This is a genomic window from Pseudorhodobacter sp. W20_MBD10_FR17 (genome assembly GCF_052119765.1).
In the GTDB taxonomy this organism is placed as follows: domain Bacteria; phylum Pseudomonadota; class Alphaproteobacteria; order Rhodobacterales; family Rhodobacteraceae; genus Pseudorhodobacter.
In genome coordinates, this window is sequence record NZ_JBGQOQ010000023.1 from 1 (window position 1) to 54,903 (window position 54,903).

Genomic DNA, 54,903 nt, shown 5'->3' on the forward strand with positions numbered 1-54,903 from the left:
CTTTCCAGTTCCTCGCCGTCACGCTTCAGATCGTTTCCAACCGTCTTCGTTCCGGTAAGGCAGCTTTTAGGTAAACAGCTCGGAACCCGCAAGTGGAAAAAGACAGAAAGATGACATTTTCTTTAGCCTTACTAAATGTTGCCTGAAATTCGGTCGCTTGCGCAATTTGTGGTATGATCCAAAACCAAATCTTGCCGGAAATGACGCCCGCCCATTGCTCGAACTGCAAATCCTACAGGAATCACCGGCCCAAGCGGGAAATCATTCGAATCGTGAGCAGGAAAATCATCAGAATCAGGTAGATAATCGGCTCGGGCGGCCAGGCTTTGACCAACCAAAGGTAGTGAACCGCCCCTGCAAGCCCTGCGAAATAGGTCAAACGGTGCAGATTCTGCCATGTTTTCGGGCCCAAACGGCGGATTGAAAAGGTGTTCGAGGTGATCGCCAGAGGAATCATCGCAACAAACCCCGCCATGCCCGCCGTTATATAGGGGCGCTTTACGATATCGGCCCAAATCTCGGCCCAGCGGAACTGAAGGTCGAGGCTGACCCACACCGTCAAATGCAGCGCTATATAGAAGAAGGCTAAAAGCCCCAATGCGCGGCGATAGCGGATCAAGTTAAGCCCCGTAAACCGCCGCAACGGCGTTACCAGCAAAACGGCAATCATAAGCTGCAGGCCCCATTTGCCCAGCTGATGCTCTAGCGCCTTGACCGGATCGGCCCCAAGCCCGCCATTCACCGCCAGCCAAACCAACCATAAAAATGGCAACGCCCCCGCTATATATATAGCAAGGGGCGGCACACGACGCAGAGCAGTGTTCAGGGCTTGCACCACGGCTTAAAAATCCTTGGTCAAATCTTGCCCGGCATAAAGCTGGGCCACCTGATCGCCGTAGCCGTTGAACATCTGCGTATCGACGCGGCTGTCGAACAAGCCGCCCCCAATCCGCCGTTCAGACGCCTGTGACCAGCGCGGGTGATCGACCGTCGGGTTTACGTTGCTGTAAAAGCCGTATTCGCGTGGGTTGATCGCGTTCCAGCTGGCATAGGGCATCGTATCGGTCAGCGTGATACGCACAATCGACTTGATCGACTTGAACCCATACTTCCACGGCACCACCAACCGGATCGGCGCGCCGCTTTGGTTTGGCAGCGCTTCACCATATATCCCCGTCGCCAAAATAGTCAGCGGGTTCATTGCCTCATCCAAACGCAAGCCTTCGCGGTAAGGCCAGTCAATAATCCGGCTTTGCTGGCCAGGCATCTCTTCGGGGCGCACTATGGTTTCAAAGGCCACGAATTTAGCACCCGATTGCACGCCGACCCTGTTCAGCAGGGTCGCCAGCTCAAACCCGTTCCACGGAATAACCATCGACCAAGCCTCGACACAGCGGAACCGATAAATCCGTTCTTCCAGCGTCACACCGGCCAAAATATCGCCAAGGTCATAATCGCCCGGCTTATCCACCATCCCGTCAATCTTGATCGACCAAGGGTTCGGCTTAAACGCGGCCGAATTGTTCAGGGGGTCTTCCTTACCTGTGCCGAACTCGTAAAAGTTATTGTAGCTGGTGATCTCTTTCAGAGTATTCGGTGTGGCATCTGTTGAAAACGCACTTGGCACGGTTTCAATTGACGCCTGCGCCGCACCCGCCACCATCATCGCACCCGCACCTGCCAGCAAACTGCGCCGGCTCATCCATTGCGCCTTGGGCGTCACGTCCGACCATTTCAGATTTCCGTCAAAACTCTTCTTCATATTCCGCACCCTCGCTACCTGCTTTGTGATCAAGATAGCCTAACTTTTGAAAAACGCACCTAAACTTGTCTCACATTCCCGACACAGCGCTGAAACATGACACCGCACAGCGAACCCACATTCAGCAAACCATTGCAAAATACATATTCAATCGGCAGAATGCGAAACAACGCCAATCCAAGAGGAGGAAAAATGATGTTTAAATATATGACCCTCGCCGCTGCCTTTGTTGCCACCAGCGCCATGGCGCAAGAATTTACGGCCCACACGACGGACGAGCCGTTTGAGGATGTGACCTTTGCCATTGAAAGCGCGATTGTCGGCAAAGGGCTGGTGATTGACCATGTTGCCCATACCGGCGAAATGCTGGAACGGACCCGCGCCGATGTTGGCAGTGACAAGGTGCTGTTCCTTGGTGCCGATGTGTATGAGTTTTGCTCGGCCACCGTCAGCCGGCAGGTGATGGAAGCAGACCCGACAAACTTTAACTACTGCCCCTATGCCATCCGCGTTTACGAACAACCCGAAACCGCAGGCACCGTCACCGTCAGCCATCAGACCTATTCCGGCACGATGGAACCCGTGAACGAATTGCTGGAAAGCATCGTCGCCGATGCTTTGGGCCTATAATAACGCACTTTTGGATAACATTGAGTTTACTTGAAATCCAAAGCCGCCCTTGCTTAGCGCGGGCGGCTTTATCGTCAACCCTACCCCACGTGATTTTGACCCTGATCCAATCTGCCCGCCCAGCCGTTTCCCCTATGCCAAGCCAATTTGGCATTGAACCAAATCTTAGGGAGACGACCAATGATCCGCAGAACCTTTATCGCCCTCACCGCTGCTGCCTCGCTGATGTCTACCGCGGCCTTTGCCGCCGATAAGGACATCGTTGATACCGCCGTGGACGCGGGCAGCTTTACCACCCTCGTCGCCGCCGTACAGGCCGCCGGTCTGGTTGATACATTGAAAGGCGAAGGCCCGTTCACCGTATTCGCCCCAACAGATGAGGCCTTCGCCGCATTGCCAGCAGGCACAGTCGAAGAACTGCTGAAGCCCGAGAATAAAGACAAGTTGATCTCGATCCTCACCTATCACGTTGTGGCGGGTAAAGTGATGTCGACAGACCTGACCGAAGGCATGATGGCCCCCACAGTCCAAGGCAGTGATGTCACCATCACCTTGGACGGCGGCGCAAAGGTAAACGGTGCCAACGTCACCACCGCCGATATTGAAGCGTCGAATGGCGTGATTCATGTGATCGACGCGGTTATTCTGCCGTCAATGTAATCGCGCGCGGTTAGCACGCTCGGCCCGCCATTGGTTTGGCGGGCCGTTTCGCATTTGGTTGACAGCCAGCCTTGCCACCCGCAAAATATGCGCAACACGCAAAGGGTAGCCCATGAAAATCGCCGTACTTGATGACTATACCAATGATGCGCTGGCTTTGGCTGATTGGTCGGGGCTTGGCGATGTTACTATATATAACGACACGCTAACCGACCCCGCCGCGCTGCAAGCGCGCCTGCTACCATATGAGGCGATTTGCGTGATGCGCGAACGCACTCCCCTACCCGCAGCGCTGTTGCAGGCCTTGCCAAATTTGCGGCTGGTCGTAACCACCGGCCCACGCAATGCCAGCATTGATCTTGCCGCGGCCAAGGCCTGCGGGATTACCCTTTGTGGCACCGAGTCGCGTAAAACCACCACATCCGAACTGGCCGTGCTGATGATGCTCGCCCTGAACCGCCGCTTGATGCCCGAGGTCGCAGGCCTGAACGCAGGCGGATGGCAAACCGGCCTTGGCCGTGATCTGGCCGGCCTGCGCTTGGGGCTGGTTGGTCTTGGCAATATCGGCGCGCAAATGGCCGCTTTTGGCCGCGCCTTCGGGATGGAGGTCAGCGCGTGGTCTACCAACCTGACCGCCGCGCATTGTGATGATTTCGGCGTCACCCGCGCCGACAGCCTGCAGGATTTGATGGCCACCTCCGATGTGGTTTCCGTCCACCTCGTACTGTCAGATCGAAGCCGTGGCCTTATCAACGCAGCCGCCTTTGCCGCGATGAAGCCGGGTGCGGTTTTCCTAAACACCTCGCGCGCGGCCATACATGACACTGCGGCCTTGCTTGCGGGGCTGCACCGCGGCCAACCCGCAATGGCAGGTATAGATGTGTTTGATGCCGAACCCCTACCCGCCGATGACCAAATACGCGACAAAGGCTTAATCGCTTCGGGTCGCCTGCTGCTTACCCCGCATCTTGGCTATACAACCGAGGCCACCTTTCGGCTGTTTTACGAGCAAACGGTTGAGGCCCTGCACGCGTTTAAATCCGGCATCCCGATCCGTGTATTGGCCTAGCATAACCAAGCGCATGCAAACCGCCTCAACGTAAAGCCCGCCCCTTAATAATCGCATCATGGCCAAACTTGGCGCGGATCTTATCGGTCGCCGCCTCGGCTGCCGCGCGCTTGCCTGCATCGGGGTCTAGCAAGTCACCGGTGGTATCAGCCTGTTCTGCGGGGCACAGATCGGAAATGCCCACCCCGATCAGGCGAAACGGCCCCACCTCTTTATACGCCGCCAGCAAAGCCTCGGCCTCACGGTAAATCCGGTCGCAGGTTTGCGTGGGCGACGGCAGGCTGTGACGGCGGGTGATCGAGGCAAAACTGGCCGATTTCAGTTTCAGCGTCACCGTCCGCCCTGCCAAATCCCGCGCCTTGGCCCTGTCAGAAACCTGCTCGGCCAGCCGCCATAAATGGCCCTTTAACAACTCACGATCAGCAATATCCGTATCAAAGGTGGTCTCTTTGGAAATGGATTTCACCGGTTCATCCCGACTAACCCGCCGCGTATCAAGCCCGCGCGACAGATGCCACAAACGGTCGCCCATGCTGCCAAAACGGACGGAAAGATCGCCGCGCTCCCAGCGCTTCAAATCGGCAATCGTCCGTATTCCTGCCTTTTCCAGCGCGGCCCGAGTGGCCGCCCCAACCCCCCAAATAACCGACACTGACTTCGGCTCTAAAAACGCCTCGGTCTCTTCGCATCCAATCACCGAAAAGCCGCGCGGTTTATCAAGGTCAGATGCGATCTTGGCAAGGAACTTGTTGTGCGACAGGCCAACCGAACCGGTGATGCCCAGCCTTTCCTCCATATCCTTGACCAGTTTTGCCAGCAAAACGGCGGGCGGCGCGCCATGTAGGCGGGCGGTGCCAGTCAGGTCTAAAAAGGCCTCATCCAGCGAGAGGGGTTCGATCGCGGGGGTCAGCGCTTCCATCATCGCACGGATTTCACGTGAAACCGCCACATACACCGACATTCTGGGTTTGACGACCGTGGCCTCGGGGCACAGCTTCAGGGCCTGAAACATCGGCATGGCCGAACGCACACCCTTGATACGGGCAATATAGCAGCAGGTGGAAACAACCCCCCGCGTGCCGCCACCAACGATAAGCGGCACGTCGCGGTATTCAGGATGGTCACGTTTTTCAACCGATGCATAAAAGGCGTCACAATCCATATGGGCAATGGAAAGGCTGTTCAGCTCGGGGTGCGAAATGATGCGCGGCGAGCGACAAGCCGGACAGCGTTTTGGCGCCGGGGCCGTGCCGGGCGAAAACTGGGTAAGACAGGCGCGGCAAAGGGCGGGCATGGGCGCAGTATAGCATCGCGATTTCAGGTGCGAAATGGGGGTGTGAATTGTGCCCGGATGATTTTGCAAGCGGTTGTTAAGGTTTCGCTGGGTGCAAACATGGGCAGGGTTTGGGGGATGTCGGGCCTCTTGCGTGAAGGGCCGATAGCGGCCATGTATGTATAAGGTGTTTTTCAAAGGGTTTTAACGATGGATATTGAGCAGTTGATTGGTGGCAATGCGGTGTACCTTGCGGTCGCTGTATTCATCATTATTTGCATTTTTTTGGGCGTGCGGATTGTGCCGCAATCTGAAAAGCACGTGGTTGAACGGTTCGGCCGCTTGCGGGCGGTGCTGGGGCCAGGCATCAACTTTGTCGTGCCGTTTTTGGATAAGGTCGCGCATAAGATTTCAATCCTCGAACGGCAGTTGCCGACAGCATTGCAAGATGCGATTACCACCGACAACGTATTGGTAAAGGTCGAAACCTCTGTGTTTTACCGGATAATCGAACCGGAAAAGACGGTCTACCGGATCCGCGATGTCGATGCCGCGATTGCAACAACAGTTGCAGGGATTGTGCGGTCTGAAATAGGCAAAATGGAGCTGGACCAAGTGCAAAGCAACCGCACCGGCCTGACCGCGCAAATCCGCGAACAGGTACGTGCGATGGTCGATGATTGGGGGATTGAGGTAACGCGGGCCGAGCTGCTGGATGTAAACCTTGATGAGGCGACACGCGCCGCGATGTTGCAACAGTTGAACGCCGAACGGGCGCGGCGGGCGCAGGTGACCGAGGCCGAAGGCAAAAAGCGCGCGGTCGAGCTGAACGCCGATGCAGAGCTATATGCCGCCCAGCGTGAGGCCGAGCAGCGCCGCGTTTTGGCGGATGCCGAGGCCTATGCGACAGGCGTGATTGCCGAGGCGATCAAGTTAAACGGGATTGAGGCCGCGCAATATCAGGTGGCGTTGAAGCAGGTCGAGGCCTTGACCGCCGTAGGCCAAGGCGCGGGCAAGCAGACGATCATTGTGCCAGCGCAGGCGCTTGAGGCCTTTGGCGATGCGTTCAAAATGTTGCAGGGCCGAAAATGAGCTGGTTTGGTCTCTGGTGGGTTTGGATCGTTTTGGGGTTTGCGCTGGGGGTGCTAGAGGTGCTTGCCCCCGGCTACATCTTCCTTGGCTTTGCCATGGGCGCGGTCGTGACAGGCGTTTTGGTCGGCGTTGGCCTGCTGGGCCAAGGGCTGCCGGTGACATTGCTGGTGTTTGCACTGGCATCGCTCGGCGCTTGGTTCGCTACGCGCAAGCTGTTGGGCGCGCAGGCCAGCAAAGCCAAAATCTGGGACCGCGATATCAACGATAATTAGGGCAGATGCCCTAATTCAACACAACGATTGCAGCGTTTAGCGCGGTGGCAAGACTGACCCACGCCACATAAGGCAGGAACAGCAAGGCCGACAGCCGGTCACCGCGCCATTCGCGCAAGATAAACACCACGATCAGCGCCCAAATCGCTACGATCACCAGCAGCCCCGCCAAAGGCAGTTGCAGCCCGAAAAACACCGGCGACCAGATGAAATTTAATCCCATTTGCGCCCACCACAACTTTACTGCGCCGCCATGTAGCCATTTGCGCGCGCCAACCCAGCCGATCAGCACATACAGCGTGGTCCACATCGGGCCAAACACCCAATTCGGCGGGGTAAACCAAGGCTTTGCCAACCCAGCGTACCATTCGCCCGGCACGTTCAGAAACCCGATGCCGCCGCCGATGACCACAACCCCGATGATAAACGCCGCATAGACCAAACCGTTACGCATGAAAGCCCCTTTTCAAGACAGCGCCGTGGCGCCACACCTTACAACGCGCCATATCCGGCCTGCGTTCAATCTGCTTTAGCGAATGCGCCAACGCCTTAATCCAGCGCACGCGCCTCGGACACCAGCAAAATCGGGATGCCATTGCGGATTGGAAAGGCCATTTTCGCGGCCTTGGAAACCAGCTCTTTCGCCGTGGCATCATAGCTTAGCGTGGTCTGGGTCATCGGGCAGACCAAGGCTTCCAGCATCCGGCGATCAATTTCTGGGGTGGCGTCATCGCTCATTGCATCATCTCCTCATCCGAACCGCCACGCAGGGCAAATTCAATCAGTGTTACCATGGTTTCGCGCCGCGTAATCAGGGTTGGGGCCTCCAGCAACGCTTGCCTATCCTCGGGCGAGAACGGGCATAGCATGGACAACGAGTTTATCAGCAACTCTTCATCCGCCTCGGACAGGCTTTCCCAATCGGTTGACAGGTCCAGCGACACGAAAAACCGGTGCAGCAGGTCCATAAACGCGGCGCGGTCAAAGCTGCGATCCTGTTCGACGCCACCTTGATCGCGGTCAAACCCGTGCCAATCGACGCGCGCACAACGATATGGGGTCTTGCCCTCCACCTCGCCGCGCAGACGAAATCGCGACACACCCGCAAGCGTGACCATATAGCGTCCGTCCTCGGTTTCGGAAAAGCCGGTCAGACGACCGGCGCAGCCAATGGCATGCAGCCTAGGCGCGCCGCCCGCATGGTTGGCGGGCAGCTCACGCGGCTGGATCATCCCGATCAGCCGCGCGGGTGTTTTCATGCAATCCTCGACCATCTGCAAATAGCGTGGTTCAAAGATATGCAGGGGTAACCGCGCCCGAGGCAACAGCAGCGCACCGGGCAGCGGAAAGATTGGAATTGTATCTGGCAGGTCTGTGATATGTTTCATAAGCAACAGCTAGGCCGGATTTTCAGTTAGACAAATATCATGCTGGAAAGTTTGCGGCGGCCTTTCAGCACGATCGGATCTTTGGGCGGCAGCGCGTCAAATATAGTGAAAAGCTGCATCTTGGCGGCGGCGTCATTCCACTCACGGTCGCGGCGGAACAGGTCCAGCAACATATCAACCGCCTCTTCGACTTTGCCAGCCGCGTGCAAGGCCTGCGCCAAATCAAACCGCGCCTGCAGGTTCTCGGGGTCTGCCTCAACCGCTGCGCGCAGCTCGGCCTCGGGGCCTGCGTTTTGGGCCTGATGTATCAGGGCGATTTGGGCGCGAACGGCCTCAACCTCTTTGGCGGTGGCGATTTTTGCAGGGCAAGCAGCAAGGGCGGCTTCGGCCTCGGCCACTTGATCCAGCGCCAGATGCGCGCGCAGCAGGCCACCAAAGGCCACAGGGTTTTCCGGCTCTTCCTCATGTATCGCGGCAAAGGTTTCCAGCGCATCAGCAAATTCGCCGTCGGTCAGCATGGTTTCCGCCGCTTCAATCGCCTCTCCCAGCCCGCCATCGCCAGCCAAAGCGGCAACCTTATCAATAAAGGCTTTCAGCTCGGACGCAGGCTTGGCGCCTTGAAAACCGTCCACTGGCTTACCTTGATAAAACGCATAGACCGTCGGGATCGACTGAATGCGCAACTGCTCCGAAAGGGTCGGGCTTTCATCAACGTTGATTTTCACCATGCGTACGCGGCCTTTGGCAGCGGTCACGGCTGCCTCCAGCGCTGGCCCAAGTTGTTTGCACGGGCCACACCAAGGTGCCCAGAAATCAACAATCACCGGCACGTCGTTGCTGGCCTCGATGACATCGGCCATAAACGTGGCCTCTGCCCCGTCTTTGATCAAATCCGCAGCGGCCTCTGGGCCAGCCCCTTGTTCCCCAAACATCAACATTGCATACCTCTTTCGTCAAAACTGTTACCCCTTATATGCGCATTGATAGGCAAAAGGCCAAGGGGCAATGCAGGGACTTGCAAAACAGGGGGCTTTGCAAAGCTATGGCGCCGCAATACCCTGCGCGCCTATGCAACAGGAGCCCGTGATGCCGATTCTGATGACCTTTGGCGACAGCAACACCCATGGAACGCCACCAATTACCGAACGCGGGGTTTACGCGCGCTATGATGCGGCCACGCGCTGGCCCACGCGGGCAGCGGCACAGCTTGGCCCTGAATGGTCGCTGGTTGAAGAGGGGCTTCCCGGCCGCACCACCTGTTTCAACGACCCACAGATGGGCGATCACATGAATGCGGTGATCGGGTTGCGCATCGCGCTAAATTCACACGGCCCGCTGAATTATATGACCCTGATGCTGGGCACCAATGATGTGAAAACCCGCTTTGGCGCATCGCCTACGCAGATCGTGGCGGGTATTGCAGGTTTGGTTGATATGGCGCTGTCGCCCGACATGGCGTTGCGGCATCCGAACTTGAAACTGCTGCTTATCGCGCCGCCACCCGTTCAAGAACTGGGGCCACTGACCGCCGAATTCATAGGTGCCACCGACAAAAGCCGCGCCCTTGCGCCCCTAATGCAAGCCTACGCAACCCAGCGCGGCGTTGGCTTTCTAGATGCCGCGGCAGCCCTACAAACCAGCCCGATTGACGGCATCCACTTCGCCCCCGAGGGCCACGCAGCCCTCGCCAATGCGGTGGCAAACAGCTTGACCGCCCTATAATTTCATCTTGGTCTAAATACCTAAATCCCGCCCTTGCGTCGTGCAATTAATTCGGCATGCAGCGCAGGGGCGGCTACAATCACCCCATCACTGCGCGGATCAGCCACGTTAAACCGCAAACCCGCCCCCGCACCGTCACTCACCGCCGCTCCAGCCCGCGCGGCGATCAAGGCACCTGCTGCGATGTCCCATTCCCATGTCGGGCGAAAGGCCAGCATCGCGTCAAACCGCCCTTCAGCCACAAGGCACAAGCGGTACGCCAGCGAGGGCCGGAAATGGCGCGGCATGTCGGGCACGCCACCCGGCCAATGGTTCGGCTGCATATTGGGTTTTGAGGTCAGAACCGTCGCCCCCGCTACTTGTGCCTGCATACTGGCACGCATAGGCGCGCCGTTTACATGGGCATCCGATGCGGCATGCGCGCAATACATCCGGTTTTTTGCAGGCAAAAACACGGTCGCCGCGATGATCACGCCATCCTCGGCAATCGCCAAGGAATGGGCAAAATTGTCTTGGCCATCAATAAACGCGCGGGTGCCATCAATCGGGTCGATGATAAAACAACGCTTGGTGGCAAGGCGGTCGGTGCTGTCGGGCGTTTCCTCGGACAACCAACCGTAATCGGGGCGCGCTTTACGCAGATGCGCGCCCAGCATGGTGTTTACGGCCAGATCGGCCTCGGTCACCGGGCCTGCGCCATCGCCTTTGTCCCATGTCTGCACGTCGCGCTTGAAATAACGCAGGGCAATCGCCCCCGCCTCACGCGCGGCATCGACCAGCAGGTCCAGATCAGCGTTCAGATCACGCACCGGCAAGCGTTAACCCTTCGACCAGCAAAGACGGCACGCGCGTTGACATATGCATCCGCGCGTCATTGCCCGGCGTCATCCGCATCAACATATCGCGCAGGTTGCCAGCAATCGTGATCTCGTTCACGGCATAGGTGATTTCACCGTTTTCGACCCAAAATCCCGATGCCCCGCGCGAATAATCACCCGTCGTCGGGTTAATCGACGACCCAATCATCGAGGTCACCAACAGGCCTGTACCCATATCGGCGATCAACTCAGCCCGCGATTTAGTGCCTTGCGTCAGATCAATATTCGACGTGCCGGGTGAGGGCGGCGAGGATGTGCCGCGCGCAGCGTTGGCGGTGCTGGCCATTCCCAGCTTGCGGCCTGTGGCAAGGTCCAACACCCAACCCGTCAGCACACCGTCCTGCACAATGGCACGACGCGCGGTGGGCAGGCCTTCGCCATCAAACCAGCGGCTTCCGGCGATGCGCACGCGGTGCGGGTCTTCAATAACCGACAGGCCTGCGGGCAAGATTTGCTGACCTAGCGCATCACGCAACCACCCCGAGCCGCGCGCGATTGTAGACCCGTTGATCGCCCCCAACAAATGCCCGATCAGCCCCGAGGAAATACGCTCATCATACAGCACAGGATATGAGCCGGTTTTGGGTTGCCGCGCGCCGACACGGTCCAACGCGCGGCTGGCGGCAAGCGCACCAATCTCCTCGGGGCTTGGCAAATCAGACGCGTAAATGCGGCCTTCTGCAGACCAATCCCGTTCCATCCCAGTACCAGTGCCGGTAAAGGCCACGGCAGAAATAGATCGTGACGAACGGGCGTACCCTCCTGAAAATCCATTGCTTGCGGCCATATAGATCTGACGCCGCGACTGGCTAGCGCTGGCCTCGACTTGGGTAATGCCAGAAACGCCCATAGCGGCGGCTTCGGCGCGGCGGGCATCGGCTTCCAGCTCGGCGGCGCTGACCTCGGGCGAGGGATCGCACAGATCAAGTGCTGCCATATCCCAGCTTTGCGCCAGTTGCGACGGATCGGCCAACCCTGCGTAAGGGTCGGCAGGGGCCTCGCGTGCCATAGCAACCGCACGTTCGGCAGCGGCGCGGATGGTGGTATCGGCTGTATCAGATACGGAAACACAGGCCTGCCGCTGCCCGATCAGCACCCGCAACCCCAGCTCGACCCCTTCGGACCGTTCGGCCTGTTCCAACTGGCCTGCGCGAATATCAATTCCGGTGGCGATGCCATCAACGGCCAGCGCATCGGCGGCATCGGCGCCAGCTTGTTTGGCGGCGGTCAGCAACGCATTGGTCAGCGCTTCGAGGGAACGGGTCATAAAAGCCTCCGTTTGGGGTTGCATCAGGCAGGTAATCTGCCCCGCCCGCCAAAGCAAGGCATGGCCTGTTTAAACGGCTTTTTTAAACAAAGCCCGAAGTTCGCAAAACCAAAGGGTGGCCCAAGCATCACATCAGCCATGAAACGCTATAGGCCACCCCGTCTTTCGTTTGCCTTAGAATGGCAGCGGGTTGCCGTTGGACAGGATTTTGCCATCCTCTTTGATTTCGACCTCGGCAATAAAGCTGTCAGGCGTTGGACCGGGTTTTGCCAACATACCAGCCATCATGCCAAAGGTCATGGTGACCTGCTGATCAACCAGACCAAGGGCTTGCAGCTTGCCCAAAAGGGTATTGGCCCCTGTCAATGACAGGTTCAGCTTGCCGGTCGGCATCGGGACAACACCGCCCAACATCGGCGGCTTGGAATTGTCAAACGTCAACGCGCCATTGCCTTTGAATTCGGCGCCCGCAACCGTCAACTGCAAGGCGTCAATATCGACGGATGACAGCTCATACGGTGGGGCATCCATGGCGGATTGATCAACAGCAAGCATATCGACTAGCGGCTTTGCCTTACCTTTCAACGATATATCCAGCGTTGCAGGGTCGCGCGGCAGACTAGCGCCCGGGTCGATCATGTTCCACAGCATATCGGAAACCGTCAGCCCTTGCAGCTTGGTTTTCAGCGCGAAATCCTTTGGCTCATCGCTTTTCGCAATCGGGATCAACAAGCTGAATTCAGCCGCGTCATAGGCGGCCGTCACCTCGGGAAAGGGAATAGAGGTGCCGGTCAGTTTCAGCGTCACACCCTTGCCGCCGCCGCCATAAGAAATGCGCTGACTATCAAGTGATACGTTCAAATTGCCGCCGTGCGAGGCGCTATCCACATTGGTTGTGGTCCCTGCTGGGTCGGTCGAACCAAGGTTAAGATTACCACTATCATAGGTAAAAGACGCGTCTGTGCTAAACCCTTGGGCCAGCATTTCGCCCAATTCCCCCGTGGCCATCGCCTTGGGCAACGCCCCCGTAGAGGCACCAGCCACATTGTTCATCTGGCCTTGCACCGCAAACTTACCACCGTTTTCGGGATCATCGCCCGCGGCGTTGAACGCCAGGCTTTGCGCCGAAAAGGTAGAGCTGACCGAGGTCACTTCGGCTGGCGATACAGCATAAGTTGCCGCAAGTTTGGTCAGGTTGACCGCGATATTCAAATTCTCGGGTTTATTATCGACCATAAATTCCGACATTGTCGCCGCAATTGCATCGCCCGCGATGTCATAGTTGATAGCAGCAGGATCACCGCTTGCGGTAATCTTCAGGCCGGTCTGATCAATGGTGATGGTGCTGGACAGGTCTTTCTCAAGGCCATTTTTGCCTTGGGATTTAATGCTATAGCTGTTGGACATGGTCACTTCGACGCGCCCGTCACCGGTTTCGCGCAACGCAATCTGCGGGATGATTGCCGACACTTTGCCATGCTCGTTTGGCATATCGACCGTCACGTTGGTCAAGGTCAGCGTATCGCCCGAGCGGGATTCAGACCCTGTGGAATAGGTTTGGCCGTAGGATGTGCTAAGATCCTTCCAGTTTTGCCAAACGTCATCGGCGGTAACATCGGCAAAAACAGGAGCAGAAAAGGCCGTTAAAGCGGCGAAAGAGGTTGTGATCAAAATGTGCTTGGACATGGCATCGGTTCTCCGAGTGAATTCTTGGCAACAGCATCGGCGCGGGCAAAGGCTGGGTCAAGGGGGGATGCGGCCTGTTTGGTCCACGTTCCCGTGATTTGCGCAAGGCCGCGCAAGAAGGCTGGCATGAGCGCAAGCGCTGCGTTAGCCTTGGTAGAAACAGCTAAAGGGATGCAAAGATGCAGGGCAAAGTTGTGGCGATTACAGGCGCAAGCCGCGGGATTGGGGCCGCAACGGCGCACGTGTTTGCAGATGCAGGCGCACGGGTGGTGTTGCTGGCACGCTCGGCCGATGAAATTTCGGCTTTGGCCGATGAAATCGGGCGCGGCGCAATGGCCATTGCCTGCGATGTTGGCGATGCAGACGCGGTTGCGGGTGCCATGGCGCAGATCGTGGATACGTGCGGCGGGCTGGATGTGCTGATCGGTAATGCGGGTGTTATCGATCCAATAGCCCGGATCACAGATGCCGATGTGAACGATTGGGGCCGTGCGATTGATATCAACCTCAAGGGCGTTTTCTATGGCATGCGGGCTGCAATTCCGCTGATGCGGGCGCGTGGCGGCACAATTATCACTGTGTCCTCGGGTGCGGCGCACAATCCTTTGGAAGGGTGGAGCGCCTATTGCGCTGGCAAGGCGGGGGCCGCCATGTTGACCCGCGCCGCGCATCTTGAGGAATCCGCGAATGGCCTGCGGATCATGGGCATGTCACCCGGCACGGTCGCGACCGAGATGCAGGTAAAGATCAAGGCCAGCGGGATAAACCCTGTCAGCCAGCTTGACCCTGCGGTGCATATCCCCGCCGAATGGCCCGCGCAGGTGATGCTGTGGATGTGCGGCGCGGGTGGTGACGATTGGCTGGGACAAGAGGTTTCAGTGCGCGATGAAGGCATTCGCCGTGCCGCAGGGCTGATCGCATGATTGATCTGGCTATTGACGGCGGCGTATGGGCTGCCACGATCAACCGGCCTGAAAAGGCCAACTCTCTGACCGGCGCAATGCTGGCCGATTTGGCCGATATAGCCGAACGCGCAGGGGCCGAGTGCGCGCGCGCGTTGATTATCACCGGCAAGGGCCGCGTGTTTTCGGCAGGCGCTGATTTGGAAGAGGCGCATGCAGGGCTGGCCACAAGCGCGCTTTGGGAAAGGCTGTCAGGCGCAATTGCCGCACTGCCTTGCCTGACAATTGCCGCATTGAACGGCACATTGGCAGGCGGCGCGATGGGTATGGCGCTGGCCTGTGATGTGCGGATTGCTGTGGCGGGGGCCAAGTTTTTCTATCCGGTGATGAAGCTGGGTTTTTTGCCGCAACCATCTGATGTGCCAAGGCTGGTGCGGCTGGTTGGGCCTGCGCGGGCGTCAATGATCTTGGTCGCTGGGCAAAAGATTGCGGCAGATGAAGCGCTGGCGTGGGGCTTGATTGACCGCATCACAGATGAGGCCGATTTGCTAAGCGCGGCGCAGGGTTTTGCCTTGGATAGCCTCGCTGCAACACCCGCACATGCCACCGCGATAAAACGAATGATTTGGGCGTAACGACGGTTTTTCGCCGAAAAACCTGAATTTTCCACGAAAATTCGGTGGCCCTTTGGTTGCTGGCATTGCGGCGACACGGTCTTTCAGGCAAAAGCACGCAAGTTGCATCAGGAGTCGATCATGGATTACAACGCATCGGGAGCCGTAAAAATGGGCAAAAACACGCCACGCTATTCCGAACATAACGCCAAGGGCAGCGACAAAAACCCTTACGGCGGGGAAAACCAAAAGGCTGAATTGCTGGCACGCATGAAAGCCGCAGCCGAGGCCAAAAAGGCCGCAGCAAAAGACGCTGAATAAACCGCCTAAATCTGCTTGCCCTGCAAAAGGCGCGGCAGGTCGCCCTCTAGCCCTGCCGCCGTTCGAATAAAGCGGCGGCGCAGGCCGGGCAATGCATTCACCGCGCCCATGCCCAGATCACGACCCAAACGCAGCAGCGGGTTATCATTGGAAAACAGCCGGTTAACCCCGTCCATACCCAACGCAAGCGTGGTCGTATCAAACCGCCGCCATTGCTGATACCGCTCCAGCACATCCACAGCGCCGATGTCTTCGCCCCGCCGCGCAGCCTCTATCACCACCTGCGCAAGCGCGCCCACATCCCGCAGCCCAAGGTTCAACCCCTGCCCTGCAATCGGATGCACCCCATGCGCGGCATCCCCCACCAAGGCCAAGCGGGGGGCAACAAAGCTATTGGCCAGCGTCAGATTCAGCGGATAGGTAAAACGGGTGCCTGCAAGTGCAATCTCGCCCAAGAAATCCCCAAAACGCGGGCGCAGGGCATTTAGATAATCCGCATCATTCAACGCCGAGATTTGCGCCGCGCGGGCGTCGGTTTCGCTCCAGACAATCGAACTGCGGTTGCCAGGCAGCGGCAAAATCGCCAGCGGCCCTTGCGGCATGAAAAACTGATGCGCTATGCCGTGGTGGGGCAGCGCATGCGTAACGGCTGTCACCAGCGCCGTTTGGCCATAGCCCCAACCGCTGCGCGAAATACCAGCCCGCTGGGCGGTGCCACTTGCACGACCATCGCAGCCCACAAGCAGACGCGCGGTCAGCACAGGCCCCGAAGCCAGTGTGACAGAGGCACCCGAAGCATCAATACTTTGCGCGGTTACCGTTTCGCCCGACAACAGGGTGATATTCGGCACCGCCTCCATCGCCGCCAGAAACGCTGCATAGAGATGGCGGTCCTCGGCCATAAAGCCCATCGGGCCTTCCTCAATCTCGGCATGGTCAAAATGCAGAAAAAACGGTGCGGCACCTGCACCTGCATGGCCGTCACTGGCCTTAATTTCCAAAATCGGTTGCACCTTATCCGCAATCTGCGGCCAAACGCCGATCACCGAAAGCAACCGTTTTGACGCCAGCGCCAGCGAATAGGCGCGGCCGTCAAACCCCGCCTCTGCCCGCGCGGGTGCAGGGCGGGCATCAACCACCGTGACGCGCAAACCGCCCCCTGCCAAAGCCAGTGCCAAAGCAGGGCCATTCAACCCGCCACCTACGATCAGAATATCAGCATCATGTTTCATGCCGCCAATATGAGGCTTTTGGTCGCTTTGTCCATGCGGCGCGCCGTCATAGTCTATTGTCCGATGCGGGGGTTAACGCTAGCCTTACGCAACAACGGAAAAAGGTGGGTTATGGCAGGCAATTGGCTTTGGATGACGGCAGCAGATTTGGGCCGTGGGATTGAGGCAGGCAAGATCAACGCGGTAGAGTTGACGGAAGCTTTCCTTGACGCGATTGATCGCCACCCCGAGGCCAAACGCATCTATTCCCGCACCACCCCGCGCCGTGCGCGGTCCATGTCTATGGCGGCGGCTGACCGTGCAAAGGCAGGGCAGCGGATTGGCCTGCTCGACGGCGTGCCGATTTCGTGGAAAGACCTGTTCGATGCCTCGGGCGCGCCGTGTGAGGCAGGTTCGGCGTTGCTGGCGGGCCGTGTTCCTGAAACGGATGCCGAAGTGCTAACCACCGCCACCGCGCAAGGGCTGGTCTGCTTGGGCAAAACCCACATGTCCGAGCTGGCGTTTTCGGGGCTGGGGCTGAACCCTGTTACCGCGACACCGCCTTGTGTGAATGATCCAAAGGCCGTGCCTGGGGGGTCTTCATCCGGGGCTGCGGCGTCGATTGCGTTTGGGCTGGCGCCTGCTGGGATCGGGTCGGATACGGGCGGGTCGGTTCGCATTCCGGCGGCTTGGAATGATTTGGTCGGGCTGAAAACCACCTCAGGCAGGCTATCGCTAAAGGGCGTGGTGCCGCTGTGCGAACGGTTTGATACCGTAGGCCCACTGGCCCGCAGCGTTGAAGATTGCGCGTTGTTGCTGGCCGCGATGGAGGGCGGAAAACCGGCCGATCTGGCAGGGGCAAGCCTAAAGGGCACGCGGCTTTTAATGTTAGATACCATGGCGCTGGACGATTTGCGCGCAGAGCCTGCACGCGGGTTTGAAGGCGCGGTTGCGGGGCTGGCCCGTTCTGGCGCGCGGATTGAAACTGCCAAAATCCCCGAGGTAGAAGAGGCGATGGCCCTCTCCGGCATGCTGTTCACCGCCGAGGCTTATGGCACTTGGGGCAAGCTGATTGAACAGGCCCCCGAAAAGATGTTCCCCCGCGTTTTAGAGCGCTTTCGGGCGGGCCTTGCGTTTTCCGGCCCCGATTATGTTGCAGGCTGGCGCAGGCTAGAGGTGCTGCGCGACATCTGGGCGCGCAAAACTGCCGAATATGACGCAGTAATTTTGCCCACCTCGCCGATATTGCCACCCAACGTGCAGCGCCTTTTGGATGACAAGGACTATTTCAACCACGAAAACATGCTGGCGCTGCGCAACACGCGGATCGGCAATATGTTCGGTGTCAGCAGCATGACCCTGCCCACTGGCCAGCCCTCTTGCGGCATCATGTTTTTTGCCGGCCCCATGCAAGAGGAACGGCTGCTGCGGCTGGCTTCGGCAGCGGAACGCGCGTTGGGCTAACACCCGTCTTGCGCTAAATGCTGCCACGTCCCGGCTATGGATTGTGGATAAGGTACGAAAAAGACACAATCCCCACCCCCAAACGCACAAAATCAAAGCGTTTTTCTGGACCGGCGGACAATCCCTCGCTATCATGGGGTCAAACGGGGCGACATGACCCCGACGAGATGAGGCAGCAATGACATTTCCTGAGCGGTTTTCGAACCTGCCAGAATACGCGTTTCCGCGCTTGCGGTCGCTTCTGGATTCACACCCCGCTGGGGGGGAAACAATCGCCATGACGATTGGCGAGCCGCGCCATGCTATGCCCGATTTTGTTGGGCCGATTTTGGCGGCAAACCTGAACGGCTTTGCGGTTTACCCGCCGAATGACGGCACGCCCGACTTGCTGGCGGCTATCGCAGGCTGGATACGGCGGCGCTATGACGTGGCGCTAAATCCCAATCAAATCATGGCCTTGAACGGTACGCGCGAAGGGCTTTTCAACGCCGCCGTGGCGCTGTGCCCGGAATTTAAGGGCGGCAAACGGCCTGTCATTCTGATGCCGAACCCGTTTTATCAGGTTTATGCCGTGGCCGCATTGGCGATGGGGGCCGAGCCGGTTTATGTGCCTGCGACCGCCGCCACCGGCTTTTTGCCAGATTACGCCAGCCTGCCGCGTGACGTGCTGGACCGCACGGCGATTGCTTACTTATGTTCGCCCGCCAACCCGCAGGGCGCTGTGGCCAGCACCGATTATTGGGCCGATCTGCTGGCCTTGGCCGGAAAGCACGATTTCAAAATCTTTGCCGACGAATGCTATGCCGAGATTTACCGCGACACCCCGCCCCCCGGCATCTTGGCCGTGGCCGAGGCGGTGGACGCCGACCCAGAGCGCGCGTTGACCTTTCATTCGCTGTCGAAACGGTCAAACCTGCCGGGGTTGCGGTCGGGCTTTGTTGCAGGCGGCGTGCAGTCGATGGCGCGTATTCGCCAGTTGCGGGCTTTTGCCGGCGCGCCCCTACCGCTGCCGATCCAAAAAGTATCCGAAGCGGCATGGAATGATGAGGCGCATGTCATTGCCTCTCGTGCGCTCTATGTCGAAAAATTCGTACTTGCCGACCGTATTTTTGACGGAATGCAAGGGTATCAACCACCACAAGCCGGTTTTTTCCTGTGGCTTCCGGTGCAAGACGGCGAAGAGGCCGCGTTAAAATTATGGCGTGAGACAGGGGTTCGGGTTCTGCCCGGCGCCTATTTGTCGCGCGATGTGGCGGGTGAAAACCCTGGCGCAGGTTATATTCGGGTGGCACTTGTCGCCCCAAAAGAAGAAACGCAGCGCGGGCTGACCCAGCTTCGCGACTGTCTCTACGGGCAAGGACGGTAAACCATGGCATCTTATCAAGTTAGACAGCGCGACCCACTGGTAGACCAGAACACAGCAGCGATGCTGGAGCGGCGCGGACGCGAGCTTATGGGTGCCGGACTAATTGCTCTGGCGTTGATGTTTGCGGCAATGTTGGGCAGCTATTCGGCCAATGATCCGGGCTGGATGATGGCCACCGATGACCCTGTAAACAACTGGTTGGGGCAGCTTGGGGCCTCGGTTTCCTCGACTTTGTTTATCATTGGCGGGCTTGGCGCGTGGGGGATTCCACTGATCCTTACAGCTTGGGGGCTTCGCTTTATTTCGCATCGTGGCGAAGACCGCGCGATGGGCCGTGTGGTCTTTGCCGTCATCGCTGTGGCCTTGGCCTCGGTTTTTGCCTCGACGCATGTGCCCGGTGCAAACTGGCCCCATGCCGCGATTGGCCTTGGCGGGTTGTTTGGCGATACGGTTTCGGGCGCGATGCTGGCAATTTTGCCGGTAGATGCGGGATTTGGCCTAAAGGTGTTGTCGGTTATCTCGGGTGCAAGCCTGCTGGCGATGAGCCTGTTTGTCACCGGCTTTGACGCACGCGAACTAACAGCGATCCGCCGGTTTGTTTTGCTTGGCGTTGTCACCACCTATGCGTTTGTTTTGTCGCTGGCAGGCCGTTCGGCGGCTGGCACGGCGCGCGCGGCGCAATCGGCGGCACAAAGCCTCGCCGAAAAGAAACGTGCGCGGCGTGAAATGGCGGCACATCAGGTCCAAGATCACAGCCGATATGATGAGGTTGTCTATGACGAGCCCTTTGCAGGCGCGATGCAGCCCACCCAAATGCGGGGCAAAATCGCGGGGCAATCTGCACCGGCGCGGCATATGCCGTCCAAGTCCTTGCGCGCCGAACCATTGAATGCCGATAAATCTGTAGGGGTTGCCTCGGGCTCTGGCTTTGGCCGCCCTGCCTCTTTGCGCCCAAGCGGCAAGCGCACGCCTGAAATCCACGCGCCTGTGAATTATGCGGACCAAGCGTATGACGATGCTCATAGCTATGACGCGGCGCCACAAATGCCTGCCGAAAAGTCGGGTCTTTTGGCACGTATGCCACAAATGATTCGCCGCGCGGCAACCGGCCATCAGCCCGAGCAGCCCATAATGGCTTTGGCCGAACAGACTAATCTGCCCAGCGAAGACCGTATCAAGGCGCGGATCAGTGATGTTATCCGCGCGCGTGGCGGCCCTGTGCCTGCAGGCCAGCAGCCAACCGTTCAAACGGCAGTGCAAGCCGCCCTTGCACGGCGCGAGCCACCCGTTATGGGGCGTCGTGGCCCTGTGCCGTTGATCGCGACACCGCGCAACAAGCAACCCGTGGGCTTGCCGCCAGAGCCGCCCGTGATCGCCGCGGCGCCTTCTGCGATGCCGCAAGTCGGCCCTAACATGGCCCGCCTGGCTGCAACCGCGGCCACCACCCGCGCGGCCCTGCCCAAAGCGCCACCACTGCCAGTAACCGAGGATTGGCAAGCCGATGACAGGGGCTTTGCAGATATGCATGACGCCTATGCAGCTGATGCCAGCGACCAAAGCACACCCCTTTCCGACCATAACTTTTACGCCGACGATGGGTATGATGCTGGTCAGGACGAGCCGTTTGCGCCAGAGCCCACGATCAAGCCCAGCCTGATCCGCGTGGCAACGCCAACCGCTACTGTTCCACCCGCGCATGCGCATACAACTCTGGCACCTGTTATGCGGCCGCCGGTTGTCGAACAGCGACGCGTTGTTCAGCCTGTTGCCAAAAAACCGATTGTGCCATCGCGCCAAGCCATCGCCGAGGCGCAACCCAACCTGAAGTTTGAAGACAATACACCGACGTATGAACTGCCACCCTTGGGCCTGCTGGCCAGCCCCGACACAGTAAAGCGCCACACCCTGCCCGAGGAAGCGCTAGAAGAAAACGCGCGGATGCTGGAATCGGTGCTGGATGATTACGGCGTTAAGGGCGAGATTGTCGCCGTGCGCCCCGGCCCTGTTGTTACACAATACGAGCTTGAACCGGCGCCCGGCCTAAAGGCCAGCCGTGTTATTGGCCTTGCCGATGATATCGCGCGGTCAATGTCGGCGCTGTCGGCGCGGGTTTCTACCGTTCCGGGCCGGTCGGTTATCGGGATCGAATTGCCGAACGCATGGCGCGAAAAGGTTGTGCTGCGCGAAATTCTGGCGGCGCGTGACTTTGGCGATAGCGCGATGAACCTGCCGCTTGCGCTTGGCAAGGATATTGCAGGCGAGCCGATCGTGGCCAACCTTGCCAAGATGCCCCACCTGCTGATCGCAGGGACCACGGGTTCTGGTAAATCGGTGGCGATCAACACGATGATTTTGTCACTGCTGTACAAACTGTCGCCCGAAGAATGCCGCCTGATCATGATCGACCCCAAGATGCTGGAACTGTCGGTTTATGACGGTATTCCGCACCTGCTGTCTCCCGTTGTGACCGACCCGAAAAAGGCAGTTATCGCCTTGAAATGGACCGTCGGCGAGATGGAAGAACGCTACCGCAAAATGTCGCGGATGGGCGTGCGTAACATCGAGGGCTATAACGGCAAGGTCCGCGAAGCACTTGCCAAAGGCGAGATGTTCAAACGCACGATCCAGACCGGATTTGACGATGATACCGGCGAGCCGGTGTTTGAAACCGAAGAAGATACACCAGTCTCGCTGCCCTATATCGTGGTGGTCGTCGATGAGATGGCCGATCTGATGATGGTGGCAGGCAAAGAGATTGAAGCCTGCATTCAGAGACTTGCCCAAATGGCACGCGCCTCGGGCATCCACCTGATTATGGCCACACAGCGCCCGTCTGTGGACGTGATTACGGGCACGATCAAGGCCAACTTCCCAACGCGAATTTCGTTCCAGGTGACCTCGAAAATCGACAGCCGGACGATTCTGGGTGAAATGGGGGCCGAGCAACTGTTGGGCATGGGCGATATGCTTTACATGGCGGGTGGCGCGAAAATCACCCGTATTCACGGGCCGTTTGTGTCAGACGAAGAGGTTGAGGAAATCGTCAACCACCTGAAATCTTACGGTCCGCCGACCTATATGTCGGGCGTGGTTGAAGGCGTGGACGAAGACAAGGAAAGCGATATAGACCTTGTTTTGGGTCTTGGCTCCGGCGATTCCAGCGAGAATGAGCTGTACGATCAGGCGGTTGCCGTGGTGGCCAAAGATCGCAAATGCTCGACCTCGTACATCCAGCGCAAGCTGGGCATCGGCTATAACAAAGCCGCCAAGTTGGTTGAACAGATGGAAGAAAACAGCGTTGTGACCGCCGCCAACCACGTCGGCAAACGCGAAATTTTGTTGCCAGAGCACTAGGGCCGCTTACAGATTGCTGCGTTTTGGGTTTGGTTTCTTAGTCCAGACCAAACCCAAAGCCCTATCCCTTGCCGAATCTTCCCACTCCACGGGCAAAGCCCCGCTCACTTCCTTGTGTCGTTTACTGCAAAGGGGTGCACCCTGCCCCCTGCATGCCTATATTGACTGCAAGACACCTCAGGAGTGAGCCAGACTATGAACCGTAGATCGTTTTTCCGCACCCTCGCCTTGCCGTTTTCGGCGATGGCGGTGCTTACGCTTTTGGCCGTGCCTGCCGCAGCCGATAAAATCCCGCTGAAAGACATTTCAAGCTATCTGAACGCTTTGACGACGGCACAGGTCGAGTTTACGCAAATCAATTCAGATGGCTCAATCTCTACCGGAACCCTTTTCATCCAGCGCCCGGGTCGCGCGCGGTTCGAATATAACCCGCCTGATAAAAACCTTGTGCTGGCGGGCGGTGGACAGGTGGCGATTTTTGATGCCAAGTCGAACCAACCACCCGAGCAATACCCGCTGTCGCGGACGCCACTATCGATCATTCTGGCCGAAAACGTCGATTTGGCCCGCGCCAAGATGGTTGTCGGCCACACGATTGACGGCAATACCACCCGCGTTCGCGCCCAAGACCCCGAGCATCCGGAATATGGCTCTATTGAAATGGTGTTTACCGCAGGCCCGACCGAACTGCGCCAGTGGATCATCCGCGATGATAGCGGTGCCGAGACCACGGTGATTTTGGGCGAGATGACCAAAGGTGCAAAACTGTCAGCCTCGTTGTTCGACATCACCTATGCCACACGGCGGCGAAACTAAGGCTGTTCGCAAGCCGTTTTAACCTGATCAAATGAAAACGGGGGCACATTGGCCCCCGTTTTTATTGTCCTATTCAGATAGGCTTTAGCGCCCGCAGCCGGCCAATTGGCCGCGATACATGTCGGCACGATCTGCAACTTTTTGCGAAACCACCAGCAGCCATGGCTTGGCGTTATAGCTGCCGCGCGCATAACCGGTGCGCCCCTCATGGTAGGCAAGATAGTGGGCACGGGCATCCCATTTGGAAATGCCAAGGCTCTTTTCGGTTTGGTCCATGTACCACCCCATAAAGTCGGTCGCGTCTGAAATACGGTCACGGCGGGCGCTACCGCGGCGCTGTTCACTTTGATACTCTTCCCAAGTGGCATCCAGCGCTTGGCTATAGCCATAGGCTGAACTTTGGCGGCCTATCGGGATGACCCCCAGCACATAGTTGTGCGGGGTCTTGGCATCACCGATAAATTTCGATTCTTGGTGAATGGTCGCCATTTGAACATGCACAGGCACGCCCCACTTGCGCTCACTCGCCTTCATCGCCCGGTAATACTCGGGGCGTTCGCGCACGATACTACATGCGTTGTCCAAATCACGTGGCGCCGAGAAGTTGCCGCCGCCACAAGAGCTTAGCAACAACATTAAAATCGACGCGCGGAGAAACCTGCTCATTATGCCCCTCGCACTTTATTCTTTTTTTCCAACATAGGGCAAAAAGCAGCAAAGGGAAATGGGGCAGCGCAAAACCTTAGATCAGAAATGCGAGAGTGAGCGGCAATGTCACTACCGACAGCAGGGTAGACACAATCACCATCCCCGCCACGGCATCGCCATCGGCCCCGTATTTGCTGGCCAGCATATAGGTGGTCACCGCAACCGGCGTGCTCACCTGCAAAATCAGTACCGCCATTGCGACAGGTTCCAACGCGAACACCTGCCCCACGGCCACGCCAACACAGAGGCAAACGATAACACGCAGCACCGACAGCCAGACCGCCTGCCCCAGCCGCCCCGGCGCCAGCCGCGCCACAGCCACGCCCAGCGTGATCAGCATCAACGGAATCGCCATTTGCCCGATCAGGTCAAGTGAGTTGGTCAACCATTGCGGCGTGTGCCAGCCTTGCCACAAAAACAACGCGCCCAGCAGGGTGCCGGCGACCAGCGGCTCTTTTAACACCCTTAGGGGTGAGCCGCCGTGGCTGACCAACCAAACCCCAAAGGTAAACCCCCAAATTCCCGCCACCGCAAACACGACCACCGCATAGCCAAGACCCGCCTGCCCAAAGGCAAACATCGCCAATGGAAGGCCAAGGTTGCCCGTGTTGCCAAAGATCAGCGGCGACAAATACGTCCGCCGTTCCAGCCGCAGCACGCGGGTCAGCCCCCAAAACACCAGCGTCAGCACGCCGTAAGCGGTGATCGCCGCCAGCAACAGATCGGCCAGCGCAGACCGCTCAATCTCGGTTTTCATCAGGGCGGTAAAGATCAGGCAAGGCGTGGCCAGTGTCATCGCAAGGCGGGTCACAAACTCCATCCGGTATTCAAAGCCGGCCTTGACCCAAGCAAAGCCGACCCCCGCCAAAAGCCCGACCGGCGCCACGATTTGCAAGACTGTTAAGATGAGGTTCACAGACTGTTTCCCTATTCTGACGCCTGCCCTGTGGACAAGACCTGATGCAAAGGAGTACTAAGCACAGTCAGAGGATGCAATAAATGCTGAAATCACGCGCGAAATATCATTTGGGCCAAGTATTGCGCCATCGCAAGCATCCCTTTCGGGGTGTGGTGTTTGATGTGGATGCGATGTTTTCCAATACTGACGAATGGTATGAAAACATCCCCGAAGACAGCCGCCCGAAAAAGGACCAGCCGTTCTATCACCTGCTGGCCGAGAATGACCAAAGCTATTATGTGGCCTATGTATCCGAGCAAAACCTGATGCCGGATGAAACGGGCGAACCGGTGGATCACCCCGACCTGTCCGACCTGTTTGGCGACTTTGAAGACGGGCGCTATCCGTTACAGTTTCAGCTGAACTAAGGCGGCGGTGCGCCAAGTGCGCCTCGGCGTGCTTGCCCTTCGCGGCGCATATCTTGCAAAAACTCCCTCAGCATTGGCACGCGACGCGGACGAAACGAATCGTCTGTGGCCTTTGCCTCGGCGATCTGGTGGAGGTGAAACTTGCGGAACCCTTGGCGCATGCAACACCACGCCAGCAACATCAACGTGCGATCCAAAAACACCACAGACAACGGCCAGATACGGCGGGTCGATTGCGCCCCTACTTTATGCGTATAGCTGATTTCGACCACCACCTCATCCCAGCAGGCCTGACGGATAAGCGCAAGCGCTGCGGGCGCGGGTGGGCGGCGGTCAAAGCGGTAGGTTTGATGCACGGCATGAATCGCTTGGCGCTGCACCCGTTCGGGCAAGGTTGCTGTGATCTTGGCCAGCGCCGCCTCGGCCGCTTGTACCAAGGCCGGGTCGCCCGCCATGCGCACCTCGGCCAGCCCCAGCACCAGCGCCTCGACCTCTAGCCGCGTGAACATTTGCGGCGGCAGCGCGGGGTCTTCGGTCAGGGTGTAGCCATAGCCCGGCGCGCCATCGATCAACGCGCCCCCTGCCCGCAAGGTTTCAATATCGCGGTAAAGCGTACGTTCCGACACTTCGGTTTCCAACGCCAGCCGTGCCGCTGTTACGGGCGCAGGCAGGCGGCGCAGCGCATCCAACAAGCGAAAAAGACGATCAGAGCGGGCCATGACATACTGACGGTTATTGACAGGATGCCCTCGCTATACCACCCCCATAGAAAACCGCAAAGGAATAGCCATGCTAACGCTTTATCACGCAGCACCATCCCGTTCGTCACGTATCCTGACACTGATTGACGAAATGGGAATTGGCGACAAAGTCACCATCAAACGCGTCACCATTCCCCGCCGGGATGGCACTGGCGCGCGCGACCCGTCTAACCCGCACCCAGAAGGCAAAGTACCGTGTTTGGACCATGACGGTACGCTGATTTCCGAGACCGGCGCGATTATGCTATATTTGCTGGAACTGTTCCCGAGCGACCTTGCGCCAAAGATCGGCGATCCGAAGCGTGGCGAATTCCTGACGTGGATGTACTGGTACGGTTCGGTCATGGAGCCGGTGATCGTGTTTGCGGCCTTGGAGATGGAGCACCCCGGCCTTGCCAGCACCTTTCGTGACCACGCGGCTGCGATTTCCCGCATTCATGCTGCGCTGGAATACGGCCCTTGGTTGCTGGGCGACCACTATTCGGCGGCTGACCTATTAGTGTATTCTCCCTACGCTTGGTTTGCCGAGATGTTGCCAGATGATCCGCTGATCACCGATTGGGTGGCCCGTTGTGCCGCACGGCCCGCACACCTACGCACCAAATCATTGGACGCTGCTTAATTCGCGCTGGCCCGCCGCACACTCGTTAGTTGAACGCGGGCCAGCTGCACTGCCAAAATCCCGCCTGCGATAATAATAACGCCGGCAACATCCCACAACGTCAGGCTTTCCCCCAGCAAAATGGACGCAACCAAAACCCCGAAAAACGGGTTCAAAAAGTGAAACGCCGCAGCCCGTACCGCACCGATCCGCGCCACCAGCAAGAACCACAACCACGTCGCCAGCAGCCCCGGCACCAAGGTCGTATAGGCAAACGCAAGGCCCAGCCGTGGTGTCCAGTTAATATCCCAGCTTTCCAGTGCAAAGGCGGCCACTGCTAATAGGCTGGCCCCAACAAGCATCTGCAACCCCACCACCATAAGCAAGTTGCCTCCCCCCGCCGTACCGCGCATTGTCAGCGTGGCAAAGGCAAGCGCTACGGCGCCAATACCGCAAAACAGCAGGCCCGTCAGGTCTACACCATCTGAAATACGGTGGCCCATGATGATCGCCACGCCAATCACACCCGCAATCAACCCCGCATAGCCCAAAGGCCGCAGCCGTTCGCGGTAAATCGCCCAGCCGCCCAGCGCCACAAGCAAAGGCATGGTAGATGCCACGATGGCCGCCAGCGATGCCTCGATCCATTGCATCGCGACAAAGTTGAACCCAAGGTACAGCGCATTTTGGCAGATGCCAAAAATGATCGTCGCGCGCCACTGGCCCCGTGTCAGCCGCGCGGTTTGGCCCAACGCCGCGGCAATCGCGACCCCGATCAAACCCGACACCAAAAACCGCAGTGCCAGCGCGGTTAGCGGCGGCGCATCGGCCACGATCATACGCGCCGAGGTAAACGCCGACGACCACATAAACGCAAATGCCAGCCCCATGAATATCGCGCGAAAATCCATAACGGGTTACATCGCCTTAAACTTGGCAAGCATAATGGCAAGATCGGTATCACCCGACTTTGCCCCTGCCGCCGTGATCAGGGTTTCATTCTGCCACAGGTCATAGCGTGCCATAGCAACAGCAGTGTCTTTGTTCGGCATGAACACGCTCCTTTTTCGTCACAAAACCCCACGGCAACAAAAAAGGCCACCCCAATACTGGGGCGGCCTAAAAACTTTGGCAAAGCCGAAAGTTTGGATCAGTCGTTGACCGAATCCTTCAATGCCTTAGCGATGGTGAATTTCACCTGCTTGTCGGCTGCTTTGGTCATGGTTTCGCCCGTTGCTGGGTTACGCACCTGACGCTCTGGACGTGCGCGGCAAGCCATTTTGCCTAGGCCTGGCAGCGTGATCGCGCCACCAGCAGCCACTTCACGGGTAACCAGCGCAGCAACAGCTTCAAGAGCTGTGGTTGCGGTTTTCTTGTCTGCGCCCATTTCTTCGGCCAGCGCTGCAATCAGCTGCGTCTTGGTCATTGGCTTGTTCATAAGTCCTGTCTCCATTGTCTTGCCCCGTCACTTGCGGGCCTTTGCAGCCCATAGGGGCGGATGCCCCGCTACATAGGTTTTTCACGCCTAAATCAAGTGCAAATTCCAACAAACACACTGCTTTCGGCGGGTTTTCCCCATAGCAAACGCCGAATAGCAGCCCGATCACAAGAAAGCTGTTTCTTCAAAGCTGCGCAACTTGCGGCTGTGTATGCGCTCCAGCGGCATTTCGCGCAAACGCTCCATGGCCCGAATGCCAATTTTTAAATGCCGCGCCACTTGGGTTTTGTAGAAATCCGATGCCATGCCAGGCAGCTTCAGCTCACCATGCAAGGGCTTATCCGACACACACAGCAAGGTGCCGTATGGCACCCGAAACCGGAAACCGTTGGCGGCAATCGTGGCACTTTCCATGTCCAGCGCAATCGCCCGCGATTGCGAAAGCCGCTTGACCGGGCCGGATTGGTCCCGCAACTCCCAGTTGCGGTTGTCGATCGTGGCCACAGTGCCCGTCCGCATGATCCGCTTCAGCTCGTACCCTTCCAGCTGGGTCACATCGGCCACCGCGCTTTCCAAGGCAATCTGAATCTCGGCCAATGCAGGGATAGGTACCCAGACGGGCAAGTCATCATCCAGCACGTGGTCTTCGCGCAAATAGGCATGGGCCAGCACGAAATCACCCAAGGACTGGCTGTTGCGCAGGCCAGCACAATGCCCCACCATCATCCACGCATGCGGCCGCAGCACGGCTATATGGTCGGTCGCGGTTTTGGCATTGCTGGGGCCAACGCCTATATTGACCAAGGTAATCCCCTGCCCGTCGGCACGCTTTAGATGATAGGTCGGCATTTGCGGCAGTTTCAACGGCACAGGCATTGCCCCATCCGCCGTGGTCAATATCGCATTCCCCGTACCCACAAATTCTATATAGCCGTTGGCAGGATCGGCCAGCATTTCACGGGCAAAGGCCTCAAACTCCTCAACATAAAACTGATAGTTGGTAAACAGCACATGGTTTTGAAAATGCTCGGGGGCGGTGGCGGTATAATGCGTCAAACGCGCAAGGCTGTAATCCACTCGCTGCGCGGTAAACGGCGCCAGCGGGAACGACCCATCGGCATGGGCAATCCGCGTGCCATTCACGATATCATCATTCGTCGTCGCCAAATCCGGCACATCAAACACATCACGCAGGCTGAAATCCAACACCCCCTCTTGCGGAATAGAAACCTCGGGCTTGCCCGCCACCGCGAAATGCACGGGAATAGGCGTATCCGATGGCCCGATTTCTACGGTTACACCGTGGTTTTTCATCAGCAGGTCAATCTGCTGGATCAGGTATTTGCGGAACAAATCAGGACGGGTGATCGTGGTTGAATAGGTGCCGGGCTGCGCCACATGGCCAAAGCTTAGGCGGCTGTCGCTTTTGGTAAAGCTAGTCGTAGTCAGGCGAATTTCGGGGTAATGCGCGCGCACGCGGCCCTCGGGCCTGCCCCCGCTGACAGTCGCGCTGAAATGCTGCGTCAAAAACTCGGTCGCCTCGGAATACAATTCCTCCAGCCGGTCAACCGCCAGTTCAGCCGATGTAAAGCTGTCGCTAACAGGGTGCTGCGGGGTCAAAACGGGTAGTTTCTTATCGTTGTTCATTTGCTTTTTCTTTTTCTTATCAAAAATGATCAGGCATTAAGGGCGTTCTTGCACCATTTCGCAAGCCTGAATTGCAACGCCCCAGCTATCGCGCCTTAACATCACAAGCTTGCGACATGCAAAAATCAAGTTGCACCAAAACCCCGCGCCGCAGATAATAACCTGATGAAAACACTTCTCTCTCTGGGTCACGGCTATTCGGCGCAGGCGCTTGGCAAAGTGCTGGCGCCGCAAGGCTGGCATATCATCGGCACCACCCGCGATGCAGCGGGCGCTGATGCCTTGCGCGCCATTGGGGTAGAGCCCATAATCTGGCCCGGCACCCCGCTTGCCCCCGCGCTTGCCCGCGCCACACATCTGCTCAGCTCTATCGCGCCCGATGCCGCCGGCGATCCGGTGCTGACACAGCACAGCGATGACATCGCCAGCGCATCGCTAGAATGGGTGGGGTATCTGTCCACCACCGGCGTTTACGGCGACCATCAAGGCGATTGGGTTGATGAGGAAACACCCCTTTCCCCCAGCACACGGCGCGGCCAACACAGGGTTGCCGCCGAACAAGCATGGCAAGCGCTTGGCCTGCCGCTGCATATCTTTCGGCTGGCAGGGATATATGGCCCAGATCGCGGCCCCTTTGCCAAGGTGCGCGAAGGCACCGCCCGCCGCATCCTTAAACCAAACCAAGTCTTCTCGCGCATCCATGTCGATGACATCGCACAAACCCTTGCCGCGTCTATCGCCCAGCCCAACCCGGGGCAAATCTATAACGTCTGCGATGATGACCCCGCCCCACCCGAAGATGTTATCGCCTTTGCGGCCGAACTGCTCGGCCTGCCCATCCCGCCCGCCGAAAACTGGGAAACCGCCGAAATGACCCCAATGGCCCGCAGCTTTTATGCCGAAAGCAAACGTGTGCGAAATGACCGGATCAAAACGGAACTCGGCGTAAACCTCATCCACCCCGACTACCGCGCAGGCCTTCAGGCCCTACTGGCCCAAGACCAATAATCCCCGCTTTCTTTTCGGCATAAATATCCATCTGCCCTATTCTTTAAGGGCAATCATATCTTGGTTTGTAAACAAACCGCATTAGGGAATTGCCAGTCAGGGCAAGGGGGGGGGCGAGCACCCCCGCCACCAAACGCCCGCACTCCACCAAATCAGACAGCGCGGATAAACACCGGCGCCATCGGCGCAGACCGCGCCGCATCAAACATATACCCACCCACATCAAACCCTTGCAGGCTGTCAGGGTCGGTCAAACGGTTCTCGGCAATGAAACGCGCCATCGCGCCGCGTGCTTTCTTGGCATAGAAACTGACAATCTTGGCCTCGCCGTTTTTATCCTCAAGAAACGTCGGCGTGATGACCGGAATGCTTAGCGCAGCGGTATCCACCGCGCCAAAATACTCAATCGACGCGCAATTCACCAAGGCTTTCGCCCCCGTCTTGGCCGCCTGCGCGTTCAACGCCGCCGCCACTTGGCCCCGCCAATAGGCATAGAGATCGGCCCCGCGCGGGTTTTTCAGCTTACTGCCCATTTCCAACCGATACGCCTTAATGCCATCCAAAGGCCGCAGCACACCATAAAGCCCCGACAAAATCCGCAAGTGATCTTGCGCCCATCGCAGCGCGTCGGGATCAAGCGTTTTCGCCTCCAACCCCGCATAGGTATCACCGGCGAAAAACAACGCCGCAGGGTGGGTTTCGGCCTCGGCAAAGCCTTTGAAACGATCCACGTTCAGCTTGGCCAATGGCTCGGAAATATGCATCAGCTTGCGCAAGTTAGCGGCTGTCAGCTTCGCCGCCACATCCGCCAAAACATCCGCCTCGGCCAAAAACACCGGCTGGGTCGCGGTCTGGCCTGCGGGCAGGGTGGCTTTTTCATCAAGCCGTTTGGCGGGGGAAATGACAGTCAGCATTTGGATATATCTCAGATTAGAGGGTCAGTCGCCCGCGATTGCGGCCAGAAAAGCTGCGCCGAAACGCTCGGTCTTTGGGCCGCCCATACCGGGAATGCGGTCCATCTCATCCAGCGAGCTCGGGCGTTTCTCGGCGATGTGGCGCAGGGTGGTTTGGGTGCAAGACAGCGGCTTATCAATCCCGTCCGGCCCGCGCTGCAACTGCAACTGCACCTCGGCCAGCCGGTCGAAAATCGCACCGGCATCACGACCTGCAAGCCGCATGCGCTGGGGGTGCAGCGCCTCGGCCCCTGCCCCTGTAATCACGGCCAAAAACGCAGCGCCATAGCTTTCCAGCTTTTTCGCGCCAATCCCGTTGATCCGCGCCATATCGTCCAGATCGCGGGGCTTTTGTTCGACCATTTCAACCAAGGTCCGGTCGGGGAAAATGACATAGGCCGGCACGCGCGCCGCCTCGGCCAGCGCTCGACGTTTGGCCTTTAGCGCCGACATCAATGGCGCGTCTTCTTCAGACACCAGCGTTTTCACCACAGGGCGCGCGGTGGCCGATTGGATGGTATCTTTGCGCAGGGTGATGCTTTCTTCGCCGCGCAAGATCGGGCGGGCGGCATCGGTCATGCGCAGCGCGCCGTAGCGTTCGGTATCGGGGCGCACGAGGTCGCGTCCCATCATCTGGCGGAACACAGCGCCCCATGCGGGCTTGGACAGCTCTTTACCAACCGCAAAGGTGGGCAATTGGTCATGCCCGCGCTGCACCACCTTGGCTGTGGCATTGCCGGTTAAGATATCAATCAAATGGCCCGCGCCAAAGCTTTCACCCGTGCGCAGAATGGCCGACAGCGCCTTGCGCACGGCATCGGTGGCGTCAAACACCAGCGCAGGCCGGTCACAAATGTCGCAATTGCCGCAAGGTTTGGACTCTTCACCGAAATAACGCAGCAGCACCTCACGGCGGCAACCAGTCGCCTCGGCCAAACCCAGCAGGGCGTTCAGACGGGCATGATCGGCATCTTTGCGGTCATTCGGGGCCATGCCTTCATCAATCTGGCTGCGGCGCAGGCGGATATCATCGGGGCCATAAAGCGTTAGGGTTTCAGCAGGGGCAGAATCCCGCCCCGCACGGCCGATTTCCTGATAATACCCCTCAATCGACTTGGGCAAATCGGCATGGGCGACCCAGCGGATATCGGGTTTATCGATGCCCATCCCGAATGCCACCGTGGCCACTACGATCAAACCGTCTTCACGTTGAAAGCGGGCTTCGGTGGCGCGGCGATCTTCGGCATCCATGCCGCCATGATAGGCGGTTGCAGGGTGGCCCGCCTCGCGCAGCGCCTGCGAGAGTGTTTCGGTTTTGGCGCGGGTGCCACAATAGACGATGCCGGATTGGCCCTTACGATCGGCAGCAAAGGCAAGGATTTGTTTGCGCGGGTTATCCTTTACCTGAAAGGCAAGGTGGATATTGGGCCGGTCAAAGCCGCGCAGAAAGGTCGAGGGCGTCTCACCATCAAACAGCCGGTTGATAATCTCGGCGCGAGTTTCTTCATCGGCAGTGGCGGTAAAGGCGGCAAGCGGCACGTTTAGCGTGCGTCGCAACTCGCCGATCCGCAAATAATCAGGGCGGAAATCATGGCCCCACTGCGATACGCAATGCGCCTCATCCACGGCAATCGCCGACACGCCCACACGCCGCAGCATTTGCACGGCAGCAGATGACCCAAGGCGTTCGGGGGCAAGGTACAGCAGTTTCAGTCGGCCTTCATCAAGGGCGGCGAAAACCTCTTCGGTTTCCTCATCGGTGTTGCCCGAGGTCAAAGCGCCTGCTTCGACCCCCGCAGCCTTTAGCGCGCGCACTTGATCACGCATCAGGGCGATCAGCGGCGAGACGACGACGGTTACACCCTCACGGCACAGCGCAGGCAATTGAAAGCACAGGCTTTTACCGCCACCCGTCGGCATAATCGCCAAGGTGTTTTCCCCCGCCAACACGGCATCAACGATTTCCGCCTGACCGGGGCGAAATTCAGAAAAGCCAAAGACAGAGGCGAGAAGGTCGGTAGGGGTGGCCATTCAGATCAGTAAAATACAGCGGCATTGTTGACCAAAACGATGCGCAAACCGTAGATCACCAGCAACACAATCAGCGGCGCGAAATCAATGCCAAGGCCCTGCGGCAGGAATGCGCGAACACGGCTGTAAACCGGCTCCAACGTGCGGTTCAGACCGTCCCAGATTTGGGCGACAAGCGGTTGGCGCAGGTTTAGAACCTGAAAGTTGATCAGCCAGCTCATGATAATATGGGCAAAGATGATGAATTGGGCGATTTGCAAGATCATCATCAGGATTTGGAACAAAGAGGTCATTCTGGGGGCTCCGGCCACTTTCGGTTGGCAGATAGGTAATGCCCCAGCCATCAAAGCACAACCGTTTCCGCAGCGTCTCGCTTGACCATCGCGCCGCACTGCGGCATCCAAATGGGCAAAGGAGCCCATGATGTACCCCTATTTTCGGATGTTCAAAGAGTTGTGGAAATTTCGCGACGCCCCTGCCCTGCCAATTTTAGGCACGCATGTCAGTCACCATCGCTGCTGGCCGCAAGATATTGACCCGTGGCGCGAGCTGAACAACGGGCGCACGCTGACGCTGTATGATTTGGGGCGGCTGCCTTTGGGGCAACGTGCAGGGCTGCATAAAATCCTGAAACGCAACGGTTGGGGCATGACGGTGGCAGGGGCCAGCACGCGCTATCGGCGGCGGGTCCGGCTGTTTGAGCGGGTTGAAATGCGCAGCCGCTGTATCGGTTGGGATGCCAAGTTTATCTATATGGAGCAGAGCATGTGGAAAGACGGCGATTGCACCAGCCATATGCTGTTGCGGTCAGCCATTACATCAAAATCGGGGATTGTGGCACCGGCCGAGGTGTTGAGCCAGTTGGCGCAATCGCCGCAAAGCCCTGAATTGCCGGATTGGGTAACGGATTGGATTGATGCCGATGCAGGGCGGCCTTGGCCCCCCGAGAAAGGCTAACCCCAGAGAGTGCTTGCGCAATTATGTCGATTCGGGCTTGATCGACGCAAATCTGGGGGTCTTTATGACATCGGCAAAAAAACGTATCTGGGGCTGGTTCTTTTTCGATTGGGCAAGCCAGCCGTATAACACCCTGCTGATCACCTTTATTTTCGGCCCCTATATCAACGACTTGCTGGGTGATGGTTCGGCGGCGCAGGCGGCTTGGGGCTATGGCATCGGGTTTGCGGGGCTGTTCATCGCCGTACTGGCGCCGTTTTTAGGGGTGATCGCCGATAAGGCCGGTGGGCGGATGCGGTTTATTGCGCTGTTTTCGGTGATGTATTTCCTCGGCGCGTGGGGGCTGTGGTATGCGGCACCCGACAATTTTAACCTGACGCTGGTGATGATTTCCTTTGCGATTGGTATGATCGGGATGGAGTTTGCCACGATCTTCACCAACGCAATGCTGCCCGATTTGGGGACCGAGGCCGAGATTGGCCGAATTTCAGGCTCGGGCTGGGCATTTGGCTATGTTGGCGGGTTGATTGCGCTGATTATCATGCTGCTTTTGTTGGCCGAGGGGCCGAATGGCAAAACCCTGATCGGGATTTCGCCAATCTTTGGGCTTGATGCGGCGGCGCGCGAAGGCACGCGGTCGGTGGGGCCACTGACAGCGGTTTGGTATGCGGTGTTCATGGTGCCGTTTTTTCTGTGGGTGCGAGAGCCTGCGCGGGCCAAAGGGCTGGGCGTCGTAACAGCGGCAAAATCGGCATGGCCTGCGTTGAAAGTCAGTTTGCGGGCATTGCCCAGACAGCGCAGCCTGTTTGCGCATCTGGGCTCATCTATGTTTTACCGCGATGCGCTGAACGGCATGTATGTGTTTGGCGGGATTTATGCGGCAGGAGTGCTGCAATGGTCGGTGGTGAACGTCGGGATTTTTGGCATTTTAGCATCCATCACGGGTGCAGTGTTCGCGTGGCTGGGCGGCAAGGCAGACAGCCGTTTTGGCCCCAAACCCGTGATTGCAGTCTGCGTGCTGGTGCTAACGCTGGTGGCAATTGGTGTGGTGACGATTTCGAAAACATCGGTCTTTGGGCTGACTGTGGCCGAAGGATCGGCGCTGCCCGATATCGGGTTTTACATCATGGGCGCGGTAATTGGTGCGGCGGGGGGCGCGTTGCAATCCGCCAGCCGGACGATGACCGTGTATCAGGCACATCCCGATAAAATCACCGAGGTTTTTGGCCTTTATGCGCTGTCGGGCAAGGCCACTTCTTTCATCGCGCCTTTGTCGATTGGGATTGTAACCGACATCACCGGCAGCCAGCAGCTCGGCATAGCCCCGCTTATCGGGCTGTTTATTATTGGTTTAATTCTGTTACTGTGGGTAAAGCCCAAAGGTGACAGAACATAAGGTGCCCTAGTGAAACATAAGTTCCCGATTGCCGCCCTGTTGGTAACAGCCGCCTGTGCGGCCCCAATTGCAAGCTATGGCGAGCAGCTGGCGAATAAGCTGTTTGGCGCGAAAACCGATGCGTCAGATCAAAAACCGATGCCAGTTGGCACCTATGCCAAAGGGTGTTCGGCAGGGGCGGTGCAATTGCCGGAAACCGGGCCAACGTGGCAGGCGATGCGGCTGTCGCGGGGGCGCAACTGGGGCCAGCCTGCGATGATTGACTTTCTGCAAGACCTCAGCCGCGAGGCGGTTAACGTCGGCTGGAAAGGCCTTTATATTGGCGACATTTCGCAGCCCCGCGGCGGGCCGATGACCTCGGGCCACGCCAGCCACCAAATCGGGCTGGATGCCGATATCTGGATGCTACCGCCAAGTAGCCTAAACCTGAGCCGCGCACAGCGGGAAAGCATTTCATCAATTCCGGTGCGGTCCAGCGACCAACGCTCGGTCACAAAAAACTGGACGCGCAGCCATGCGGCGCTGCTAAAGGCTGCGGCCTCGGATGCCCGCGTTGACCGGATCTTTGTTGCGGCGGCGGTCAAGATTGAGATGTGCAAGACGGCGAAATCGTCCGACACACCTTGGTTGCAGAAAATCCGGCCCATTTACGGCCATGACACGCATTTCCATGTGCGGCTGAAATGTCCAGGCGGGGCAAGCAGTTGCCAGACGCAGAAACCTACGGTTTCAACACTGTCCAAGGGCGGTAACGGCTGTGACGAGACGTTGCAATGGTGGGTGACGGACTATCTGAACCCGCCAAAGGCCAAGCCTTCGACCAAACCGAAAAAGCCAACACCGCGCAAGCGTGGCGTGCGCGAATACACAATGGCGGATCTACCGAACCAATGCAAAAACGTACTCGCCTCGCGCTGATCGCGTGCTTGGGGTGCATCGCGGCGCTGGATGGCTCTGCGGCCCCTTTAGAGGCACCGAACTATATCGATAGCTTTGTTTGGCGCAGCCAAGACCCCGCACATGGCGGGTTTTCGGGGTTGGAGATTTCGGACGATGGCCTGTCATTTACGGTGCTAAGCGACCGTGCAGGCTGGACCCATGGCACGATCACGCGCGACGCTGACAGCCATATAAGCAGCGTGACGGCCGCCCCCGTAGCGCCGCTGTTGGATACGGACAACCGCCCGCCGCGCGGGAATCGCGGCGATAGCGAAGGGCTGGCGATTGCGCCAAATGGCACGGTATTCGTTAGCTTTGAGGGCACAGCGCGGGTGATGCAATTTTCCAGCCTGTCCAAGTCTGGCAAGGATATTCCACGCGCGCCTGCGTTTAAAACACTAAGCCGCAATTCCGCGCTAGAGGCTTTGGCGGTTGATACCAAAGGCGTGCTGTACACCCTGCCGGAAATCCCGCACGGGGGCGATACCTTCCCCATTTATCGCTATCAAAGCGGCAAGTGGGACGAGGCGCTATCCCTGCCCCGCAACCCAGAGTTTGACGCGGTGGGTGCCGATTTTGGGCCCGATGGCCGGTTTTACCTGCTGGAACGCGGGTTTCACGGTATCATGGGCTTTTCCAGCCGTGTGCGCAGCTTTGCGTTGGGGGCAAACGGGTTTGGCGATGCACGGTTGGAACTGCAAACTGCAGCGGGCACGCATGACAACCTAGAAGGACTGGCCGTTTGGCGTGACAAGGCCGGTTTTATCCGGCTGACGATGATTTCGGACGATAATTTCCTTTGGGTGCAGCGCACCGAAATTGTCGAGTATCGCGTGCTTCCTTGACAGACAGGCACTGTGGGGCGTAAAGCCCGCCCGTCCCCGATGCGCGGGGGCCAAGTATCCGCGACCTTGATAAAACGGAAATATCATATGACCCGACCCCTGATCCCCGGCATTATTGCCATGGCCGCCATTGTTGTGGCCTCTAACATCCTTGTGCAGCATCTGTTTGGCCAATGGCTGACATGGGGTGCCTTTACCTATCCCTTTGCATTTTTGGTGACCGACCTGATGAACCGATTTTACGGTGCATCTGCGGCGCGGCGCGTTGTGCTGGCGGGCTTTGTCGCCGGTTTGCTGTGTTCGTTTGTTGGCACGCAGATCGTAGGTGAATTCGGGCCACTGGTGACGCTGCGCATCGCGCTCGGGTCTGGGTTGGCGTTCTTGACGGCACAACTGCTGGACGTGTCAATCTTTGATAAACTGCGGGCGGGCAGCTGGTGGCGCGCGCCGCTGGCGTCGACACTGATCGGGGCAACTGCCGATACGGCGATTTTCTTTACCGTGGCATTTTCGGCGATGCTGATCTGGATTGAGCCGGGCAATGACGTGTCTTGGGCAACCGAGGCGCTGCCGCTGCTGGGCGTTGGGCCGATAGCGCCGCTGTGGGTCTCGCTGGCCGTCGCTGATTGGGGCGTAAAGCTGGCACTGGCAATTGTTGCATTGGTGCCCTTCCGTCTAATCATACAAAAATTTCATCCCGCTGTGATCTAAAAACTTTTGACAAATGCGAAAAACGTGACAGATTACCATTATCGGTAACGCATTTGAAAGGAGGTGATCCAGTGTCTAGAGTGATGTTGGAGAGAAGGGTCCGGACAGTCAGGCGAGGTGTTTGCTTGGGGTAACTCCCAGTAAAACATACGATTGATTGGGCTTGTGTTCCTAACTGGCCTATCTCCTTGGTACTCGGAAAGGGTTGCCCGCATGGGTAACCCTTTCTCTGTTTTACAGGCAAAGGTTTTACAACGTCACACCAGCCCACCAGAGCTGTGACAGCTGCCAATCATCATCAAGATGGACAAAATCTGCCCGTCGGCCCGGCGCTAAATGGCCCAAAGTGTTTTGCATCCCGATCAATGCCGCAGGGGTTGATGTGGCCATAACCAACGCGCGGGAAGGTGATATTTTGGCCTGCTCAACCATCACCCTGATCGCGTGGTCCAGCCGCAGGTCGGCGCCGGCCAATGTGCCATTTTCTAATGTCAGGCGCCCGTCACGGCGCAAGATACGCCTGCCACCCAGCTCCATCTCGGTCAGGTCTGTTCCAGCGAACGCCATACAATCGGACACCAAGTACAGCCCCTGCGGCCGCACCCCCATAGCAAGCCGCAAAGCGGGTGGTGAGACATGAATACCATCGGCAATGATCCCAGCCGCAAGCGTACCGTCCAGCACCGCGCCCGCAAGCCCCGGTTCACGGGCAGAAATGGGCGGCATGGCGTTAAACAAATGCGTGGCGCTTTTGGCACCGGCGGCGACATAGGCGCAGGCCAGATCATAGCTGCACTCGGCATGGCCGAGGCTGACGATAACACCAGCATCTGCCAACTTGCGCACCTGTTCCAGCGTGACCGAGGCGGGTGCGACTGTGACCATGAGAACCGGCAACGCCTTGGCAGCCTCCAAAAGCAGGTCCATATCGGCGGCGTCCATAGGGCGAATAAGCGCCGCATCATGTGCGCCTTTGCGCAACGGGTCCAAATGCGGGCCTTCGAGGTGCAGGCCAAGAAAGCCGGGCACATTGGCTTGGGCGGCCTCAATCCCTGCGGCGATCACACGGCGGGTGGCGGCCGGGCTGTCAGTGATAAGGGTCGGCAGCACGCCGGCACAGCCGAGCAGAATATGGGTGGCGCATATAGCGGCGATCCGGCCTGCATCGGCCTGCCCGTCCAGCATGATGCCACCGCCGCCATTCACCTGCAAATCGACAAAGGCTGGCGCCAAAACGCCGCCCTTTAGGATGGTCCCTGTCGGGGCCATTTTCTCGATACCTGTCACCTGCCCGTTTTCAACGATTAAACCGTGATCGGACAGCAACTGCACGCCATCAAAGATACGCGCGCCTGTAAAAACCTGTCGCATAAATCACCCAAAGCTAACCTGTTGCCGGATGCAACATACGTCGATTTACAGAGTGTTTACACCTTTGATTCTGGGCATTGTGGTCATTAAAGGCAAAGGCCTAGGCAAAATGGCGTGCAATCATAACGCCTGCCCAGGCCGAGGTGCCCGTTAGAACACCGCCCCAAATCGTATCGACCGCCACCTGCTGCATCGACCAATCGCGCAATGTGGCATAGTTGGTGAATTCATAGGTGCCATAGGCGAAGAGCCCTAGCAAAATACCACCCACCAGCGCCGCCACAGGGTCGCCCGCCCGCAAGGCAGGCACCGACACAAACCACAGCACCCCCGCAACATAGCCCATATAAAACAGCAAGGCAGGGATCACCCGAAACGGGTCGGCATATAAATGCGCCACATGGCGATCAAACACCGGCTTTACGATAAACCGCAGCCCGAACCCATCTGCGGCCAAAAAGACCACCAAAGTAGACAAATAAAGCACCAGAATTTTCATGATATAGGTTCCTTTGTGGGCGTTCCGGGGTCGCGGGTCAGGCGGCGGGTCAGCGGCATGGCGGCCCAATAGGGCAAAGCGCGCAGCATCTTCAGCGCGACGGTTAGGCGTTTGGGGAAATGCACCTCAAACCCGCGCGCGTTCAGCCCCGCGACAATCGCTGTGGCTGCGGCCTCGGGCGTGATCATCGCGGGCATGTCAAAATCATTGCGCTGGGTCAGGCGGGTATCGACAAAGCCGGGCGAGATCAGGCGCACGTCAATCTTGCCCGCAAGCTCGGCTGCCAGCGATTCCACCAAGTTGATAACCCCCGCTTTGGTAGCCGAATAAATCTGCCCTTGCGGTAGCCCGAGATAGCCCGCAACCGAGCCGCAGATCGCCAACTGCCCGCCGCGGCGCAACAAAGGCGGGGCGATTTGGGCGATATGAAAGCTGCCCGTCAGGTTTACGTTTACAATCTGGGCGGCTGTCTCGGCATCAATCTCGGCAATTCTGCCGGGGTCATAGAGGGCGGCCAGATGGATAACGCGGTCCAGCGGCCCAAGGCCTGCAATCTGCGCGGCGGCGGCATTCAGGCTGGCGCGGTCGCCAACGTCCAGCGGCACCACCACATGATCTGCCCCAAGGCTTGCCGCTAGCTCCGACAGCCGATTGGCCGAGCGCGCCGACAGAACCAGCCGCGCCCCTTGCGCCGCATAGGCACGCGCCAAGGCTGCGCCAATCCCATCGCTTGCGCCGATGATCCAGATGGTCTCAAAGTTAGGCATGGGCCAATTCCACTTGCACCACACCGGTTTGGCCCACAGCAAAGGAGGCCGTGCAAACCCCAAGATAATACTTCCAGTTGCGCAAAAACTGCTCGTCATAGCCGAGCCGCTTGATGCGCCCGCTCATCGCGTCAAAACGCTGGTTCCACTGTGCGCAAGTCTTGCCGTAATCGCGACCAAAGGCGTAATTGTCCGTTACCTTAAGGCCCGCGCGTTGGGCCTGATCGGCGATTTTTGCATCCGACAGCAGCATCCCACCCGGAAAGGTGTATTGGCGAATATAATCGGAACTGCGGCGGTAGGTCTCAAAATAGGCATCCGGCACGGTGATTGCTTGGATCATCGCACGGCCCCCATCGGCCAGCCGGTCCTTTAGCGTGGCAAAATAGGTTGGCCAATAGTTTTGGCCCACGGCCTCGATCATCTCAATCGACACGATGTTGTCAAACTTGCCTGATGATTTGCGATAGTCTTGCAGCACAATATCGGCGCGCCCATCCAGCCGCGCATCAGCATAGCCCTTTTGACTTGGCGAGATTGTGATGCCCGTCACATGCCGCCCTGTATCGGCGGCACGTTCGGCAAAGCCGCCCCAGCCACAGCCAATTTCCAGCACACGCTCGCCCCCGCCAAGGCGGTTCAAAATCCGGTCATATTTGCGGTTTTGGCCACGGATCAGATCATCATCGCCGGGGGTGAAAATCGCCGAGGAATAGGTCATCCCTTCGTCCAGCCACAGCTGATAAAACTCATTCCCGACGTCGTAATGGGCACGAATGTTGCGGGACGAGCCTTTTATGGAATTTGTCCGCATAACGCGGTCAATGAACCGGAATTTCAGGTTGCTCCAAAACCCGCCGAACATATAGCTTTGAAAATGCTGAATATTACGCAAGGCCACCTCGGACAGATCGGCGATAGAGGGCGTATCCCACAGCCCCGCCACATAGGTTTCGCCAAAACCGATATCGCCGCTGGCCGCCACGGCTGTGACCACCGACCAATCATGGATACGCATTTCGGCGGCAGGGGCGCCGTTGCCAAAATCATACAGCTCGCCCTCGGGGGTATGCAAGCGTAGGCTGCCTTGGCGAATTTGGCCACAGCTTTCCAGAAAATCATGTTTTACGCGTTTGGTCAGCAAGTTCATCACGATACCTCGGTTTTCGGCGGGATGGGACGGGCGCGGTATTTTGCGCCTTTCAGTTTCAGGCGCAGGGCCTGCCAGTAAATCAGGGCGATCGTGCGCAAGGCCCCGAACGGGCGGCGCAGGCTGGCCACGATTAACCCGCCCGAGGTCATCGGCGCGCGTGGGCCAGAGAGGTTGGCGATAACCCCTTCATCCCCGTTGGTGTGCAGGATGGTGATCGCTATACGCGCAGGCGTGATATCAAAGGTAAAATCATAGCGGCCCTTTACCTCTTGGAAGGGTGACACATGCAGCGCCTTGGTGGCTGTGATTTTGCTAGCTTTGGTGATCGGCGCAAAGCCGGGGGTATGGCACAGATAGGAATGACGGTCGCCAAAGGGGGTGGACACCTCGGCGATTACGGCAACCAAATCATCCGCGCGATACGCCAGCCAAAAGCTGACAGGGTTAAACACATAGCCCAAAAAGCGTGGTTGCGTCAGCAGTTGCAACGATACATCCGCGGAAAATCCGTGACCCGCTAACACCTTACGCGCCCAAACCGCACCGGCCCCCGATTTCAGCGGCCCGCCGTGATCGCGGTCATGTACCGAGGCCAAATTGAACCGGTTGCGCGAAAACAGGCGGGCGCTGGGTTGCGCATTTTCGGGGTCGATCAGCACAAAATCCACACCATAAGCAAAGCGGTGGCTAATATCACCGCGCCGTGTGTGGGTCGTGATCCCCGCGATATGTTCGGCGGCCATGGTCATACCAAAGCACGGCTCATCAGGCGGGAAATGCGGGCGGCGCTAGCAAAGCCGTCTTCGTGAAAGCCGTTGCGGGTATAGGCACCAGCAAACCAAGTGTTGTTCTGGCCCTGCATCGCCGTAAGCTGCGATTGTGCGGCCAGTGCAGGCCCGTCAAACACCGGATGGCGGAACGTGGTTTGATCATAGATCAGATCCTCACGCACCGGATCGGACGGGTTCAACGTCACAAACAGCGGGTCATTTTCAGGGATGTTTTGCAGGCGGTTCATCCAATAGGTCACGCCAATCGCAGGCTCTGGCCGGTTAGTATCGGCCTTATAGACCCAACTGGACCACGCAGCGCGGCGCTTTGGCATCTGGTCTACATCTCGGTGCAAAACCATCTGGTTGTCTTGGAAACGGATGGCCGACAGGGCTGCGCTTTCCTGCGCGGTCGGTTGGGCCAACAGGCGCAAGGCTTGGTCAGAGTGGCAGGCAAAGACCACATGATCGAACTGGGTTGCAGCACCGCCCGCATGGACAGTGCTTTGCAACCCGTCGCGGGTGACGCTTTGAACAGGTGTGCCCGTGCGCAGGCTAACGCCTTGGCCGTGCAAATGGCGTTCCAGCCGCGTCAAATAGCTGACGCTGCCGCCATCGACAGTCCACCATTGATGCTGGCCATTCGGGCTAAGCAAGGCGTGATTGCGGAAAAACCGCAGCAAAGCGCGGGCCGGATACGCACGCACGCCACCAGGCGGGGTTGACCAGATCGCCCCACAGATCGGCATCAGGTAATAGCGCTCAAACCAATCGCCCATGCCCAATTCGGCCATAAGCTCGCCAATCGTGGTGGTGTCGTCGGAAACCATCGCTTCGGCTTTGTCGTTAAAGCGCATGATGTCGCGCAGCATACGCAGAAATCCGGGCCGCAGTAGGTTGCGCTTTTGTGCCGTAAGCCCGCGCAGATCACGCAGGCCATACTCAATTTCACCGCCATTGATGGTCGCGCCAAAGCTCATATCGCTTTTGGCAACAGGAACATCCAGCGTTTGAAACATCCGCGTCAGGTGGGGATAATTGGCATAGTTGAACACGATAAACCCGGTATCTACCGGCTGATCGCCCCGTATACCCGCCACCACAGTCCGCGCATGCCCGCCCAATTTCGGGGCCGCCTCATATACGGTGACCGCATGGTCCGGCGCTAGCAGATAGGCCGCTGCAAGCCCCGAAATGCCGCCGCCAATAATGGCAATGCGCTGGGGACCGTGGGGAGGAGCATCAAAAGACATCAGAATACCTTGGCTTGTTTTAAGGTATTACGCGGCATAAAACCAATTGGATCAATATAGTTTTTTCTGTCCCCAAGTCAGGTGCCGCACCCGAATTAAAACGGGTGTCGGCGCCTGTATTATATGCGCTTAAACCGGTGGTTTGCCGCGCAAGGCACGCACGACCATCGCCACCACGAAAAGCAAGATGAAGATGTAGAACAGAATTTGCGCAATACCGGCAGACGCGCCTGCGATGCCACCAAAGCCAAGAGCGGCAGCGATAATTGCGACGATAAGAAAAGTTACGGCCCAGCCAAGCATAGTAAACTCCTTTGCAAATTGCGGGTGCGGACCACCCATATGTGTCATGCAAAAGAAACTCTTGGCAGCGAAGTTAGTTCCCTGACTTATCGCCATTTTTGATGCAAAGGCCAAGTCGTGACAGGGCGCGCTGGCATTTAACCCTGCGCGCCTAGGAAGGCCCGTTCATTCGGAACGGGCCTCGGCATCGCTTAGGTTGCGAATGGCGAAAGACACTGACAGCCGATACGCGTTTTCGGACAGCGTGCGTTCCAGCTTGCCCCCAAGCTGTTGGGAAAATGCCATAAGCAACTGATCCCCAAGCCCTGTACCATCAACGGCATCGGCGCGGGCGCGCTCTTCTACACCTGTGGCGAGCGTGTTTTCCACCTCAATCATCGCAGTCTGGTCGGGTTTGCGGGCAAACCGGACGCTGATGTGGATTTTGCCATCTGGCCCAGCGCCTGCATATTTCATCGCATTGGCCATTGCTTCGGTCAGCAAAAGAGAGAGGGGCACGGCTTGATCGGGTGTCAGGTTTACCTCATCCGCGATGACCTGCACATTAAAGTTACGGTCAGCACTGTTACCAAGGTTGACGATCTGGCGCACGATATCGCGCAACAACTCGTCTACCCGCACATCAGCCATGCCCGAGGTTTGGTAAAGCCCGCGATGGATTGTTGCCAAGCTCATAATCCGGTCTTGCAGGCTGCGCAGCAATGCCTTGGATTCAGGCGCCACGGCTTTGCGCATCTGAAGATTCATAATCGAAGCGATCAGTTGCAGGTTATTTTTCACGCGGTGATGCACTTCGCGCAGCAACACTTCCTTTTGGTGAATGGTGTCTTCTAAACGTGCCTCGCCGCGCATAACGCCATCAGCCATGTTGGCAAAGGCGCTGCCCGCTTCGCGCAGTTCCGCCGGTGCCTCGGACAGGTTTATGTCACCAAGGTTACGATCGCCTTTTGCAAACCGGCCAATCGCCCGCGTCAGCACACGCATATGGCGTGAAACCAACCATTCGGCAGACCAAGCGGCCACAATCATACCAATAGCCCAGATCATAACCGGCAAAAGATAGGGCGACAGATCGGCATTCGTGGCACGGCTGCTGGCGCGAACGTCCCAGCTGCTCATCAAATACAATGCGCCTTTTTGCATCGGCACAAGCGCATAGGTGCGCCGAGCGCCGGATACCGAGCTGTCTTCGAACACCGTGGTTGCACCGTTTACAAAAGCAATTAGCCGGTTTGTCGCAGGCAGATACCCATCCACATTATCCAGACCCATACTGGCCGTCAGCACTTCACCATCGGCATTGAACGTCCAGAATTGTGCAAGATCATCAAGGCCTGTGACCGACGTATCCAACGCCTCATTGACGCTGATCAGTTTGGTGTGGGGGAGGGCGATGGTCATATACCCCAAGTAGGTGCCCGATTGTGCGAACACGGGATGCGACACCAACAAAACCGAGGTTTTGGTTACGGGTCCGCGCGCAATAACGGTGAACTGCGGCGTCTGGCTGACAATCAGTTCCTTGAATTGCGCGGATGCGCTGTAATCATATGTGCTGCCGTCCGATGTGCACGTCATCACCCCCGAGACGGGCACAAAGGCTACCAGATCGGCGGCAGGCACCTGTTCGGCTGTATTGCGCATCGCCAAAGCACATTCAGCAAGGTCTTCTACAATATTGGGGGCGCTGGCCAAGGCTGCAACCGCGCCTTGAGCAGCGCGGATTACGCCAATTTCGCCCGAGGTGGCGCGCAATGTGGCCCCAAGCATGGCTTGCTGCGCACGGCCCCGCGCCTCTTCTTGCAGGTTATAGGTTTGGACCAGTGAAATCACCAACAACGGCAAAAGCGCAAGCGATAGAACCAATGCAAAGCGGGCGTTGACGCGTTCCCACCAATGCGTGGGCCGTTCCGAAAGGCTAACCAAAGGGGCGCGCCACATTATGCGGCCTGCACGCCAGATTGGCCCATCATAGCAAGGCTGGCAGCATCACCCGACGGCATAGCATCCTCGCCATCGACCAAGCCCATCAATTCGGCCAAACGTTTGCGGGCGCGGTTGGTGCGGCTTTTCACAGTGCCCACGGCCGTGCCAATCATTTCGGCGGCCTCTTCGCAGGTATAACCGGACGCGCCAACAAGGATTAGCACTTCGCGGTGTTCCGGTGAAAGCTGGTCAAAAGCGACCTGAAATTCGGCAAAGGCCAGCTTGCCATCATGGTCTGGCTTTACGAACAAACCACCAGCATGGATGCCTTCCGGGTCAGCAACCTCACGCCGGTATTTACGCAGGCTAGAAAAATAAGTGTTGCGCAGAATAGTGAACAGCCACGCCTGCATATTGGTGCCTACGGTAAAGCTGTCAAACCGCGTCCAAGCCTTGACGATGGTATCTTGTACCAGATCATCGGCTGCTGTGGGGTTGCGTGACAGCGAAATGGCAAAGGCGCGCAACGCTGGCAAATGCGACGACAATTCATCACGCGGGTCAGGCGTGGCAAGTTTGGGGTCATTGCTCATGGCTTTGCCCCCTTAGTTTTGTCTTGGTTTTTTAGCTGATCCAGCAACTCTTGGAACCGGGACGGCACAGGTTCGTTCAGCGCTTCATCATAGACACGTTTAAGGTTCGCCTGAATTTGCTGCTGAATCTTGTCCTTGGAACTGTCGTTTGCCATGCTACCGTACATTTCTGCTACCTGTGCCTATTCTATATGGAACCAAACACGCGACTCAACGTTTGGTTCCCATAAAACGACAATATGGAGAAAAAAATTGTCCAACGTCCCAAATGACGCCCCAAATGATCTTGCAACCCAAATCGGTGCGCATCTTCCCTATCTACGGCGCTATGCGCGGGCACTGACGGGCAGTCAGGAAACCGGTGATCGCTATGCCGCAGCCGCGCTAGAGGCCGTTCTGGCCGATATTTCGGTTCTTGATGTTGGCGGCAGCGTGAAAACCGGCCTGTTCCATGCGTTCCACGTTGTATGGTCCAGCGCAGGTGCGCCTTTGGGCGAACCAGACACACGGTTTTCGGAAATCGCACAGGCGCATATGGCCGCCCTTACCCCCGGCTCGCGCGAAGTATTGTTGTTGCATTCGATCGAAGGCTTTACCGAGGGCGAAATCGCCGCAATCATGCAAATCGAAACAGACTCGATTGCCGGCCTGCACCAAAAAGCGGTTGAAGAGATGACCGCAACCATTGCCGGACGTGTGATGATTATCGAAGACGAAGCGATCATCGCAATGGATATTGCCGCTATCGTGCGGGAAATGGGCCATGAGGTGACAGGCATCGCCAGCACACGCACCGAAGCGACCGCTTTGGCAGCGCAGGAAAAGCCCGATCTTATTTTGGCTGATATTCAGCTTGCCGATAAATCGTCGGGCATTGATGCGGTGAATGACATTCTGGCAAAGTTTGATGCGATCCCCGTGATCTTTATAACGGCCTTCCCCGAGCGTTTGCTGACAGGCGAACGGCCAGAACCCGCATTTCTGATCACCAAGCCGTATTCCGAGGATCAGGTGCGCTCGGCCGTCAGTCAGGCAATGTTTTTTGCAAGCACTGCAACGCTGAAAGCCTAAGCAAACCGCCCCCGGTTCGGCCGGGGGCACCTACGCAAATGCAGCGCTTTCAACTTTGGACCGCAGATGTTGGGGGGAAATTGCCGCCAATGAACCGAGGGATCACTTCATTGGCGGCAAAGTTCAGTCTAGATCAAACCACCAGGACAGGCTTGTTGATCGATGAGGTAACGCGCAGTTTCGTTGATTGGTTCCACGCGTTTTTTAAAAATATCGTAAATTCAGGCAACCGTCTTAACCCGTCGATGGCTGCCCAGAAAACTGCCCAACATTTGCAGGCCTTTGGTATTGTCAGCCACAACCTTAATCAGCACCAGCAATGGCACGGCCATCAAGGCGCCGGGAACAGACCATAACCAGCTCCACAAAATAAGTGCCAACAGAACGGACACGGTGTTCAATTCCATCCTGCGGCCAATAATGCTAGGGGTTACAAATTGGCCCTCAAAGGTTGTGATAGACATATAAACCGCTGCGGGCAAAAGGCCGGCCAATGCGCTGTCAAAGGTTAGCAAACCCACCGCTGCCACGGCAAAGACCCCGACAATCGCCCCGACAAACGGCACAAAGTTCAACACAAACCCCAATAGGCCCCACAGCATCGGGTTTGGCATCCCCACCCAGTACATCGCAACCCCAAGGCAAAACCCCAGCACCGCATTGATTAAGGTAACGGTCAAAAGATAGTGCGACATCTGCCGCTCAATCGCGCGCATAATGCCGACAGCACGGCGCTTGTCGGAAAATGTCGGAACGGATTCGACAAGCTTGACGTAGAACAGATCGCCCGAGGCCAGCAGGAAAAATGCCAGCACCAAGGCCACGCCCAACAGCGACAACACAGACGCGGTCGTACCGGCGGCAAAAACAAGCATCCCAGGTTGCTCGATCGCGACTTTGGGGTTGCCGCTGCCGCTTAGGTCTTCAACATTCTTGCTGGCCTCTTGGATAAAACGCATCGCCTCTAGCACGCCGGCCAGTTTGCGCCTCAGTTCCACGCCCATCTGCGGGGCTTGGGCCACAAAATCAGATATCGGGCCGCTGAGTAAATACGCAGCGCTTACCAAAATAAACCCTGTGCTTGAGATCAGAATAAACGCGCTTAGCGGCGCAGGCAGCCCGAAACGGCCAAATGCGCGCACAACAGGGCTTAATGTCAGGGCTATCAACATTGCCGCCGTGATCGGTAAAAACAAATCACGGGCAAAATAGAGCGCCGTAAACAAAGCAATTGTGGAAAGAAGCGCCAGTGATCGCCTGATAGAGCCTAAATCTTCCAAATCTTTCCCCGATTTTCATGTGCTGGTTTTATCCGGCATGCGTTGTTATATGCTTGTGTAACCTCTGTACCGCAGGGTTGGTTCCCTTACACAGACTGCGGCATTTTGTATGGAATGCTGGAACCGCTTGACCAATGGCGCGTTTGGTCGATGATACGTAACATCAAAAGGAGATTTCCAATGGCTCAAGTTGAAAAAAGCAATGTTGCTGAACTGAACACCGATCTGTCCAAGCAAGTGGCCGTATTGCGTGAAGACATTGCCAACCTGACGTCAATCGTCGCAGAGTATAGCAAGGCACAATCTGCGCAATTGAAATCCAAGGTCGAAGAAAAAGCTGCCGATCTGGCCGAGACCGGTGCCTCTGCTGCGCAGGCAGCCAAGGCGACGGCAAAAGTGGCCTATTCTGATGCCGAAGACTCCATCCGCGAAAACCCGGCTGCGGCTGTGGGTATCGCTGCGGGGCTTGGCTTTCTGGTTGGCCTTTTGACGTCGCGTCGTTGATGTTTGGGCTTAAACATAAGGTCGCAGGGGCGGCCCGCAAGGCTGGCCTGATAACCGCAAGCGCTGCCCTGACATGTGTCGGGGCGGCGTTTTTGACAGCGGCCGCATGGATTTACCTAAGCGCCGCCCATTCGCCCAGCTTTGCCGCGCTGATAATCGGCTTGGTTTATCTGGGGGCTGGGGTGGTTGTGCTTGCGATGGCTGTGTCACGCCCGCCTCCTCCACCGCCGCCGCAAGACCCTTTGGGCGGGTTAAGCCCGATGCAGTTGATTTTGGTGTCTTTCCTGCGAGGTTTGGAACAGGGCCAGAATGCAAAAGGCCCGAAATAACGGGCGTTTCCTTTGAAAGACGTTTTACGTTATAAATAAGATTAACGGCGGGGCTATAACCCCGCCGCTTTTTATTCGCCTTAAGATGTTTTCGCCAGCGCCCCTAGCATCCACGCGGATTTTTCATGAAATGCAGCCCGCGCTGTTGCAAGATCGGCCGTTACCGGATCACGGGCTTTATCCGCCGCCTCAATCACATCGTGCAAACGCTTGGCCACTTTGCTGTGGTCAGACGCAAGACTTTTACACAGCGCAGGCGCATCTTGCGGTGCCTTAATATCGGCAACGACCGAGTCTGACAGCAGGTCTTTGGGGGATGTCGCGGTCAAATGCCCCAGCGCGCGGATACGTTCGGCAATAACGTCGGCAGCCGCGAACAGATCGCCGTATTGAGTTTCGGTCAGGGTATGCACGGCAAAGAACATCGGGCCTTCGACATTCCAATGCACCGCATGGGTTTTAATCAACAAGCTATAGGTATCGGCAAGCGCCAAGGATAAAAGCTTGGCTGTCGAGGCCGCGTCTTTGACACCTGTTTTAACGTCTGTCATGGTTGGTTTGGTTTTAAGGTCTGACATAATTTCCTCCTATACACGGGGTAAAACCGGTGCAGGCGCCCATCAGTTCCGTCGTTTGGTGATAATTCTTGCGGCAAAGTTTTCTGGCCTGATGGAACCAAACCCGCCCCGCCACGTTTACTCATCAGTTAGGTTTACAACTGAAAAGGAGACCGCGATGAACTGGGATCAAGTAAAAGGCCAATGGAAAATCACCAAAGGCAAAGCACGCGAGCAGTGGGGCGACCTGACAGATGATGAGCTGGAGCAAGCCGCAGGCGAGCAAGAGCAACTGGAAGGCCTGATCCAGAAACGCTATGGCAAGACCAAAGAGGCGGCTAAGGAAGAAGTTCAATCCTGGCTTGATAATATGTAACGACATCGGGGCCTTGGTGATAATATCGCCAAGGCCCCGAACCGTTAGCGGCCTTGCCACGTCGCCGCCTTGACCAGCATCAAACTGCGCTTGGAGATAATTTGTTAACCAATGTCGGGTTAACACTGTGCCCAGCACAACAGCCGCCAATGTGAAACTTATATCTCGGGTAATAACCCGATGGTCGGTGAATATGGAACTACTGATGAAAAGAGGCGTGCATGACACGGCCGATCCTTTTGGGCGCGACAGGGCGGGTAGGGCAACTGCTGGCGCGGGTTTGGCCTGCAGGGGCAGCAAGCGCGCACTGGCAGTACCGCAGCGGGGCTGATGCAGGCGTGATTGCAGGGTTTCCCGGCACGGCGGTATGTTGGGATATTCTTGGCGGGCCTGCCCCCGATCTGCCGCCGGATATCACCGCGATGATCGTACTGGCCGGTGTTACGGGCGACAACAAGGTTGCACTGGCGCAGAACACCACGCTCGCGCTTACTGCGGTTAGGGCGGCGCGTGCGGCGGGTATCCCGCGTGTGTTGATCGCCTCAACCCAAGCTGTTTATGGCACCCTTGCGCCGAGGGTATCAGAGGGTGCGGCCTGCGCCCCAACCACGGCCTATGGCATTGCCAAACTGGAAATGGAGCATGCGTTGGCACCCTATCCAGAGGTAACCTGCCTGCGATTGGGGAATGTTGCGGGGGCTGATACCCTGTTGCGCACGGCAGCGCACCAAGCCGTGACCTTAGACCGTTTTGCCGATGGCACCACCCCACGCCGCAGCTATATCGGCCCCGTGACGCTGGCGGATGTGCTGCTGGCGCTATCTGATCCGGCGCTGGTTTTGCCGCCTGTGCTGAATGTGGCAAGCCCCGGAGTGATAGAGATGGGCGAGGTGTTAGCCGCCGCAGAGGTTGCCCTTACCTACCGCAACGCGCCCTGCACCGCACTGGCGCTGCTAGAGTTGGATGTGGCTCGGCTGATGGCATTTGTGCCACTGGCCCCTTTGGATGCCAATGATCTGATTACCCAAGCCCGCAAGGGCGGCTGGCGATCCAATAAGGCGTAAGTTTAAAATGAAACAGCTTATCCGAACAAAAAGTGGTCCGACCCCAGATCTGTCAGATCGGTATTCAACAGCGTGATCGAACCTCGGTTTAGGGTGATCACAACATCATCGTCTTGCTGGACCATTTGCAGGGTTTCAAAACTGCGCGCAGTGGTATCAAACTGAACCACGTCTTCGGCCAAATCGAAATCAACTATGCTGTCTGATCCTATGTGGTTGTAATAGAAAAAGAACGTATCGGCGCCCGCACCGCCCGAAAGCAGGTCGTCCCCCGCGCCGCCGGTTAAAAGGTCATTGCCGTTTCCACCCATCAACGTGTCGGCATCATCACCGGCGATTAACGTGTCATTGCCCTCGCCACCATAGAGCACATCATTGCCTTCGGCGCCGCCAATCATGTCATTGCCGTTATCGCCATACAACGTGTCATTGCCAAAGTTGCCCCAGACAAAATCATCGCCCTCGCCGCCATAGGCCAAATCATTGCCCCAAAAGCCGCCGACGGTATCGACCCCGATGCCGCCGTAAAGCGTGTCATGCTGTGCCCCACCCCAAACGGTATCATTGCCGTCATCGCCATACATCAGATCGTTGTCTTCGCTGCCGCCCATCATATCATTGCCAGCACCACCGAACATCAGGTCATTGCCAAAACCGCCCCAGATTTCATCGTCACCATCCCCACCATAGAGGGTATCAAGCCCATAGCCGCCGCTGATGGTGTCATTGCCGCCCTCGGCAAACAAAGTATCATTGCCGTAGACCCCCATCATCAGGTCATTGCCAAGGCCACCATACAGAATATCATCACCATCAGCACCGGTGAGCGTGTCGTTACCATCGCCCCCCAGTAGGCTGTCGTTGCCGCCTTCGCCATACAGGTCGTCATTGCCAGCACCGCCAACAAGGGTGTCATTGCCATCACTACCGCGTAGAACGTCATTGTCGGCACCGCCGTCCAGATAATCATTGCCAATATCGCCGATCAGCGTGTCATCGCCTGCGGCCCCGCTTATGGTATCATTGCCTGCACCGCCTGTTATCCAGTCCGTGCCACTATCGCCTGACAGAATGTCATCGCCACCGCCTCCGACCAAAACAATGTTTTCGATAGGCGGCGGGTCCGGATCAGGCTCTTCTTCCAACAGCGGGAAAATCGGTATCCGGTCGGCCCAACTAAAGTTAAGCCCAAACAAAGAGTCGCGGGTCAGTGCGGTGCCGTTATTGGTACGCACGTCAATCACGGTATCGCGCAACTGTATGATTGCGCCCAGCGCGTTGCTTGTGATCGTCAGCTGACCTACCGAACGCAGCATGAAAAACGACGACAGATCAAGCCTGTCTATGCCGGGCGTGAAATCGCGGATAAGGGTGCTGCCGCCTGTTTCCGACAGGACAAACAGATCGGCACCATCGCCACCGGTCAGCCGCGCGCCTTTGGCCCCCACAAGGATGTCATCGCCCGCGCCCCCGCGCAGCGTATCATCCTCTCCTGCCACCAAAAGATCGGCACCGTCGCCGCCCAACAACGAGTTTGCGCTATCCGTATCCCCACGCAGGGTGACGCCCAGATTGGCCAAATCAACAAAGTATTGCGTTATGCCGCTATCTGTCTCGCTGCTGACGAAAATCTGAAGCGCGTTCCCCAGAACGGCGGCTTCTATGCCAACCACATTCATCAGGCCCGCGCCGGTGGTATGGATCACCGTCTCAAGGTGGATCAGCTTGCCGTCAGGCATCAGCGTGAACAGGCTAAGCCCGTCATCCGCGCCGCCCGCCACCACAAAAACCCGATCCCCCACCTGCGCAACGGCCACGGCTGTCACACCGCCAAAACGGGTCTCTAGCATGTCAATAACGTGATCGACGGTTTGCAGATGGCCCGTTGCATCTATTTCCAGCACGCTAAGGCTATCGCTGCCGCTGCTGCCCAGAATGACCCATGTTCTACCAAATGCGGCCACGGTTTCAAAGGCAGTGGGCGTGTTGATGCCCAGCCCCTGATCGGCCCCGACATCT

60 protein-coding genes (1 of these 60 only partly in view) are annotated in these 54,903 nt (G+C 57.7%); 26 read left to right on the plus strand and 34 right to left on the minus strand.

All coding sequences use genetic code 11. From position 1 onward, the window contains the following. Window positions 1-241: 241 nt before the first annotated feature. Both msrQ and msrP read right to left on the minus strand, forming a co-directional pair. On the minus strand, window positions 242-838 hold the full coding sequence (msrQ, locus tag ACEN2J_RS14690) for a protein-methionine-sulfoxide reductase heme-binding subunit MsrQ (protein WP_442106858.1): 597 nt from the start codon (window positions 836-838) through the stop codon (window positions 242-244). A 3-nt stretch (window positions 839-841) separates the two neighbouring features. Beyond that, window positions 842-1,762 (minus strand): protein-methionine-sulfoxide reductase catalytic subunit MsrP, encoded by a 921-nt coding sequence (gene msrP / locus ACEN2J_RS14695; RefSeq protein WP_442106859.1) that lies wholly within the window; start codon window positions 1,760-1,762, stop codon window positions 842-844. A 192-nt stretch (window positions 1,763-1,954) separates the two neighbouring features. Between msrP and ACEN2J_RS14700 the strand changes: the two genes are divergently transcribed. From ACEN2J_RS14700 to ACEN2J_RS14710, 3 genes are all read left to right on the plus strand, one after another. After that, the gene (locus ACEN2J_RS14700) at window positions 1,955-2,392 is read left to right on the plus strand and encodes a DUF302 domain-containing protein (protein WP_442106860.1); all 438 of its coding nucleotides are present in this window, start codon (window positions 1,955-1,957) and stop codon (window positions 2,390-2,392) included. Window positions 2,393-2,572: 180 nt separating this feature from the next. Then, window positions 2,573-3,052 carry a fasciclin domain-containing protein gene (locus ACEN2J_RS14705; protein WP_442106861.1) on the plus strand — a complete coding sequence of 160 codons (480 nt, stop codon included), beginning with the start codon at window positions 2,573-2,575 and terminating at the stop codon, window positions 3,050-3,052. A 112-nt stretch (window positions 3,053-3,164) separates the two neighbouring features. After that, window positions 3,165-4,121 carry a D-2-hydroxyacid dehydrogenase family protein gene (locus ACEN2J_RS14710; RefSeq protein ID WP_442106862.1) on the plus strand — a complete coding sequence of 319 codons (957 nt, stop codon included), beginning with the start codon at window positions 3,165-3,167 and terminating at the stop codon, window positions 4,119-4,121. Between the two features lie 25 nt (window positions 4,122-4,146). Here ACEN2J_RS14710 and ACEN2J_RS14715 read toward each other — a convergent pair whose 3' ends face one another. Continuing rightward, window positions 4,147-5,415, minus strand: coding sequence for a DNA polymerase IV (locus ACEN2J_RS14715; protein WP_442106863.1), 1,269 nt, complete (start codon window positions 5,413-5,415; stop codon window positions 4,147-4,149). 189 nt (window positions 5,416-5,604) lie between these two features. Between ACEN2J_RS14715 and ACEN2J_RS14720 the strand changes: the two genes are divergently transcribed. Both ACEN2J_RS14720 and ACEN2J_RS14725 read left to right on the plus strand, forming a co-directional pair. Beyond that, window positions 5,605-6,486 (plus strand): SPFH domain-containing protein, encoded by an 882-nt coding sequence (locus ACEN2J_RS14720; protein ID WP_442106864.1) that lies wholly within the window; start codon window positions 5,605-5,607, stop codon window positions 6,484-6,486. Continuing rightward, window positions 6,483-6,758: an NfeD family protein gene (locus ACEN2J_RS14725; RefSeq protein WP_442106865.1), complete on the plus strand. Its 276-nt coding sequence runs from the start codon at window positions 6,483-6,485 to the stop codon at window positions 6,756-6,758. The genes ACEN2J_RS14720 and ACEN2J_RS14725 overlap by 4 nt, the downstream gene beginning before the upstream one ends. A 10-nt stretch (window positions 6,759-6,768) precedes the next feature. On the opposite strand, the gene ACEN2J_RS14730 is transcribed toward ACEN2J_RS14725, so the two are convergent. The 4 genes from ACEN2J_RS14730 to trxA all read right to left on the minus strand — a co-directional run bounded on the left by ACEN2J_RS14730 (window position 6,769) and on the right by trxA (window position 9,084). After that, complete coding sequence (locus ACEN2J_RS14730; RefSeq protein WP_442106866.1) at window positions 6,769-7,212, minus strand: TspO/MBR family protein; 444 nt, start codon at window positions 7,210-7,212, stop codon at window positions 6,769-6,771. Between the two features lie 95 nt (window positions 7,213-7,307). Continuing rightward, window positions 7,308-7,496 (minus strand): Trm112 family protein, encoded by a 189-nt coding sequence (locus ACEN2J_RS14735; RefSeq protein WP_442106867.1) that lies wholly within the window; start codon window positions 7,494-7,496, stop codon window positions 7,308-7,310. After that, entirely contained in the window at window positions 7,493-8,146 is a 654-nt protein-coding gene (locus ACEN2J_RS14740) for an LON peptidase substrate-binding domain-containing protein (RefSeq protein WP_442106868.1), read from the minus strand. Before ACEN2J_RS14740 ends, ACEN2J_RS14735 begins: the two co-directional genes overlap by 4 nt. A gap of 26 nt (window positions 8,147-8,172) precedes the next feature. Continuing rightward, window positions 8,173-9,084, minus strand: a complete 912-nt coding sequence (gene trxA, locus ACEN2J_RS14745; RefSeq protein WP_442106869.1) for a thioredoxin — start codon at window positions 9,082-9,084, stop codon at window positions 8,173-8,175. 148 nt (window positions 9,085-9,232) lie between these two features. Here trxA and ACEN2J_RS14750 point away from each other — a divergent pair, with 148 nt between their 5' ends. Beyond that, window positions 9,233-9,868 (plus strand): SGNH/GDSL hydrolase family protein, encoded by a 636-nt coding sequence (locus ACEN2J_RS14750; protein WP_442106870.1) that lies wholly within the window; start codon window positions 9,233-9,235, stop codon window positions 9,866-9,868. A 20-nt stretch (window positions 9,869-9,888) separates the two neighbouring features. On the opposite strand, the gene ACEN2J_RS14755 is transcribed toward ACEN2J_RS14750, so the two are convergent. The 3 genes from ACEN2J_RS14755 to ACEN2J_RS14765 form a co-directional block, all read right to left on the minus strand. Beyond that, entirely contained in the window at window positions 9,889-10,683 is a 795-nt protein-coding gene (locus ACEN2J_RS14755; protein ID WP_442106871.1) for a 3'(2'),5'-bisphosphate nucleotidase CysQ, read from the minus strand. Then, window positions 10,670-12,013 (minus strand): TldD/PmbA family protein, encoded by a 1,344-nt coding sequence (locus ACEN2J_RS14760; protein WP_442106872.1) that lies wholly within the window; start codon window positions 12,011-12,013, stop codon window positions 10,670-10,672. The genes ACEN2J_RS14755 and ACEN2J_RS14760 overlap by 14 nt, the downstream gene beginning before the upstream one ends. A gap of 174 nt (window positions 12,014-12,187) precedes the next feature. Next, the gene (locus ACEN2J_RS14765; protein WP_442106873.1) at window positions 12,188-13,699 is read right to left on the minus strand and encodes a DUF2125 domain-containing protein; all 1,512 of its coding nucleotides are present in this window, start codon (window positions 13,697-13,699) and stop codon (window positions 12,188-12,190) included. Between the two features lie 179 nt (window positions 13,700-13,878). On the opposite strand from ACEN2J_RS14765, the gene ACEN2J_RS14770 reads away from it, so the two are divergent. The 3 genes from ACEN2J_RS14770 (at window position 13,879) to ACEN2J_RS14780 (ending at window position 15,536) form a co-directional block, all read left to right on the plus strand. After that, window positions 13,879-14,622 carry an SDR family oxidoreductase gene (locus tag ACEN2J_RS14770; protein WP_442106874.1) on the plus strand — a complete coding sequence of 248 codons (744 nt, stop codon included), beginning with the start codon at window positions 13,879-13,881 and terminating at the stop codon, window positions 14,620-14,622. Beyond that, window positions 14,619-15,236, plus strand: coding sequence for an enoyl-CoA hydratase/isomerase family protein (locus tag ACEN2J_RS14775; RefSeq protein WP_442106875.1), 618 nt, complete (start codon window positions 14,619-14,621; stop codon window positions 15,234-15,236). The genes ACEN2J_RS14770 and ACEN2J_RS14775 overlap by 4 nt, the downstream gene beginning before the upstream one ends. 120 nt (window positions 15,237-15,356) lie before the next feature. Next, window positions 15,357-15,536: a hypothetical protein gene (locus ACEN2J_RS14780; protein WP_442106876.1), complete on the plus strand. Its 180-nt coding sequence runs from the start codon at window positions 15,357-15,359 to the stop codon at window positions 15,534-15,536. A gap of 5 nt (window positions 15,537-15,541) precedes the next feature. Here ACEN2J_RS14780 and ACEN2J_RS14785 read toward each other — a convergent pair whose 3' ends face one another. After that, window positions 15,542-16,768, minus strand: a complete 1,227-nt coding sequence (locus ACEN2J_RS14785; protein WP_442106877.1) for an FAD-dependent monooxygenase — start codon at window positions 16,766-16,768, stop codon at window positions 15,542-15,544. 111 nt (window positions 16,769-16,879) lie between these two features. On the opposite strand from ACEN2J_RS14785, the gene ACEN2J_RS14790 reads away from it, so the two are divergent. From ACEN2J_RS14790 to ACEN2J_RS14805, 4 genes are all read left to right on the plus strand, one after another. After that, window positions 16,880-18,211, plus strand: a complete 1,332-nt coding sequence (locus tag ACEN2J_RS14790; protein WP_442106878.1) for an amidase — start codon at window positions 16,880-16,882, stop codon at window positions 18,209-18,211. Between the two features lie 178 nt (window positions 18,212-18,389). Further along, on the plus strand, window positions 18,390-19,577 hold the full coding sequence (locus tag ACEN2J_RS14795; RefSeq protein ID WP_442106879.1) for an aminotransferase class I/II-fold pyridoxal phosphate-dependent enzyme: 1,188 nt from the start codon (window positions 18,390-18,392) through the stop codon (window positions 19,575-19,577). A gap of 3 nt (window positions 19,578-19,580) precedes the next feature. After that, window positions 19,581-22,931: a DNA translocase FtsK 4TM domain-containing protein gene (locus tag ACEN2J_RS14800; protein WP_442106880.1), complete on the plus strand. Its 3,351-nt coding sequence runs from the start codon at window positions 19,581-19,583 to the stop codon at window positions 22,929-22,931. A gap of 243 nt (window positions 22,932-23,174) precedes the next feature. Continuing rightward, window positions 23,175-23,747: a LolA family protein gene (locus ACEN2J_RS14805; protein ID WP_442106927.1), complete on the plus strand. Its 573-nt coding sequence runs from the start codon at window positions 23,175-23,177 to the stop codon at window positions 23,745-23,747. 84 nt (window positions 23,748-23,831) lie between these two features. On the opposite strand, the gene ACEN2J_RS14810 is transcribed toward ACEN2J_RS14805, so the two are convergent. Together ACEN2J_RS14810 and ACEN2J_RS14815 are read right to left on the minus strand one after the other, a co-directional pair. Beyond that, window positions 23,832-24,413 (minus strand): transglycosylase SLT domain-containing protein, encoded by a 582-nt coding sequence (locus ACEN2J_RS14810; protein WP_442106881.1) that lies wholly within the window; start codon window positions 24,411-24,413, stop codon window positions 23,832-23,834. 76 nt (window positions 24,414-24,489) lie between these two features. Beyond that, complete coding sequence (locus ACEN2J_RS14815) at window positions 24,490-25,371, minus strand: AEC family transporter (RefSeq protein WP_442106882.1); 882 nt, start codon at window positions 25,369-25,371, stop codon at window positions 24,490-24,492. A gap of 83 nt (window positions 25,372-25,454) precedes the next feature. Between ACEN2J_RS14815 and hspQ the strand changes: the two genes are divergently transcribed. Continuing rightward, on the plus strand, window positions 25,455-25,781 hold the full coding sequence (hspQ, locus tag ACEN2J_RS14820; RefSeq protein WP_442106883.1) for a heat shock protein HspQ: 327 nt from the start codon (window positions 25,455-25,457) through the stop codon (window positions 25,779-25,781). On the opposite strand, the gene ACEN2J_RS14825 is transcribed toward hspQ, so the two are convergent. Next, window positions 25,778-26,500 carry a helix-turn-helix transcriptional regulator gene (locus ACEN2J_RS14825; protein ID WP_442106884.1) on the minus strand — a complete coding sequence of 241 codons (723 nt, stop codon included), beginning with the start codon at window positions 26,498-26,500 and terminating at the stop codon, window positions 25,778-25,780. The two genes, hspQ and ACEN2J_RS14825, sit on opposite strands and share 4 nt — an antisense overlap. Before the next feature lie 70 nt (window positions 26,501-26,570). Here ACEN2J_RS14825 and ACEN2J_RS14830 point away from each other — a divergent pair, with 70 nt between their 5' ends. Continuing rightward, window positions 26,571-27,164 (plus strand): glutathione S-transferase family protein, encoded by a 594-nt coding sequence (locus ACEN2J_RS14830; protein ID WP_442106885.1) that lies wholly within the window; start codon window positions 26,571-26,573, stop codon window positions 27,162-27,164. Here the strand turns inward: ACEN2J_RS14830 and ACEN2J_RS14835 are convergent. The 4 genes from ACEN2J_RS14835 to ACEN2J_RS14850 all read right to left on the minus strand — a co-directional run bounded on the left by ACEN2J_RS14835 (window position 27,161) and on the right by ACEN2J_RS14850 (window position 30,228). After that, window positions 27,161-28,054 carry a DMT family transporter gene (locus tag ACEN2J_RS14835; protein ID WP_442106886.1) on the minus strand — a complete coding sequence of 298 codons (894 nt, stop codon included), beginning with the start codon at window positions 28,052-28,054 and terminating at the stop codon, window positions 27,161-27,163. The two genes, ACEN2J_RS14830 and ACEN2J_RS14835, sit on opposite strands and share 4 nt — an antisense overlap. A gap of 6 nt (window positions 28,055-28,060) precedes the next feature. Beyond that, window positions 28,061-28,195 carry a hypothetical protein gene (locus ACEN2J_RS14840; protein WP_442106887.1) on the minus strand — a complete coding sequence of 45 codons (135 nt, stop codon included), beginning with the start codon at window positions 28,193-28,195 and terminating at the stop codon, window positions 28,061-28,063. 98 nt (window positions 28,196-28,293) lie between these two features. Further along, complete coding sequence (locus ACEN2J_RS14845; RefSeq protein ID WP_050522019.1) at window positions 28,294-28,581, minus strand: HU family DNA-binding protein; 288 nt, start codon at window positions 28,579-28,581, stop codon at window positions 28,294-28,296. A gap of 165 nt (window positions 28,582-28,746) precedes the next feature. Next, a complete protein-coding gene (locus tag ACEN2J_RS14850; protein WP_442106888.1) occupies window positions 28,747-30,228 on the minus strand; it encodes an AMP nucleosidase in 1,482 nt (493 codons plus the stop codon). 165 nt (window positions 30,229-30,393) lie between these two features. Between ACEN2J_RS14850 and ACEN2J_RS14855 the strand changes: the two genes are divergently transcribed. Beyond that, entirely contained in the window at window positions 30,394-31,236 is an 843-nt protein-coding gene (locus ACEN2J_RS14855) for an SDR family oxidoreductase (RefSeq protein ID WP_442106889.1), read from the plus strand. Window positions 31,237-31,388: 152 nt separating this feature from the next. Here the strand turns inward: ACEN2J_RS14855 and yaaA are convergent, their stop codons facing one another. From yaaA to ACEN2J_RS14870, 3 genes are read right to left on the minus strand one after another with little or no spacing between them, the layout of a single operon-like run. Next, window positions 31,389-32,150 (minus strand): peroxide stress protein YaaA, encoded by a 762-nt coding sequence (gene yaaA / locus ACEN2J_RS14860; RefSeq protein ID WP_442106890.1) that lies wholly within the window; start codon window positions 32,148-32,150, stop codon window positions 31,389-31,391. Between the two features lie 24 nt (window positions 32,151-32,174). Further along, window positions 32,175-34,220 (minus strand): DNA helicase RecQ, encoded by a 2,046-nt coding sequence (gene recQ, locus ACEN2J_RS14865; RefSeq protein ID WP_442106891.1) that lies wholly within the window; start codon window positions 34,218-34,220, stop codon window positions 32,175-32,177. A 5-nt stretch (window positions 34,221-34,225) separates the two neighbouring features. Next, entirely contained in the window at window positions 34,226-34,513 is a 288-nt protein-coding gene (locus ACEN2J_RS14870) for a YggT family protein (protein WP_442106892.1), read from the minus strand. Window positions 34,514-34,643: 130 nt separating this feature from the next. Between ACEN2J_RS14870 and ACEN2J_RS14875 the strand changes: the two genes are divergently transcribed. The 5 genes from ACEN2J_RS14875 to ACEN2J_RS14895 all read left to right on the plus strand — a co-directional run bounded on the left by ACEN2J_RS14875 (window position 34,644) and on the right by ACEN2J_RS14895 (window position 39,068). After that, window positions 34,644-35,177, plus strand: a complete 534-nt coding sequence (locus tag ACEN2J_RS14875) for an acyl-CoA thioesterase (protein WP_442106893.1) — start codon at window positions 34,644-34,646, stop codon at window positions 35,175-35,177. 64 nt (window positions 35,178-35,241) lie between these two features. After that, entirely contained in the window at window positions 35,242-36,573 is a 1,332-nt protein-coding gene (locus ACEN2J_RS14880) for an MFS transporter (protein WP_442106894.1), read from the plus strand. Between the two features lie 27 nt (window positions 36,574-36,600). Continuing rightward, window positions 36,601-37,491, plus strand: coding sequence for a penicillin-insensitive murein endopeptidase (gene mepA / locus ACEN2J_RS14885; RefSeq protein WP_442106928.1), 891 nt, complete (start codon window positions 36,601-36,603; stop codon window positions 37,489-37,491). Beyond that, window positions 37,464-38,357: an esterase-like activity of phytase family protein gene (locus tag ACEN2J_RS14890; RefSeq protein ID WP_442106895.1), complete on the plus strand. Its 894-nt coding sequence runs from the start codon at window positions 37,464-37,466 to the stop codon at window positions 38,355-38,357. The genes mepA and ACEN2J_RS14890 overlap by 28 nt, the downstream gene beginning before the upstream one ends. An 87-nt stretch (window positions 38,358-38,444) precedes the next feature. Further along, complete coding sequence (locus tag ACEN2J_RS14895) at window positions 38,445-39,068, plus strand: queuosine precursor transporter (RefSeq protein WP_442106896.1); 624 nt, start codon at window positions 38,445-38,447, stop codon at window positions 39,066-39,068. 249 nt (window positions 39,069-39,317) lie between these two features. On the opposite strand, the gene nagA is transcribed toward ACEN2J_RS14895, so the two are convergent. The 10 genes from nagA to ACEN2J_RS14945 form a co-directional block, all read right to left on the minus strand. After that, the gene (gene nagA, locus ACEN2J_RS14900) at window positions 39,318-40,439 is read right to left on the minus strand and encodes an N-acetylglucosamine-6-phosphate deacetylase (RefSeq protein WP_442106897.1); all 1,122 of its coding nucleotides are present in this window, start codon (window positions 40,437-40,439) and stop codon (window positions 39,318-39,320) included. A gap of 100 nt (window positions 40,440-40,539) precedes the next feature. After that, the gene (locus tag ACEN2J_RS14905) at window positions 40,540-40,938 is read right to left on the minus strand and encodes a DUF2177 family protein (protein WP_442106898.1); all 399 of its coding nucleotides are present in this window, start codon (window positions 40,936-40,938) and stop codon (window positions 40,540-40,542) included. Then, on the minus strand, window positions 40,935-41,705 hold the full coding sequence (locus ACEN2J_RS14910; protein WP_442106899.1) for an SDR family NAD(P)-dependent oxidoreductase: 771 nt from the start codon (window positions 41,703-41,705) through the stop codon (window positions 40,935-40,937). The genes ACEN2J_RS14905 and ACEN2J_RS14910 overlap by 4 nt, the downstream gene beginning before the upstream one ends. Continuing rightward, window positions 41,698-42,855 carry a class I SAM-dependent methyltransferase gene (locus tag ACEN2J_RS14915; RefSeq protein WP_442106900.1) on the minus strand — a complete coding sequence of 386 codons (1,158 nt, stop codon included), beginning with the start codon at window positions 42,853-42,855 and terminating at the stop codon, window positions 41,698-41,700. Before ACEN2J_RS14915 ends, ACEN2J_RS14910 begins: the two co-directional genes overlap by 8 nt. Beyond that, complete coding sequence (locus ACEN2J_RS14920; RefSeq protein ID WP_442106901.1) at window positions 42,855-43,607, minus strand: DUF1365 domain-containing protein; 753 nt, start codon at window positions 43,605-43,607, stop codon at window positions 42,855-42,857. The genes ACEN2J_RS14915 and ACEN2J_RS14920 overlap by 1 nt, the downstream gene beginning before the upstream one ends. Further along, complete coding sequence (locus ACEN2J_RS14925; protein WP_442106902.1) at window positions 43,604-44,881, minus strand: NAD(P)/FAD-dependent oxidoreductase; 1,278 nt, start codon at window positions 44,879-44,881, stop codon at window positions 43,604-43,606. Before ACEN2J_RS14925 ends, ACEN2J_RS14920 begins: the two co-directional genes overlap by 4 nt. Before the next feature lie 129 nt (window positions 44,882-45,010). After that, entirely contained in the window at window positions 45,011-45,184 is a 174-nt protein-coding gene (locus ACEN2J_RS14930) for a DUF1328 domain-containing protein (protein WP_442106903.1), read from the minus strand. Between the two features lie 165 nt (window positions 45,185-45,349). Beyond that, window positions 45,350-47,125, minus strand: coding sequence for a sensor histidine kinase (locus ACEN2J_RS14935; RefSeq protein ID WP_442106904.1), 1,776 nt, complete (start codon window positions 47,123-47,125; stop codon window positions 45,350-45,352). Further along, window positions 47,125-47,703: an RNA polymerase sigma factor gene (locus ACEN2J_RS14940; RefSeq protein ID WP_442106905.1), complete on the minus strand. Its 579-nt coding sequence runs from the start codon at window positions 47,701-47,703 to the stop codon at window positions 47,125-47,127. The genes ACEN2J_RS14935 and ACEN2J_RS14940 overlap by 1 nt, the downstream gene beginning before the upstream one ends. Then, window positions 47,700-47,858, minus strand: a complete 159-nt coding sequence (locus ACEN2J_RS14945) for a NepR family anti-sigma factor (RefSeq protein ID WP_442106906.1) — start codon at window positions 47,856-47,858, stop codon at window positions 47,700-47,702. The genes ACEN2J_RS14940 and ACEN2J_RS14945 overlap by 4 nt, the downstream gene beginning before the upstream one ends. A 97-nt stretch (window positions 47,859-47,955) precedes the next feature. Here ACEN2J_RS14945 and ACEN2J_RS14950 point away from each other — a divergent pair, with 97 nt between their 5' ends. Then, a complete protein-coding gene (locus ACEN2J_RS14950; protein ID WP_442106907.1) occupies window positions 47,956-48,774 on the plus strand; it encodes a response regulator in 819 nt (272 codons plus the stop codon). 221 nt (window positions 48,775-48,995) lie between these two features. Here ACEN2J_RS14950 and ACEN2J_RS14955 read toward each other — a convergent pair whose 3' ends face one another. Then, window positions 48,996-50,054, minus strand: a complete 1,059-nt coding sequence (locus ACEN2J_RS14955; protein ID WP_442106908.1) for an AI-2E family transporter — start codon at window positions 50,052-50,054, stop codon at window positions 48,996-48,998. A gap of 180 nt (window positions 50,055-50,234) precedes the next feature. On the opposite strand from ACEN2J_RS14955, the gene ACEN2J_RS14960 reads away from it, so the two are divergent. Both ACEN2J_RS14960 and ACEN2J_RS14965 read left to right on the plus strand, forming a co-directional pair. Then, window positions 50,235-50,558 carry a DUF883 family protein gene (locus ACEN2J_RS14960; protein ID WP_442106909.1) on the plus strand — a complete coding sequence of 108 codons (324 nt, stop codon included), beginning with the start codon at window positions 50,235-50,237 and terminating at the stop codon, window positions 50,556-50,558. Continuing rightward, on the plus strand, window positions 50,558-50,887 hold the full coding sequence (locus tag ACEN2J_RS14965) for a phage holin family protein (protein ID WP_442106910.1): 330 nt from the start codon (window positions 50,558-50,560) through the stop codon (window positions 50,885-50,887). Before ACEN2J_RS14960 ends, ACEN2J_RS14965 begins: the two co-directional genes overlap by 1 nt. An 80-nt stretch (window positions 50,888-50,967) precedes the next feature. Here the strand turns inward: ACEN2J_RS14965 and ACEN2J_RS14970 are convergent, their stop codons facing one another. Next, window positions 50,968-51,465, minus strand: coding sequence for a Dps family protein (locus tag ACEN2J_RS14970; protein WP_442106911.1), 498 nt, complete (start codon window positions 51,463-51,465; stop codon window positions 50,968-50,970). Between the two features lie 157 nt (window positions 51,466-51,622). Between ACEN2J_RS14970 and ACEN2J_RS14975 the strand changes: the two genes are divergently transcribed. Further along, window positions 51,623-51,820, plus strand: a complete 198-nt coding sequence (locus ACEN2J_RS14975; protein WP_442106912.1) for a CsbD family protein — start codon at window positions 51,623-51,625, stop codon at window positions 51,818-51,820. 221 nt (window positions 51,821-52,041) lie between these two features. After that, complete coding sequence (locus tag ACEN2J_RS14980) at window positions 52,042-52,884, plus strand: NAD-dependent epimerase/dehydratase family protein (RefSeq protein WP_442106913.1); 843 nt, start codon at window positions 52,042-52,044, stop codon at window positions 52,882-52,884. A 17-nt stretch (window positions 52,885-52,901) separates the two neighbouring features. Here the strand turns inward: ACEN2J_RS14980 and ACEN2J_RS14985 are convergent, their stop codons facing one another. Next, window positions 52,902-54,903 carry the 3' portion of a calcium-binding protein gene (locus ACEN2J_RS14985; RefSeq protein WP_442106914.1) on the minus strand. 599 nt of this gene lie beyond the right edge of the window, so only the last 2,002 of its 2,601 coding nucleotides appear in the window; its start codon lies beyond the right edge, outside the window — the gene reads right to left on this strand; its stop codon occupies window positions 52,902-52,904.

Coding starts and splice junctions, on each gene's coding strand:
- msrP (WP_442106859.1), bottom strand. CDS start 1,762: ATGAAGAAGAGTTTTGACGGAAATCTGAAATGGTCGGACGTGACGCCC.
- ACEN2J_RS14700 (WP_442106860.1), top strand. CDS start 1,955: ATGATGTTTAAATATATGACCCTCGCCGCTGCCTTTGTTGCCACCAGC.
- ACEN2J_RS14705 (WP_442106861.1), top strand. CDS start 2,573: ATGATCCGCAGAACCTTTATCGCCCTCACCGCTGCTGCCTCGCTGATG.
- ACEN2J_RS14710 (WP_442106862.1), top strand. CDS start 3,165: ATGAAAATCGCCGTACTTGATGACTATACCAATGATGCGCTGGCTTTG.
- ACEN2J_RS14715 (WP_442106863.1), bottom strand. CDS start 5,415: ATGCCCGCCCTTTGCCGCGCCTGTCTTACCCAGTTTTCGCCCGGCACG.
- ACEN2J_RS14720 (WP_442106864.1), top strand. CDS start 5,605: ATGGATATTGAGCAGTTGATTGGTGGCAATGCGGTGTACCTTGCGGTC.
- ACEN2J_RS14725 (WP_442106865.1), top strand. CDS start 6,483: ATGAGCTGGTTTGGTCTCTGGTGGGTTTGGATCGTTTTGGGGTTTGCG.
- ACEN2J_RS14730 (WP_442106866.1), bottom strand. CDS start 7,212: ATGCGTAACGGTTTGGTCTATGCGGCGTTTATCATCGGGGTTGTGGTC.
- ACEN2J_RS14735 (WP_442106867.1), bottom strand. CDS start 7,496: ATGAGCGATGACGCCACCCCAGAAATTGATCGCCGGATGCTGGAAGCC.
- ACEN2J_RS14740 (WP_442106868.1), bottom strand. CDS start 8,146: ATGAAACATATCACAGACCTGCCAGATACAATTCCAATCTTTCCGCTG.
- trxA (WP_442106869.1), bottom strand. CDS start 9,084: ATGTTGATGTTTGGGGAACAAGGGGCTGGCCCAGAGGCCGCTGCGGAT.
- ACEN2J_RS14750 (WP_442106870.1), top strand. CDS start 9,233: ATGCCGATTCTGATGACCTTTGGCGACAGCAACACCCATGGAACGCCA.
- ACEN2J_RS14760 (WP_442106872.1), bottom strand. CDS start 12,013: ATGACCCGTTCCCTCGAAGCGCTGACCAATGCGTTGCTGACCGCCGCC.
- ACEN2J_RS14765 (WP_442106873.1), bottom strand. CDS start 13,699: ATGTCCAAGCACATTTTGATCACAACCTCTTTCGCCGCTTTAACGGCC.
- ACEN2J_RS14770 (WP_442106874.1), top strand. CDS start 13,879: ATGCAGGGCAAAGTTGTGGCGATTACAGGCGCAAGCCGCGGGATTGGG.
- ACEN2J_RS14775 (WP_442106875.1), top strand. CDS start 14,619: ATGATTGATCTGGCTATTGACGGCGGCGTATGGGCTGCCACGATCAAC.
- ACEN2J_RS14780 (WP_442106876.1), top strand. CDS start 15,357: ATGGATTACAACGCATCGGGAGCCGTAAAAATGGGCAAAAACACGCCA.
- ACEN2J_RS14785 (WP_442106877.1), bottom strand. CDS start 16,768: ATGAAACATGATGCTGATATTCTGATCGTAGGTGGCGGGTTGAATGGC.
- ACEN2J_RS14790 (WP_442106878.1), top strand. CDS start 16,880: ATGGCAGGCAATTGGCTTTGGATGACGGCAGCAGATTTGGGCCGTGGG.
- ACEN2J_RS14795 (WP_442106879.1), top strand. CDS start 18,390: ATGACATTTCCTGAGCGGTTTTCGAACCTGCCAGAATACGCGTTTCCG.
- ACEN2J_RS14800 (WP_442106880.1), top strand. CDS start 19,581: ATGGCATCTTATCAAGTTAGACAGCGCGACCCACTGGTAGACCAGAAC.
- ACEN2J_RS14805 (WP_442106927.1), top strand. CDS start 23,175: ATGGCGGTGCTTACGCTTTTGGCCGTGCCTGCCGCAGCCGATAAAATC.
- ACEN2J_RS14810 (WP_442106881.1), bottom strand. CDS start 24,413: ATGAGCAGGTTTCTCCGCGCGTCGATTTTAATGTTGTTGCTAAGCTCT.
- hspQ (WP_442106883.1), top strand. CDS start 25,455: ATGCTGAAATCACGCGCGAAATATCATTTGGGCCAAGTATTGCGCCAT.
- ACEN2J_RS14825 (WP_442106884.1), bottom strand. CDS start 26,500: ATGGCCCGCTCTGATCGTCTTTTTCGCTTGTTGGATGCGCTGCGCCGC.
- ACEN2J_RS14830 (WP_442106885.1), top strand. CDS start 26,571: ATGCTAACGCTTTATCACGCAGCACCATCCCGTTCGTCACGTATCCTG.
- ACEN2J_RS14835 (WP_442106886.1), bottom strand. CDS start 28,054: ATGGATTTTCGCGCGATATTCATGGGGCTGGCATTTGCGTTTATGTGG.
- ACEN2J_RS14840 (WP_442106887.1), bottom strand. CDS start 28,195: ATGCCGAACAAAGACACTGCTGTTGCTATGGCACGCTATGACCTGTGG.
- ACEN2J_RS14845 (WP_050522019.1), bottom strand. CDS start 28,581: ATGAACAAGCCAATGACCAAGACGCAGCTGATTGCAGCGCTGGCCGAA.
- ACEN2J_RS14850 (WP_442106888.1), bottom strand. CDS start 30,228: ATGAACAACGATAAGAAACTACCCGTTTTGACCCCGCAGCACCCTGTT.
- ACEN2J_RS14855 (WP_442106889.1), top strand. CDS start 30,394: ATGAAAACACTTCTCTCTCTGGGTCACGGCTATTCGGCGCAGGCGCTT.
- yaaA (WP_442106890.1), bottom strand. CDS start 32,150: ATGCTGACTGTCATTTCCCCCGCCAAACGGCTTGATGAAAAAGCCACC.
- recQ (WP_442106891.1), bottom strand. CDS start 34,220: ATGGCCACCCCTACCGACCTTCTCGCCTCTGTCTTTGGCTTTTCTGAA.
- ACEN2J_RS14870 (WP_442106892.1), bottom strand. CDS start 34,513: ATGACCTCTTTGTTCCAAATCCTGATGATGATCTTGCAAATCGCCCAA.
- ACEN2J_RS14875 (WP_442106893.1), top strand. CDS start 34,644: ATGTACCCCTATTTTCGGATGTTCAAAGAGTTGTGGAAATTTCGCGAC.
- ACEN2J_RS14880 (WP_442106894.1), top strand. CDS start 35,242: ATGACATCGGCAAAAAAACGTATCTGGGGCTGGTTCTTTTTCGATTGG.
- ACEN2J_RS14890 (WP_442106895.1), top strand. CDS start 37,464: ATGCAAAAACGTACTCGCCTCGCGCTGATCGCGTGCTTGGGGTGCATC.
- ACEN2J_RS14895 (WP_442106896.1), top strand. CDS start 38,445: ATGACCCGACCCCTGATCCCCGGCATTATTGCCATGGCCGCCATTGTT.
- nagA (WP_442106897.1), bottom strand. CDS start 40,439: ATGCGACAGGTTTTTACAGGCGCGCGTATCTTTGATGGCGTGCAGTTG.
- ACEN2J_RS14905 (WP_442106898.1), bottom strand. CDS start 40,938: ATGAAAATTCTGGTGCTTTATTTGTCTACTTTGGTGGTCTTTTTGGCC.
- ACEN2J_RS14910 (WP_442106899.1), bottom strand. CDS start 41,705: ATGCCTAACTTTGAGACCATCTGGATCATCGGCGCAAGCGATGGGATT.
- ACEN2J_RS14915 (WP_442106900.1), bottom strand. CDS start 42,855: ATGAACTTGCTGACCAAACGCGTAAAACATGATTTTCTGGAAAGCTGT.
- ACEN2J_RS14920 (WP_442106901.1), bottom strand. CDS start 43,607: ATGACCATGGCCGCCGAACATATCGCGGGGATCACGACCCACACACGG.
- ACEN2J_RS14925 (WP_442106902.1), bottom strand. CDS start 44,881: ATGTCTTTTGATGCTCCTCCCCACGGTCCCCAGCGCATTGCCATTATT.
- ACEN2J_RS14930 (WP_442106903.1), bottom strand. CDS start 45,184: ATGCTTGGCTGGGCCGTAACTTTTCTTATCGTCGCAATTATCGCTGCC.
- ACEN2J_RS14935 (WP_442106904.1), bottom strand. CDS start 47,125: ATGTGGCGCGCCCCTTTGGTTAGCCTTTCGGAACGGCCCACGCATTGG.
- ACEN2J_RS14940 (WP_442106905.1), bottom strand. CDS start 47,703: ATGAGCAATGACCCCAAACTTGCCACGCCTGACCCGCGTGATGAATTG.
- ACEN2J_RS14945 (WP_442106906.1), bottom strand. CDS start 47,858: ATGGCAAACGACAGTTCCAAGGACAAGATTCAGCAGCAAATTCAGGCG.
- ACEN2J_RS14960 (WP_442106909.1), top strand. CDS start 50,235: ATGGCTCAAGTTGAAAAAAGCAATGTTGCTGAACTGAACACCGATCTG.
- ACEN2J_RS14965 (WP_442106910.1), top strand. CDS start 50,558: ATGTTTGGGCTTAAACATAAGGTCGCAGGGGCGGCCCGCAAGGCTGGC.
- ACEN2J_RS14970 (WP_442106911.1), bottom strand. CDS start 51,465: ATGTCAGACCTTAAAACCAAACCAACCATGACAGACGTTAAAACAGGT.
- ACEN2J_RS14975 (WP_442106912.1), top strand. CDS start 51,623: ATGAACTGGGATCAAGTAAAAGGCCAATGGAAAATCACCAAAGGCAAA.
- ACEN2J_RS14980 (WP_442106913.1), top strand. CDS start 52,042: ATGACACGGCCGATCCTTTTGGGCGCGACAGGGCGGGTAGGGCAACTG.